The sequence below is a fragment of the Amycolatopsis sp. NPDC021455 genome (assembly GCF_040640995.1).
Classification (GTDB): Bacteria; Actinomycetota; Actinomycetes; order Mycobacteriales; family Pseudonocardiaceae; genus Amycolatopsis.
On record NZ_JBFACT010000031.1, the window covers coordinates 56,871 to 97,706 of the forward strand.

The window sequence follows — 40,836 nt, forward strand, 5'->3', positions numbered from 1 at the left end:
TCATCGGCCGTGGCTGTGGCCGGATTCGTAACGGTCGGCACAGCACAACGATCAGCCGGTCGGGTCACACGTCGACGTGCGAGCCCATGATGACCGTGCGGTCGCGCGGCAGGCCGAAGTACTCGGCGGCGTCCGCGGTGATGTAGGAGGTAGCGATGAACAGCCGCTTGCGCCAGCCCGCCATGGTCGGTTCCGGTCCGCGCCGCAGCTCGATCTTGGACAGGAAGTACGAAGCCTCGTCCAGCCGCAGCGGTCCCTCGGTCCGCGCCGGGTCGAGCCGCGCGAGCGCGCCCGGGACGTCCGGCGTCTCCATGTAGCCGTAGCGGGCGGTGACGAAGACGATGCCGTCGTCGGCGTGGCCCAGGTCTTCGACGGTCACCCGCCGCTCGGGCGGCACCCGCGGCACCGGCTCGGTCTCCAGCGACATGATGACGACCTGCTCGTGCCGCACGTGGTTGTGCTCGGCGTTCGCCCGCAGCGCCAGCGGGGCGGTCCGGCCACCGCGGTTGAGGAAGACCGCCGTGCCTGGGACCCGCTGGACCGGTGTTTCGCGGAGCCCCTCGATGAACTCCGGCAGGGAACCTTCGCGGCGTTCGCGCTCGGCGGTGACGATCCGGCGGCCCCGCTGCCACGTCGTCATGATCGTGAACGCCGTCAGGCCGATCAGCAGCGGCAGCCACGCGCCGTGGACCAGCTTGGTGAGGTTGGCCGCGACGAACAGCAGGTCCACGACCAGCAGCACGGACGCGCCGGCGCCGATCAGCCACGCCGGTGTCCCCCACCGCGACCGGGCGATGTAGAAGAACAGCAGCGTCGTGATCGTGATGGTGCCGGTCACCGCCATGCCGAACGCGAACGCCAGCGCGGCGGAACTGCGGAAGGCGAACACCAGCGTGAGCACCGAAACCATGAGCACCCAGTTGATCCACGGGACGTAGATCTGGCCCCGCTCGGTCTCCGAGGTGTGCGCGATCCGCAGCCGGGGCAGGTAGCCGAGCTGGGCGGCCTGGGCGGCGACCGAGTAGGCACCGGTGATCACCGCCTGGGACGCGATCACCGTCGCCGCCGTGGCCAGCACCACCAGCGGCAGCCGGCCCCACGAGGGCACCAGCAGGAAGAACGGGCTGCCGACGTTGGCCGGGTTCTCGAGGATCAGCGCGCCCTGCCCGAGGTAGCTGAGCACGCACGCGGGCAGGACCAGCAGCAGCCAGCCGCGAGTGATCGCGCGGCGGCCGAAATGGCCCATGTCGGCGTAGAGGGCTTCGGCGCCGGTGACCGACAGCACGACCGCCGCCAGCGCGAAGAAGGCGATGTCGAAGTGCCCGGCCATGAACCCGATCGCGTAGGTCGGCGAGAGCGCCTTGAGGATTTCCGGGTGCCCGGCGATCCCGGCGACGCCGAACCCGCCCACCGTCACGAACCAGGCGATCATGACCGGCCCGAACACTCGCCCGACCGCGGCTGTTCCCCGCCGCTGCACCAAGAACAGCCCGATGATGATCACGGCGGTGATCGGCACGATCCAGTCCTCGAAGCCGGCCGAGACGACCTTCAGGCCCTCCACCGCGGACAGCACCGAGATCGCCGGGGTGATCATGCTGTCGCCGAAGAACAGCGCCGCGCCGAAGATGCCCAGCCCGGCCAGGACGACGGCTACGCGCTTGCCGCGTTGGGCACCCCAGCGGCGCAGCAGGGTGATCAGCGCCATGATGCCGCCCTCGCCGTCGTTGTCGGCGCGCATCGCCAGCAGCACATAGGTGACGGTCACGATGATCATCACCGACCAGAAGATCAGCGACACCACGCCGAAGACGTTGTCCGCGCTCACCGGCACCGGGTGCGGGTCGGCGGGGTTGAACACCGTCTGCAGCGTGTAGATGGGGCTGGTGCCGATGTCGCCGAACACCACGCCGAGCGCGCCGACCACGAGGCCCAGGCGCACCACGTCGCGCGTGCTCTCCGCCTGACTCACGCGCTCCCCCTTGCCTCGGCAGTCACGAGGCGGACCCTACCGGTCCACTGTGGCCGGATCCCGGCGATCACGGCGGGTCGGGAGAAGCTTTACGCGTATTTACGGGATCTTAGCGCCGGGTCCTCAGTCCTCCAGCCCCGCGTGCTCCAGGTCCAGCAGCCGCTGGATGCGGCGCCGCGTGCCGTCGGTGATCTCGCCCGCCTCGAACAGCCGCGCCAGCTCGGCCGCCTCGATGGCGATCAGCTCACGCCGCAGGGCGCGGTAGTCGATCCCGCGCGCCAGGTCGTCGTCCTCGCCGTCGCCGCGGATGCGGTCCAGCCGCGCCTGCCAGCTCGCCCGCAGCTGGTCGACGACGAACGGCGCGGCGGACTCCGTCTCGGCCAGGTGGTCCAGGTGGCTCAGCCCGGCTTCGGCGAGCTTCCGGCGCGCGGTGCCGTACTCGGTCCGCAGGTCGGCCGGGTCGAGCGCGATGCCGGCCCGCCGCACCAGCGGCGCCAGGGTGAAGCCCTGGACGACGAGCGTCAGCACGATCACCGCCGTCGTCAGCAGCAGGACGAGGTCGCGCGCGGGCAGCTCGGAACCGTCCAAAGTGGCCACCGGCAGCGACAGCGCCGCGGCCAGCGGCACCACGCCCCGCGCCCCCGCCCACGAAACGACCGCGGGCACCTGCCACGACACGCGGCCGTCCACGCGTCGTTGCCGCACCGCCGAAAGCACGAACACCAGCAGCAGCCGGGCGAGCACCAGCGTCGCCGCGATGGCCAGCGCCTGCAGGAGCCACCACGCCCCGCCGCCGGCGACCCGCCGCACCAGGGCGGGCAGTTGCAGCCCGATCAGGCCGAACACCACGCTCTCCAGCAGGAACACCACGGTCTGGTAGACCGCGCCGACCTGCAGCCGGATCCGCGCGGTCGTCAGCCGCTCGGCCTGGGTCCCGAGGATCACGCTCGCCACGACGACCGCCGTCACCCCCGACCCGCCGACCGACTCCGCGACGACGTACCCGGCGTACGGCGTGACCAGGGAGATCACCGTCTCCAGCACCGGATCCTCGGTGCGCCGCCGGATCACGAACGCGCCGAGCGCCGTCAGCACGCCCACGGCCACCCCGCCGCCCGCGAGGACCCCGAACTCCCCCAGCGTCCGGCCCCAGGACGCGGCTCCCCCGGCGACGGCCAGGAACAACGCCACCCGGAACAGCAGCAGGCTGGTCGCGTCGTTGAACAGGCTCTCCGCCTGGATCAGCGCCTGCACCCGCGGCGGCAGGGCGAGCCGCCGCGCCAGCGCCGTCACCGCGACCGGGTCCGTGCTCGCCAGCACCGCGCCGAGCACGAAGGCCATCCCGACCGGCAGCGGCGTCACCGCGACCGCGATCCCGATCACCGCCGCGGCCGACAGCAGCACCAGCCCGACCGACAGCACCGCGACCGGCCGCGCGACCGCCCGCAGATCCCGCCACGGCAGCTCCTCCCCCGCCGCGAACAGCAGCGGCGGGAGCACGACCAGGCTGATCACCTCCGGCGTCACCTGCACGGCCGGGACGCCGGGCACCAGCCCCACCACGACCCCGACGACGACCAGCAGCGACGGCGCCGGAACCCGCAGGCGCCGCGCGAACGTGGCCACCACGGTCGCCACGACCACGAGGAACAGTACGGTTTCGACTCCGCGCATCAGCCGGTCCTCCACATCCCGATCCGGATGCCGACCAGACTTCCCGGCGCGCCGCGCCCAGCCTACGCGACGCGCCCGCACGACCGTGCCCGCCTTCGCAGGCGCGGTCGCTGGTCCCGGTCCCGAGCGCCCCAATGAGGTTTTCTCACTGGCGGGCTGCGTGGGTCGGGCATGGCAGGCCACTCGGCCGGCCGCGGCCCCCTCATGTCTTGAACGAGTCGTTCAGGACCTGGGATGTCTCGAACGACTCGTTCAAGACACCCCAATGTGGCGTTCGGTGCGTCCAACGCACCCAACGCCACATTGGGGCGCTTGAGCCGGGACGCCGCGAGAACCTCGCGACACTAACCTGGGGCGGTGACGATCGAGCTGGTCCTGCTGCCGCGGGTGGCCTACCGCGGCCGGGAACTCACCAGCCCGCGCCTCGGCGGGCTGCTCGCCCTGCTCGCCGACGACCTCCGCACCGGCGCGAGCACCGCTCGCCTGATCGAAGGGCTCTGGCCGGACGAACGACCCGAACACCCGGCCAAGGCGCTGCAGGTGCTCGTGTCCCGCGCGCGAGCCCAGCTCGGCCACGACGTCATCGAGGCCACGCCGTCCGGTTACCGGCTCACCCTGGCCGAGGACCAGGTGGACGCGGCCGCGCTGGTGCTCGGCGCCGCCGCGTGCGCCCGCCTGTCCCGCGCCGGCGACCACGAAGCCGCGCTCGCCCAAGCCGAGGCAGGGCTGGCGCTTTGGACGGCGCACGAAGGCGGCGCCGGTCCGCTCGGCGCGCTGCGGGCGGCCCGCGCGTCGACCAGCCGGTGGCTGGTCCGGGCCCGCGCGCTGTGCCGCTCGCGCCTGGGACGGGCCGACGAGGCGATCGACGAGCTGACCGAGCTGGCGTCCGAACGGCCGCGCGACGAGGAACTGCTCCTGGAACTGCTGCGCAGCGAAGCCGCGACGGCCGGGCCCGCCGCCGCGCTGGCCCGCTACGAGGACTACCGGCGCCGGGTGCGCGACGAGCTCGGCAGCGACCCCGGACCCGCGCTGCGCGAGCTGCACCAGCGGCTCCTGCAGGGCGAGGCACCCGCGGTCCGCCACGGCGTCGCCCACGAACCGAACCCGCTGCTCGGCCGGGACGCCGACCTGGCCGCCGTCGCCGGGCTGCTGCGGACGTCGCGGGTCACGTCCATCGTCGGCGCGGGCGGGCTGGGCAAGACCCGCTTGGCCCATGCCGTCAGCCGCCGGGCCGACCAGCGGATCGTGCACTTCGTGCCGCTCGCCGGCATCACCCGCGACGACGAGGTCGCCGCCGAAGCCGCCTCGGCGGTCGGTGGTGCCGACGCGGGAGGGCCGCCGGGCAGCCGGCCGCCCGCCGCACGCGACGCCGTGACCGGCATCCTCGAAGCGCTCGGGTCCGGCCCGGCGCTGCTGGTGCTCGACAACTGCGAACACGTCGTGCGCGGCGCGGCCGACCTGGTCCGCACGCTCGTCGCGCTCAGCGCCGACCTGTGGGTGCTCACGACCAGCCGGACGCCCCTCGGCCTCTCCTCGGAAGCGGTCCACGCACTGCCGGAACTGAGCCCGGCGACCGCCGCCGAACTGTTCCGGCAGCGGGCCCGCGCCGTCCGTCCGGACATCGAACTGCCGGACGCGGCCGTCCGGGAGCTGTGTGCGCACCTGGACGGCCTGCCGCTCGCGATCGAGCTGGCCGCGGCGCGCAGCCGGGTCATGTCGGTCCCCGAGATCGCCCGTCATCTCGACGACCGGTTCGCCTTGCTGCGCGGCGGCGCGCGCGACGCGCCGGCCCGCCACCGCACGCTGCACGCCGTCATCGACTGGAGCTGGGCCCTCCTCGACCAGCGGGGGCAGGCCGCCATGCGCGCTCTGTCGGTCTTCCCCGACGGCTTCACCGCCGACGCCGCCCGGCACCTGCTCGGCGCCGACGCGGTCGACCTGCTCGACCAGCTCGCCGGTCATTCGCTGCTCAAGGTCCGGGACACCCCGGCGGGCACGCGGTTCCGGATGCTGGAGACCGTCCGCGAGTTCAGCGCCACCCGCCGCGAGGAAGCCGGCGAGACCGCGAAGTCCACCACCGGCTTCTTGAGCTGGGCCGTGGACTTCGCCCTGGCCCACCACGAAGCCCTCTTCGGCGCCGACCTCGTCCCGGCCATGCGCCGGGTCGCCGCCGAGCAGGACAACCTGGTGCAGGCGCTGCGGTACGGCATCGACCACGAGGACGGCGCCATCGTGGCGGCCACCGCCGCCGTCCTGGCCGGCCTGTGGACGTTCGAGTCGAACTTCGGCCGCATGGCGGCGCTCGTCGCGGACACCGCCTGGCTGCTCTCGCACTTCCGGCCCGGGCCCGGCCTCGTGGCCGCGACCCGCGCGGCGCTGGTGCTGAGCGCGGTGAACGGCTTCCTGTTGCAGGGCCCGCGGCCCGTCCGCGCGCTGGTCGCCCTCCGCCGTCTCCCGCCCGCCGCACCCGGCACCCCGGTGCACGCCGCCGAGGCGGTGCTCCGCACCGTGGCCGCGCCGGACTTCGCCCCGTTGTTCGCCTTGTGCGACAACGACGACCCGCTCGTCGCCGCACTGGCCGAAGGCGTCGCCAGCTACGCGTGGCCGGCCCTCGACGATCCCGAGCGCGCGGTGGCCGCGGCCGAGCGCATGGTCGCCGTGTTCGACGAGCGGGACTCGCCGTGGCTGCGCGCCGTCGCCCACGCCCGGGTCGGCGAGCTGTGCCTGGAGCTGGAACGCGGGGCGGAAGCACGGCGGTCGCTCGGCACCGTGCTCGCGGTGCTCGACGAGACCGGCACCTGGCCCGGCGCCGCCCGCATCCGGGGCGCGCTGGTCCTGGCCTGCCTGCAGACCGGCGCGATCGACGAGGCGGAGCACTGGCTCGAACAGGCCATGCTGACCGGCGGCAGCGAGGTCGCCGGAGCGTCCATGGTGGACGTCGGCGCCCGCGCGGAGATCCTCCTCGCCCGCGGCGACGCCGACACGGGCCTGCGCCTGTGGCGGCAGGCCGCCGAACGGCTCCGGTCCACCAAGGACACCGGCCCGGGCGCCGACGGCTGGATGTGGGAGACGCAGGCCGTCGCCGTGGTCGCCCACGCCGGCCACGGGCGCCTCGAGCTCGTCACCGAGATCACCGGCGAACTCCCCCGCGCGCTGCCCGGCCTCCTCGAGGACCCCGGGACGTCGGTCCCGGTCTGCGGCGCGCTCCTGCTGGCCCTGGCCCTTGCCGACCTCGACCGCGCGGAGACGGCCGGCGAGCGGGCCGCGGCGGTGCGCCTGATCGCCCTCGCCGAGCGGTTCCGGTACGCGCGGGGCTTCCACCCCACGATGTCCTCGGCCCGCATCCGGGCCGTGGCCGCACAGGCCGACGAGCCGGCGTACACCGACGCACGGTCGGAATACGCCGGCCTCGCCCCCGAGGACCTGCGCGCCGCGGCACTCGCGGCGCTGAGGCTCAGGCCGCGGGATCGCGCCTGAACAAGGCCCGCGCCCAGACGTAACCCGCGACGGCGAACCCGGCGCACCAGGCGACGGCGATCCACGCGCTGCCGCCGACCGGCGTGCCGAGCATCAGGCCGCGCAGGGTGTCGATGACCGGGGTGAACGGCTCGTTGCGGGCGAACCAGCGCACGCCTCCCGACATCGTGTCCGTGGGCACGAACGCGCTGCTGAGGAACGGCAGCACCTGCACGAGCAGGATGAACAGGTTCGCGCCTTCGGCGTTCTTCGCCAGCAACCCGACCGCGACCGCCGGCCAGGTCAGCGCCAGGGCCAGCAGGAGCACCAGGCCCAGCGCCGCGAGCCAGCCGCCGGGCCCCGCGGCGGGACGGAACCCGAACAGCAGCGCCACCCCGACGACCAGCGCCGCGCTGACCACGGTCCGGAGCACCGCGCCCAGGACGTGGCCGGTCAGCACCGACACCCGCGCGATCGCCATCGTCCGGAACCGCGAGATGATCCCCTCGGTCATGTCCCGGTTCACCGCCAGCGCCGTCATGGACGCGCCGTAGCCGACGGTCATCAGCAGGATTCCCGACACGACGTAGTCGACGTACGCCCCGCCGCGGACGCCCGCCTGCATCGCGCCGCCGAACACGCCGACGAACAGCAGCAGGAGCAGCACCGGCATGCCCAGCGCCATGATCATCATCCCCGGGTACCGGCGCAGGTGCTTCAGGTTGCGCCGCAGCATGGTCGCCGAATCACGCATCGCGTAGCTCATCGGACGGTCTCCTTCTCGGTCGTGAGGGCGAAGAAGACGTCGTCGAGATCCGGCGTGTGCACCGACAGGCTGCCGACGTCGACCCCCGCGCCGTCCAGCCGGTCGAGCAGCCCGCGCAGCGAGCGGACCCCGCCGTCGCCGGGCACCGACAGCGTGAACGCGGACTCGTCCCGCGTCCCTTCTCCGAGCGCCCGGGCGGCGACGTCGAGGCTCGCGACGTCGGCGAACTGCAGCCGGACGTGCCCGCCGGGGACGCGCCGCTTCAGCTCGTCCGGGGTGCCTTCGGCGACCACGCGCCCGTGGTCGAGCACCGCGACCCGGCCGGCCAGTTCGTCGGCCTCGTCGAGGTACTGCGTGGTCAGGAAGACGGTGACGCCACCGGCGACGAGGTCCCGGATGATCCGCCACATCGTGTGCCGGCTGCGCGGGTCGAGCCCGGTGGTCGGTTCGTCGAGGAAGAGGACGCGCGGCTCGCCGGCGAGCGTCATCGCCAGGTCGAGCCGCCGCCGCATCCCGCCGGAGTAGGCCGACACGAGCTTGCCCGCGGAGCCGGCGAGGTCGAACCGCTCGAGCAGCTCAGCCGCCTTCCGCCGCCGGCCGGCGCGGCCGAGGTGGTGCAGGTCCGCCATCAGCAGCAGGTTCTCCTCGCCGGTCAGCAGGTTGTCGACGGCGGAGAACTGCCCGGTGACGCCGATCGCGGCGCGCACCCCGTCCGGCTCGGCGGCGACGTCGTGCCCCGCGACGGAGGCCTGCCCGCCGTCGGCGCGGATCAGGGTGGACAGGATCCGCACGGCGGTCGTCTTGCCGGCGCCGTTGGGCCCGAGCAGGGCGAAGATGGTGCCCTCGGTGACGTGCAGGTCGATGCCGTCGAGCACGGCCTGGTCGCCGAAGGACTTGCGCAGCCCGCTGGCCGCTATCGCCGGGGTGGTCACGGTTCTCCTCTCGTCCGCCCGTGACCTCGGCGGCCACGGCTGTGACGAGGGTGCGCAACCGGAGTTTCAGCCTGGTTTCAAGCCGCTTTCCACCCGGCCGTGACCTCGCGGACCGCCGCGGCGACGGCGGGAGCGTCCTTCTTCAGGATCGCACCGTGGTTGCTGGCGACCTTCGCGCTCACCTTGATGTTCGGGTTGCGGCCGGTGACGCCGTCGAGGCTGGTGCGGAGCACTTCCTGTTCGTCGCCCTTGCTCCCGAAGGACACCCCGGAAGCGACCACGTACCGCACCGGCACGGTGATGCCGTCCAGCACCGGGCCCAGCTCGCGCTCGCGCGACAAGACGCCGAGCTCGATGTTGCTCTCGGCCTGCTGCGCGGCGCTCATCCGCGGGGTCAGGCCGGTCGGGCGCAGCAACGGCATGACCAGGTTCAACCGCTTGAACAGCTTCCGGATGCGCTGCTCCATCGCGTCGTCGAGCCAGTCGTAGGGGTACGCGCCGTCCACCAGCACCGCCCCGATCGCCCGCGCCGGGTTCCGCTCGGCCCAGTGCGCCGCGACGACCGCGCCGTAGGACCAGCCCACCACCAGCGCCCGGTCCACCCCGCGGGCCGCGAGCACGGCGTCGACGTCCCGGACGGCGGCTTCGAAGGAGTAGTCCGCCGACCGCTTCGACTTGCCGCGGGCCCGCTCGTCGAAGGTGATGTGCCGGAACTCGCCGCCGAGCTCGGCCAGCACCCGCCGCCAGTACCCCTGGGTGGCGAACTGGCCGTTGCAGTAGACCACCGGGATGCCGGGGCCACCGGTGTCGGTGACGGCGAGGGCGGTGTCGTCGACCGGCAGCATGCCGGTCCAGGCCGAGTCGGTCGATTCGGTCGATTCGGTCGAGAAAGCGTTGTTTGTCATGCGGCTACCATCGGCGGCTCGCCTGACACCACCCTGACCCCGTCCTGACACGACCCCGGACAGCGCGAACGGCTACTCGCCTGCTCGAGGGGTTCCTCGGGATCGGTCATCACGCCTCCGGGGCGAAACGGTAGCCGACCCCCGGCTCGGTGAGCAGGTACCGCGGCCGGGACGGCTCGGGCTCGAGCTTGCGCCGCAGCTGTGCCAGGTAGACGCGCAGGTAGTGGCCGCGGTCCGCGTACTCCGGCCCCCAGATGGTGGTCAGCAGGTGCTTGCCGCTGATCAGGGAGTCGGGATTGCGGACCAGCTGTTCGAGGATGGCCCATTCGGTGCGGGTCAGGTGCACCGCCACCCCGCCCCGGCGGACGACCTTCGACGAGACGTCCACGGTGAACGCGGCGGTCTCGACGACGAGGTCCGGTTCGGCCGGTGTGGCGAGGGCCAGCCGGCGTTCCGCGACCCGCAGGCACGCCAGCAGCTCGTCCATGCCGAACGGCTTCGTGACGTAGGTGTCGGCGCCGGTGTCGAGGGCCTGGATCCGGTCGGCGGGGCGCTGGCGCGCGGACAGCACGATGATCGGCATCGCACTCCACGTCCGCAGCTCGCGGATCACCTCGATGCCGTCGATGTCCGGCAGGCCCAGGTCGAGCAGGACCAGGTCGGGGTGCTCGGTCGCGGCGGCGAGCAAGGCCGACGCACCGTCTTTCGCCGTCGTCACGGCGTATCCGCGGGCGCTGAGGTTGATCCGCAGGGCCCGCCGGAGCGCGGTTTCGTCGTCGACCACGAGCACGGACGTCATGGCACCTCCCCGGTGAGAGCTACGGGCAGAGAAAGGACGATCGTGAGCCCGCCGCCCGGGGTGTCCTCCGCGCGGATCGTCCCGCCCATCGCCTCGACGAAGCCCTTCGCGACGGACAGGCCGAGCCCGACGCCGGTGGTGGGGTTGCGGTCGCCGAGCCGCTGGAACGGCGCGAACGCCGACTCGGCGGCGCCTTTCGGCAACCCGCGGCCGTGGTCGACGACGCGCAGCTCGACCCGGCCGGCGTAGGCGCTGGCGCGGATCGCGATCGCTGATGGCGTCCGCCCGGTGGCGCCGTGGCGGAACGCGTTGTCGATCACGTTGGCGACCGCGCGCTCCAGCAGGCCGGCGTCCGCCAGCACGGCGGGCAGCTGCTCGTCGACGTCGATGTCGACCGGCTCGCGTCCATCCCCTGTGGACAGTGCGGTGGCGACGACCTCGTCGTAGCCGACCGGGCGCAGCACCGGCCGCACCGCGCCGGTGGCCAGCCGGGACGAGTCGAGGAGGTGGTCGATCAGGCCCGAGAGCCGGTCGGTGGACTCCTCGCCCGCGGCGAGCAGCTCCTCGGCGTCCTCTTCGGACAGACTGACGTCGTGGGCTCGCAAGCCGCCGAAGACGGCCTTGATGGAGGTCAGCGGCGTGCGCAGGTCGTGGCCGACGGCCGAGAGCAGGGCCGTCCGCAGCTCGGTGGTCTCCGCCCGCCGCCGCGCCTCCTGCGCCTGGGCGGCCATCCGCTGCTGCCGCAGGGCGAGCAGGGCCTGGCCCGCCGCGGCCTCGAGGACCCGCTGGTCGTGCGCCGGCAACGGCCGGCCGCGCAGCGCCAGGTGGACGTCGTCGGTCACCGGGACGTCGACGTCGGCCTCGTCCGGGTCGTCGCACGGCCGGTCCCCCGTGCAGGCCGCCCGGACCCACTCGCCGTCCTGCTTCTCCAGCAGCGAAACGGATTCGAGCCCGAAGTTCTCCCGCACCTTGTCCAGCAGCCGCTGCAACGGGTCGCCGTCCCCGAGCACGGTCCGCGCGTAGGAGGCCAGCAGCGCGGCCTCGGTCCGCGCCCGCGCCGCGGCATCGGCCCGGCGCGAAGCCCGGTCGACGACGAGCGCGAACGCCACCGCGACGACGACCATCGCGATCAGCGTGATGACGTTCTGCTGGGCGTCCACGGTCAGCGTGTACAGCGGCGGGGTGAAGAAGAAGTTCAGCAGCAACGCGCTCGCGATCGACGCGAACAGCGCGGGCCCGAGGCCGCCGACGAGGGCCACGATGATCGTGGCGAGGAAGTAGTCGATCACGTTGGTGGACAGGATGAGCGTCTGCCGCAGCACCACGCCGATCAGCGTCGCCACGGCCGGCAGGAGCAGTGCGAGCGCCCAGCCGAGGAGCTGCCGCCGCCGGGCCAGGGAGCTGCGCGGGAACAGCTTCGCGCGCAGCCGCCCGCCGGACTCGTCGTGGGTGACCATGTGCACGTCGATCGGCCCGGACTCCTGGACCACCGTCGCGCCGATGCCCTCGTCGAACAGCCGCGCCACCCGGGACCGCCGGGACGTGCCGACCACGACCTGCGTCGCGTTCACCCCGCGGGCGAAGTCCAGCAATGCTGTCGGCACGTCGTCCCCGACGACGGTGTGGAAGGTGGCGCCGACGTCCTCGGCGAGCTTGCGGCACTCGGCCAGCGCCTGCGGGGAGACGCCGGCCAGGCCGTCGCCACGCAGGATCTGCAGCACCATCAGCTCAGCCCCGGCCCGCTTCGCGATCCGCCGGGCCCGCCGGATCAGCGTCTCGCTCTCCCGGCCGCCGCTGATCGCGACGACCACCCGCTCCCGCGCCTCCCAGGTGTCGGTGATGTCGCGTTCGGTGCGGTAGCGCTGCAGGGCGACGTCGACCTGGTCGGCCACCCACAGCAGCGCCAGCTCCCGCAGCGCGGTGAGGTTGCCGGTCCGGAAGTAGTTGCCGAGCGCCGCGTCGATCCGGTCGGCCGGGTAGACGTTGCCGTGGGCGAGCCGCCGCCGCAGCGCTTCCGGCGTGATGTCGACCAGCTCCAGCTGTTCGGCGCGGCGGACGACCTCGTCCGGGACGGTCTCCTGCTGGGCGATGCCGGTGATCCGCTCGACGACGTCGTTGAGGCTCTCCAGGTGCTGCACGTTCACCGTGGAGAGCACGTCGATCCCGGCTTCGAGGAGTTCCTCGATGTCCTGCCAGCGCTTGGTGTTGCGCGAGCCGGTCACGTTCGTGTGCGCCAGCTCGTCCACCACCGCGACCGCCGGAGCCCTGGCGAGGATCGCGTCGACGTCCATCTCCTCGAACGCGTGCCCCCGGTAGTCCAGGTGACGGCGTGGGACGGCTTCGAGGCCTTCGAGGAGTTCGGCGGTCTTGCGCCGGCCGTGCGTCTCCACCAGGCCGACGACGACGTCGGTGCCGCGGTCGGCCCGGCGGCGGGCCTCCCCGAGCATGGCGAAGGTCTTCCCCACGCCCGGGGCGGCCCCGAGGTAGATCCGCAGCTCGCCGCGACGGCGCTTGGGCGTGCGGCCGGCCGCGTCCGCTGTCGTCACGGGTCAGTGCCTGGCCGCCGCGACGGCGAGGTTGAGCTGCAGCACGTCGACCGCCGGGTCGCCGAGCACGCCGAGGCCGCGCCCGGTGGTGTTTTCGGCGACGAGCTTGCGGACTTCGTCCTCGCTCAGGCCGTTCTCCCGGGCGACCCGCGGCACCTGCAGTGCGGCGTAGGCGGGGCTGATCTGCGGGTCGAGCCCGGACGCCGACGCGGTCACGGCGTCGGCCGGGACCTGCGCGACGTCGACGCCTTCGCGCTGGGCGATCAGCTCCTGCCGCTGCTTGACCAGGGCGAGCAGGTCGTCGTTCCCGGTGCCCTTGTTGGAGGCGCCCGAGGTCGACGGGTCGCCCGGGCCGAGCGGGTCCTTCGACCCGGCCGAGGGCCGGTTGTGGAAGTACGGGTCGTGCGCCGGGTCCTTCGCGACCGGGTCGACCCCGATCAGGGTCGAGCCGACCGGCTGCCCGTTCCGCGTGACGAGCGAGCCCTCGGCCCGGTCCGACAGGCCGGGAATCCGCGCCACCGCCCACACGCCCAGGGGGTACGCGACGCCCAGCAGCACGGTCAGCACCAGCAGCATCTTCAGGCCGGCGACGGTCTGCTTGTACAGCACCTTCATGGTCACATTCCCGGGATCAGTCGGACGAGCAGGTCGATCAGCCAGATCCCGGCGAACGGCGTGACGATGCCGCCGAGGCCGTAGATCAGCAGGTTGCGCCGCAGCAGCGCCTTCGCGCTGGAGGGCTTGTATCGCACGCCGCGCAGGGCCAGGGGGATCAGGCCCACGATGATCAGCGCGTTGAAGATCACCGCGGACAGGATCGCCGAGTCCGGCGAGTGCAGGCCCATCACGTTCAGGCCGCCCAGCTGCGGGTAGATCGACGCGAACATGGCGGGCAGGATCGCGAAGTACTTCGCCAGGTCGTTGGCGATGGAGAACGTGGTGAGCGCGCCGCGGGTGATGAGCAGCTGCTTGCCGATCTCGACGATCTCGATCAGCTTCGTGGGGTTCGAGTCGAGGTCGACCATGTTGCCGGCCTCCTTGGCCGCCATGGTCCCGGTGTTCATCGCCACCCCGACGTCCGCCTGCGCCAGCGCCGGAGCGTCGTTCGTGCCGTCGCCGGTCATCGCGACCAGCCGCCCGCCCTCCTGCTCCTTCTTGATCAGCGCCATCTTGTCTTCGGGCTTGGCTTCGGCGAGGAAGTCGTCCACCCCTGCCTCGCCGGCGATCGCGCGGGCGGTGAGCGGGTTGTCGCCGGTGATCATCACGGTCTTGATGCCCATCGTGCGCAGCTCGGCGAACCGCTCCCGCATGCCGGGCTTCACGACGTCGGACAGCCGCACCACGCCTCGGACGACCGCGGTGCCCTCGACCTGCTCGGCGACGACGAGCGGCGTGCCGCCCTCGGCGCTGATCCGGTCGACGGTCTCGTGCACCTCGTCCGGCACGAGGCCACCGTGCTCGGCGACCCACGCGCGCACGGCGCTGGCGGCGCCCTTGCGGACGATCCGGCCGTTCAGGTCGATGCCGGACATCCGGGTCTGCGCGGTGAAGGGGACGAACTCGCCGGACTTCTCGGCTTCGGACGCTTGGGCGGCGAGGCCGTTCTCGCGCACGCAGAGGTCGATGATGCTGCGGCCTTCCGGCGTGCCGTCGGCGAGGCTGGACAGCCGGGCCGCGATCGCCAGGTCGTCGATCGTGGACGAGCCGACCGGGATCAGCTCGGTCGCCTGCCGGTTGCCGAAGGTGATCGTGCCGGTCTTGTCGAGCAGCAGCGTGGAGACGTCGCCGGCGGCCTCCACCGCGCGGCCGCTCGTGGCCAGGACGTTGCGCTGGACCAGGCGGTCCATCCCGGCGATGCCGATGGCGGACAGCAGCGCGCCGATCGTCGTCGGGATCAGGCAGACCAGCAACGCCGTCAGGACGATCACCGACTGCTGTCCGCCGGAGTAGTCCGCCATCGGCTGCAGTGCCACGACCGCGAGGACGAAGATGATCGTCAGCACGGCCAGCAGGATGGTCAGCGCGATCTCGTTCGGCGTCTTCTGCCGCGAAGCGCCTTCCACCAGCGCGATCATCCGGTCCACGAAGGACTCGCCCGGCTTGGTCGTGATCTTCACGACGATCCGGTCCGACAGCACGGTCGTGCCGCCGGTGACCGCCGACCGGTCGCCGCCGGACTCGCGGATGACCGGCGCGGACTCGCCGGTGATGGCCGACTCGTCGACGGTCGCGATGCCCTCGACGACGTCGCCGTCGCCCGGGATGACCTCACCGGCCTCGACGACCACGAGGTCACCGATCCGCAGCTCGGCACCCGGGACGCGCTCCTCGGAGCCGTCCTCGGTCAGGCGGCGGGCGACGGTGTCCTTCTTGGTCTTGCGCAGGGACTCGGCCTGGGCCTTGCCGCGGCCTTCGGCGACGGCTTCGGCGAGGTTGGCGAACAGCACGGTGAACCACAGCCACAGCGCGACGCCGATGTTGAACACGGTCGGGTTCGTCACCGCGAACACGGTGACCAGCGCCGAGCCGACCCACACCACGAACATGACCGGGTTGGCCAGCTGGTGCCGGGGGTTGAGCTTCCGGAAGGCGTCCGGCAGGGACGTCCAGAGCTGGCGGGGGCTGAACACGCCCGCGCCGACCCGGCCCGCGTTCTCGACGTGGTGCTGGGTGGTTTCCTCGGGGGTGCGTTCGGTGGTCATGGTCATGCGAGAGCCTCGGCAATCGGCCCGAGGGCCAGGGCGGGGATGAAGGTCAGGGCCGCGACCAGCACGACCGTGCCGGTGAGCATGGTCGCGAACAGCGGGCTGGTGGTCGGCAGCGTGCCGGCGGTCTCGGGGACCTTCTTCTGCGCCGCCAGCGAACCGGCGAGGCAGAGCACGGCCAGGATCGGGACGAACCGGCCCAGCGCCATGCAGACCCCGAGGGTCGACTGGTACCAGTCGTTGGTCACGGTGATACCGGCGAACGCGCTGCCGTTGTTGTTGCTCGCCGAGGTGTAGGCGTAGAGCAGCTCGGAGAAGCCGTGCGCGCCCGGGTTGTTGAACGCGGCGGTGTTGCCCGGGATCAGCAGAGCCGCTCCGGCACCGATCAGCAGCACCGTCGGCATCGCCAGGATCGCGATGGCCGAGCAGGTGACTTCGCGCTTGCCGAGCTTCTTGCCCAGGTACTCCGGCGTCCGCCCGACCATCAGCCCGGCCAGGAACATGGCGATGATCGCCATCACCAGGATGCTGTAGAGGCCGGTGCCGACGCCGCCGGGCGACAGCTCGCCGAACATCATGTTCAGCAGCGTCCCGAACCCGCCGAGACCGGTGAAGCTGTCGTGCATCGCGTTCACCGCGCCGGTCGAGGTGCCGGTGGTCGAGTCGGCGAACAACGCCGACCCCGCGATCCCGAACCGGGTCTCCTTGCCCTCCATCGCCGCACCCGCCAGCCGGGCGGCGGCGCCGTTCGCGTGTGTCTCACCCCACCAGATCACCGCGAGCATGCCGGCCCACAGCGCGCCCATGACGGACAGCAGGACGTACCCCTGCTTGGTGTTGCCGACCAGCTTGCCGAACGTGCGGGTCAGGGCGACCGGGATCACCAGCAGCAGGAAGATCTCGATCAGGTTCGACCACGAGTTCGGGTTCTCGAACGGGTGCGCGGAGTTGGCGTTGAAGATGCCGCCGCCGTTGGTGCCCAGTTCCTTGATGGCTTCCTGGCTCGCCGCCGGGGCCAGCGCGATCGTGCTCGCCGAGCCGTCCGGGCCGAGCACCGCGACGCCGGACTTGAGGCTCTGCACGACACCGAGCGCGACCAGCACGATCGCGAAGACGAACGACAGCGGCAGCAGGAGCCGGACGGTGCCGCGGGTCAGGTCGACCCAGAAGTTGCCGAGCCGGTCGCTCTTCGACCGGACGAACGCGCGGGTGAGCGCGATCGCCACGGCCAGGCCGACGCCGGCGGAGACGAAGTTCTGCACGGTCAGCCCGGCCATCTGGACCACGTGCCCCATGACGCCTTCGGGGACGTAGGACTGCCAGTTCGTGTTGGTCACGAAACTGATCGCCGTGTTGAAGGCGACCCCGGGATCGACCGTCCGGCCGAAGTTCAGCGGCAGCAACGGCTGGATGCGCTGCAGCAGGTAGAGGAACAGCACCGAGACGAACGAGAAGCCCAGCACGCCGGACGCGTAGGTCTTCCAGTGCTGCTCGGAGTCCGGGTCCGCCCGCACGACCTTGTAGACGGCCTTCTCCAGCCGCCAGTGTTTCGTGCTCGTGAACACGCGGTGCATGTAGTCGCCCAGCGGCCGGTACACCAGCGCCAGGGCGAGCAAGAGGAGGCCGGCCTGTCCCAGGCCGGCCCACGTCGAGGACATCAGAACTTCTCCGGTTTGATCAACGCGATGAACAGGTAGACGATCAGAGCCAACGCCAGCACGCCGCCGACGACGTTGGCGACCACGCCGGTGCCGCTCACAACCGCTCCAATCCACGCAGGGTCAAGGCCAGCACGGCGAACACCACGATCGCCAGCAGCACATAGGCCAGATCGGCCATACGACTGCTCCCTTCTCACGCACGACAAGCCGAGGTCGACCGAATGGTGACCGGACTGACCGGATCGTGCCCGCCGGAACTCCTGTTCGGGCGTCACCTGACAGAGTCTTGACGCGTCCTCACGGCGCATTGACGCGCCCTTGACGACCGGCCGGGTGTCCATTCCGGACTTGGTCACAACTCGGCCTCGGCGGGGTGAACGGCTCGCCTCGGGGGGAATTCGGGGCCACCCTTGGACGATCACGTCTTCGCCCACCCCGATCCGGATCTCATCCCGGGAGTTCTCCTTGGCAGCCGACCCCGACCGCCGCACGTCCGTTCCCCGGCGCAACACCGTCCAGGTGAGCCACAGCAGTCACGACGGCGCGATCTCGGTCGTCGTGACCCTCGACGGCCAGGTACGCGACCTGCAGCTGGCCGACACCGTGACCACGCGTCCCGCGGCCCAGCTGGCCCGGAACATCCTCGAGTGCATCCACTCCGCCCAGGCCCTGTTCGACCCGCCCGTGCTCTCCTGACCGCGTGCTCAGTCGCCGAAGTACCGCTCGTACACGGCGATCCAAGCGTCCAAATCGGACAATCCGCGCGCGAGATCGCGGCCGGTGGGTGTGATCTCGAAGACCGTCGTGGCGAGCGGACGCACGTCCCAGCTCCCCGCGACGGACTGCCGGATCGCGCCTTCCGCGGCCAGCAGGCGCAAAGCCGGTTCGAGCACGCTCCGCGGGACCGTTCCGCGCAATTCACTCAGCACGCGCGGACCGTCGACGAGCGTGTCGAGGAGCTCGGCCGCGCCGGCACACGAGATCACCCGCGCGAGACGGTCGTCGGCCATGGCAGCTCCCGGGGCAGTGGTGCCGGGACGTTAAGCACCCGCGCCCGCCACCGGGCCCGTCGTTGACGCAACCCTGACGACCACCCGGGAGTTCATTGACGGATTCCCTACGCGGCGCCCCGGATTTTGACGAAATCCCTACGCCGGTTCGCCGCCCGGCGAGGCACGCTGCGGTACGTGCCAGCACCTACGTCATGGCTCAAACGGCTGGTACTCGGACGGCCGTTCCGGAGCGACACCCTCGGCGAGACCTTGCTGCCCAAGTGGCTCGCGCTGCCGATCTTCGCCAGCGACCCGCTGTCGTCGGTCGCCTACGCGACGCAGGAGATCCTGCTGATCCTGTCCATCGGCGGGCTCGCCTACCTCACGCTCGCGCCGTGGATCGGCCTGGCCGTCGCCGTGCTCCTGACCGTCGTCGTGCTGTCCTACCGGCAGGTCGTGAAGGCCTACCCGAGCGGCGGCGGGTCCTACGAGGTCGCTTCCCGCAACCTCGGCAGCTCCGCGGGACTGGTCGTGGCCGGGGCACTGATGGTGGACTACATCATGACCGTCGCGGTGTCGGTCGCATCCGGAGTGGACAACATCATCTCCGCGGTCCCGCAGCTCAACGACTACCGGATCGTCCTGAACCTCGGGTTCGTCCTGGTGCTGATGGCGATGAACCTGCGCGGGATCCGCGAGTCCGGGCGCGCCTTCGCCATCCCGACCTACCTGTTCATCGGCGGGGTCATGCTGATGATCACGCTCGGCCTCGGCCAGGCCGTCGCCGGCCACGCCCCGGTCGCCGAAAGCGCCGGCTACGAAGTCCGCCCGGAACAGGTGGGGCTGACCGGTCTCGCCCTGGTCTTCCTGCTGCTGCGGTCGTTCTCCTCCGGCTGCACCGCGCTCACCGGCGTCGAAGCGATCTCCAACGGCGTCCCCGCGTTCCGCAAACCCAAGAGCGCCAACGCCGCCCGCACCATGACCGCGATGGGCGTGATCGCCGTGGTGATGTTCGGCGGCATCACCGCGCTCGCCATGATCGCCCGGGTCCGGATCGCCGAGAACACCTGCGACCTGGCCGGCTTCCGCGGCGACTGCACCACCGACCCGCAGCGCACGGTGATCAGCCAGATCGCCGCCGCCGTCTTCGGGGGCGACCATTCGGTGCTGTTCTACTTCATGCAGGCCGCGACGGCGCTGATCCTGATCCTCGCCGCGAACACCGCGTTCAACGGTTTCCCGCTGCTGGCCTCGATCCTGGCCCAGGACCGCTACCTGCCGCGGCAGCTGCACACCCGCGGCGACCGGCTCGCGTTCTCCAACGGGATCGTCGCGCTCGCGGTCATCGCCGGCGTGCTCATCTTCGCCTTCGACGGCTCGACCACCCGGCTCATCCAGCTCTACATCCTCGGCGTCTTCACCTCGTTCACGCTGTGCCAGGCCGGCATGGTCCGGCACTGGAACCGCGAGCTCGCGGCCGCGACCGACACCCGGGCCCGCCTGTCGATCCAGCGCTCGCGGCTCATCAACGCCGTCGGCGCGGTGCTCACCGCCGTGGTCCTGGTGGTCGTGATGATCACCAAGTTCACCCACGGCGCCTACCTCGTCGTCATCGCCATCCCGGTGCTCTACGTGCTCATGCGCGGGATCCACCGCCACTACACCCACGTCCGCGACGAGCTGCAGCCCGACGAAGAGAGCGAGCTGCTGCCCAGCCGGGTCCACGCGATCGTCCTGGTGTCCACATTGCACAAACCCAGCCAGCGCGCGATCGCGTTCGCCCGGGCGACCCGGCCGGACACCCTCACCGCGATCACCGTCAACGTCGACGACCAGGACACGCGTGACCTCCAGCGGCAATGGGAACAGCGCGGCATGAAGATCCCGCTCAAGGTGATCGAATCGCCCTACCGCGAAATCACCCGGCCGGTCGTGGCCTACGTCAAGAACCTCCGCCGCACCAGCCCCCGCGACGTCGTGTGCGTCTACATCCCCGAATACGTCGTCGGCCGGTGGTGGGAAAACGTGCTGCACAACCAGAGCTCGCTGCGCCTCAAGGGCCGGCTCCTGTTCGAGCCGGGCGTCATGGTGACCAGCGTCCCGTGGCAGCTGCACTCCACGACCCGCCGCGACCTCCAGCGCGTCCGCCCGCTGCCCGGCGACATCCGGCGCGGCGTCACGACGCAGCGCCGCTCCTGACGGCCGCGTCAGAGGGTGCGCAGCCCGCCGGACGCGGTGTAGCCGACCGGGTACGGATCGGACAGTTCGCCGGCGAACTGTCCGTCGCGTTCGGACGCGAACCCGATCAGGTTCCAGCGGTCGCCGCCGTCGCGGACCAGGCGGGGCGCGTACAGCCCGGGGCAGGACACCGGCCGGGCCAGGGCCAGGTCCCACGGGCCGGTCACCGCGGGACCGGGCACCACCCACACCGGCTCAGCCGGCGCGCGGACGCCCAGGTTGCTGCAGAACAGCAGCAACGGCTGCCCGTCGACCACCGCGACCTGGGGCACTTCGAGGTGACCGAAGCCGCCGGGCTCCGTGAGCGGCGGGGCGACCGCCCAGTCGAGCAGGTCGGGTGAAGTGGCGTGGCCGATCACCCCGCGGCGCAGCGGGTCGCCGTCCTTCGCGTGGGCCGTGACGAGCATGTGCCAGCCGGACCCGTCCGGCGCGCGGAAGACCCACGGGTCGCGCCACGCCTCGCCGGCCCAGTCCGTGCGGTCGTCGTGCCCGTACCACGTGGGGTCCGGCTCGACCAGGGGCTTCGCCCCGAAGCGGTGCCACGTGTACAGGTCGTCGGAGACGGCCAGGCCGATCCGCTGCACCGCGTAGCCGCCGTCGTCGCGGACACCCGTGTAGAACAGGTACCAGCGTCCGTCGTCGCCGCGGACGACGGACCCGGTCCAGGTGGCCAGGTCGTCCCACGCCGGTCCGTCGGCGGGCACGAGGGCGTCCGCGACGAGCTCCCAGTCGCGCAGGTCGCGGGAGACGGCGTGCCCGATCGACGCGCGCCGGTGACGGCGCTCGGGGTCGAGCAGCGCCCGCGAGGCCCGCAGGAAGAAGGCGTGGTGCAGGCCGTCGTCGTCCGTCGCGTACCAGCTGTCCCACACCCAGTGGTCGGGCAGGCGCAACATCAGGAGACCTCCGGGTGTCGCGGACGGGCGACCGAGAAACGGGTGCGCAGCGGCATCGGGATGCGGTGGACCGGCTTCTCACCGGAGGTTTCGCCGTTGATCTCGGCGAAGAGCGCGTCGACCGCTTTGCGGCCGAGCTCGTAGTGCGGCAGGGCGATCGTCGTCAGCTTCGGCCGGATCCACGAGGCGAGCGGGTGGTCGTCGAAGGAGACCACCGAGACGTCGCCGGGGACGGTCAGCGAGGCGTCGGCCAGCGCCTGGTAGACCCCGAAGGCGAGCCGGTCGTTGAGGCAGACGATGGCCCGCGGGTCGGCCCGGTCCAGCAGATCGCGGGTCGCGGCGAACCCGTCCTCCGGTTCCCAGGCGGTACACCGGGTCCCGCTCGCGAACCCGGCACCGGCCTCGTGGAGGACCTCGCGGAGACCGACGAGCCGTTCCACCGCGGCGACGCTGTCCCGCGGCACGTTCCGGACCCCCGGTCCGGCGCCGATCACGTGGATGCCCTCGCGGTGCCCGGCTTCGAGCAGCACCCGGGCGGCCGCGCGGCCGGCCTCGATCTCGTCCGGCACCACGACGGGCAGCGGCGACGGCGTCTTCGGCACGGCGTTGAGCAGCACCGCGGACGTCGCCATCAGGGCTTCGGGCACCGCGATGCGCCGCGTGTACATCGAAGCGAAGACGATCCCGTCGACCTGGCGGTCGTGCATGCCCTGCAGCAGCGCGTGTTCGAGCTTGCTGTCCCCTTCGGACTCACCGATGAACAGCAGGACGCCGCGATCGCGGGCGGCTTCGATCGCGCCCTTGATCATGTCGCCGGCCAGCCGCGAGGTGGCGACCGTGTCGGAGACGAAGCCGATGGTCAGCGTGCGCCCGGTCCGGAGCCCGGCCGAGACGATGTTCGGGCGGTAGCCCAGCTCCCGCGCGGCCGCCTTGATGCGTTCCTGGACGCCCTCGGAGATCCGCAGCTCCGCGCCTCGTCCCGACAGCACCAGGGACGCGGTGCTCCGCGACACCCCCGCCGCCTCGGCGACGTCGGCCAGCGTGACCCGTCGTGGGCTCACCGTCGCACCCTCCCCCTCCCGCCGGTCCTTGACACCGGCTCGTCCGGTCGCCGAGACTACCGTTGCTAACTCGGTTTAGCAAAACCCTGCGACGGAGGAGACGACGTTGTCCCGTCGAACACACACCGGCCGGCCCCTCGGCGCCCTGCTGACGCTCACCCTGGCCGGCACGCTGGTCGCGGCCTGCTCGGGGCCCGGCGGCAGTGCCGGCCCGGGCGACACCACGGCCGCGGCGGTCACTTCGGAACCGACGTGCGGGAGCGCGCCGGTCACCCTGCGCGGCTACTTCGAAACCGGCTTCCCGATGGCCAAGGCGCTCACCGGCGAGTTCACGAAGCAGTTCCCGAACGTCCAGTGGGACGTCCGGGAGGACCAGTTCGCGGTGATCACCCAGAACGCGCCACGCGTCCTCGCCGACGACCCGCCGGACCTGATGCGGCTCCCGCAGGTGTCCGGGCTGGTCAAGGACGGGCTGCTGAAGAACCTCGACGGGTACGCCCGGTGGTTCGGCTGGGACAAGTGGCCGCCCGGGCAGCTCGCGCAGCTGCGCATGGGCCCCGGCGGACGGCCGCGGGGCGCGGGGTCGCTCTACGCGATGGGCCTGAACTTCAGCACGACCGGCGTCTTCTACAACAAGCAGCTCGCGTCCCGGATCGGCATGACGACGCCGCCGTCGACGCTCGCCCAGCTCGACGAAGCCATGGCGAAGGCGAAGAACGCGGGGATCCAGCCGATCCAGCAGTTCAACGGCGGCGCGACCGGCGGCCTGGCCTTCCCGTTGCAGGACCTCATGGCGTCACTGGGACAGCCGGCGCCGATCAACGACTGGATCTTCCAGAAGCCCGGCGCCACCATCGACACCCCGGCCAGCCTCCAGGCCGCCCAGCACCTCGAGCGGTGGATCAAGGCCGGGTACTTCACGCCGGACGTCAACGCCGTCGACTACGCGCAGATGGTCAGCCGGTTCACCGCGGGCCAGGGCCTGTTCAGCTTCAACGGCGACTGGGAATCGGCCAACCTGGACAAGCAGATGGCCGGCAACGCCGGGTTCTTCCCGATGCCGCCGGCACAGGCGGGTGCCAAGCCCGCGGCCATGTCGGCGCCTCTCGCCGTCGGGATCAGCGCCAAGGCCGCACACGCGGACTGCGCGGCGTTCTTCCTCAACTGGGTCGCGACGAACACGAAGGCGCGAGAGGTCGCCGGCGCGACCGGCGGCTCGCACCCCATGGGGCCCGCGGACGCGCCGCTGCCCCCGGTGGCCGCGGGCACGGTGACCGCCGGGACGCTCCAAGCCGCCGCGCAGGTGGACAAGGACGGGACCGCCATGGACTTCATCGCCAACGCGACCGGGGCGATCTACGCCAAGAGCTGGACCCCGCAGCTGCAGAAACTGGTCGCCGGCGAGCAGACGCCGGACGGGCTGCTCAAGTCGGTGCAGCGCGACTACACCGACCAGGTCGGGAGCTAGTCCCGGTGACCGGGTCGAGCGACCTCCTGGAGGCGCGACCGTCCACTGTGGCAAGACCGCCGGCACGACGGCGACGGCGGTTCGGCCGCAGTGGCTGGGCCGGCTGGCTGTTCGTGGCCCCGGCCCTGGTCTTCTACGCCGTGTTCGTGCTGCGGCCGATCGTCCTCACCGTCCAGTACTCGTTCTACGACTGGAACGGCATCGGCGCGTCGAAATGGGCGGGATTCGGCAACTACGCGAAGGTCTTCACCGATCCGGAGCTCTACCGGTCGATCCTGCACGCGTTCGAGCTGATCGTGTTCTTCAGCGGGATACCCGTGCTGCTCGGCCTGGCGATCGCCGCGACGATCCGCCGGATCGCGACGAGCCGCTTGGCCCTCGTCGCCCGGACGGTGCTGTTCCTGCCGCAGGTCATCCCGCTCGTCGCGGCCGGCATCGCGTGGACGTGGCTGCTGTCGGCGACCGGCGTCGTCAACCAGCTGTTCTCGGCGATCGGCCTCGGCACCGTGTCGAAGGCCTGGCTCGGCGACTCCTCGACCGCGCTCCCGGCGGTCGGCGTGATCGGCGCCTGGGTCCTGGTCGGCCTGTGCCTGCTGCTGTTCCTGTCCGGCATGAGCAAGATCGACCCGGCGCTCTACGAGGCGGCCCGCATCGACGGAGCCGGGGTGGTCCGCGAGTTCTTCGCGATCACGGTGCCCAGCCTGCGCCAGGAGATCGGCGTCTGCGTGACCGTGACGACGATCGCCGCGCTGGCGAGCTTCGACATCGTGTACGTCTCGACCCAGGGCGGCCCGGGCAACGCCACCATGGTCCCGGGCCTGGAGATCTACTACCTCGCGTTCTCCCAGCGCGAGGTGGGCCTGGCTTCCGCGCTCGCCGTCGTGCTCATGGTCCTGGTGCTCGCGTTCGTGCTCCCGATCCAGCGCGTCTCGAGGGAGGACAAGCCGTGAAGCACACCGGCTTGACCGGGCGGATCCTGCTCGTCCTGCTGATGGCGGCCACCCTGCTGCCGTTCCTCAGCCTCTTCGTCACCGCACTGCACCCTTCCGGCACCTATCCGTCCGGTTTGGACTGGCCCGCCGACCCGCAGTGGGGCAACTTCGCCCGCGCGTTCGAAGTGGCCCGGCTGGGCGAGTTCCTGAAGTCGAGCGTGCTCATCGTGCTCGGCGTCGTGCCCGTCTCCCTGGTGATCGCCACGATGGCCGGCTTCGCGACCGGGCACCTGCGGATGCCCGGCGGGCGGGCGGTGTTCCTGCTGTTCGTCCTCGGCCTGACGCTGCCGTTCGAAGGGATCATCACCCCGCTGTACTTCCAGGTGCGGGACCTGGGCCTGCTCAACACGCGGTGGGCGATCATCCTGCCGCTGATCGGGCTGTACATGCCGTTTTCGGTCTACTGGATGCGGGCCCACTTCGTGACCATGCCGCCCGAGCTGTCCGAGAGCGCCCGGGTGGACGGGGTCGGTACCTGGCAGCTGTTCTGGCGCATCCACGTGCCCTTGGCGAGGCCGGCTCTTTCTTCGCTGGCGATCCTGCTGTTCCTGTGGACCTGGAACCAGTTCCTGCTCGCGATCGTGCTGGTGGACGACCCCGCGAAACGCACGATGGCCGGCGCGCTGGGCGCGTTCCAGGGCCAGTGGGGCACGGACATCCCGCTGTTGTGCGCGGGCTCCTTGCTGATCCTGACGCCCACACTGATCGTCTTCCTGATCTTCCAGCGGCGGTTCGTGTCCGCGTTGCTGCAGGGTTCATTGAAGGGTTGATTCTTGGGGACGTCCGGTGGCACCGGCGGGCGCGCCGCCGATGCCGGACTCGATCGCCGCCGTCACGATGCGGTTCCGGTCGCCCGAGGACAGCACCCCGTTGCCCACCAGCTCGAGGGTCACCGCCCTCACGTGCTTCACGAACCGGTCGTGCGACGCGTACTCCGCGTTCTCGTCGATGACGTCGTTGATCGTGCAGCCGTTGCCGGTGTCGATGTTCTCCACCTGGCTGTCGATCCCGCCGATCACCACCGTCTCCCGGGTGTCCGAGTCCGGGCACGCGTCCGGCGGCGGCGGGGCCGCGACCACCGCGAACGCCCCCACCACCTCCGCCGAGACGTTGCCGGCCCGGTCCGTGGCCCGGGCTCGCACCGTGTGCGCCCCGAGCGCGGACACGACCACCGGCGCCGCGTACCGTGCCCAGGCTCCGCTGTCCACTTTGTACTCGGCGAAGTCCACACCGGACTCCGCGTCGGCCGCCGTCAGCGTCACGGTCGCCTGCCCGACGTAGTTCCAGCCGCCGTCCTGCTTGCCGGTCACCTGCACGGACACCACCGGCGCGGTCGTGTCCCCGCCGGCGACCACCGTGAACGACACCGACCCGGCCGCGGACGTGTTCCCGGCGACGTCGGTAGCGCGGAACTCCACCGTGTGCGCGCCTGCGGCGGTGACCGGAACCGGGGCGGCGTAGGCGGTCCACGCGCCACCGTCCACCCGGTACTCCACCGACGCGACGCCGGAACCCGCGTCCGAAGCCGTGACCGTGACGACCGCCTTGCCGACGTAGTTCCCGGAGCCGTCCTGGGTACCGGCGACGGAAGCCGAGACGACCGGCGGGGTCGTGTCGCTCTTCACCACCGTGAAGTGGGCCATGCCCTCCGGTGACACGTTCCCCGCGACGTCGGTGGCCCGGTAGTGCAGCATGTGCGTCCCCGCCGCGGTCACCGCGACCGGCGCGGAATAGCGCGTCCAGGCGCCGCCGTCCAGCTGGTACTCCACCGAGGCCACGCCGGAACCCGCGTCCGTCGCGGTGATCCGGGCCGTCGCGACGTCGAGGTAGTTGCCCGACGCATCCCGGGTGCCGGTGATCGCCGCGCTCACCGCCGGCGGGGTCGTGTCCCCCGGCCGCTCGACGATCGTGAAGTGCGCCATGCCCTCCGGCGAGACGTTCCCGGCGACGTCGGTGGCCCGGTAGTGCAGCATGTGCGCGCCCACCGTGGACACCACCACCGGGGCGCTGTAACGCGTCCAGGCACCGCCGTCGAGCTGGTACTCGACGGAAGCCACGCCGGACCCCGCGTCGGTGGCGGTGACCGACACCGTGGCGGACCCGAGGTAGTTGCCGGAAGAATCGCGATCCCCGGCCACGGCCGCGGAAACGGCGGGCGGAGCCGTGTCGCCACCGCCGCCGGACACGACGAACTCCCCCACCATCGTCGTGTGCCCGGGGATGGCGCAGAAGTACCGGTACTTGCCGGGCGTCAACGTCACGACCGCCTCGTGCCGGCCGTTCGCCGTGTCGAACGGGTTGGCCAGGATGTTCAGGGAGACGTCGTGGTTGTACCCCGGCGTCGAGGTGTCGAACGTCAGCGTGTGCGACATCCCGGTCGTGTTGCCGGTGGCTTCGCTGTTCTCGAAGACGATCGTGGTCTCACCCGGCAGGGCGCCGGTGGGCGCGGAAGCGTATTCGGTGGTGCTGTTGTTCGCGGTCCAGGTCAGCGTCTGGACCGGCGCCGCCACCGCGGGCGTCGCCGCCCCGAACACGGCCAGCAGAGCGGCCAGCAGCACCGCGATCATTCGTGGGGACATCGCCGGAAGACCTTCCTGGGAAGGACGGGGGCCGGGCGGGAACCCGGCCCCCGTCGCGCTACAGCTGCCGCACCCGGATGTTGCGGAACTCGATCAGGTCGTTGTCGCTGTGGTTCTGCAGCCCGATGAACCCGCTGACGAACTGCCGCAGGTCGGTCGGCGGGTCACCCGCCCGCGACGACTGCCGGCCGGGCGTGTTGTCGAACTCGTTGATCACCACGCCGTTGCGGATCATCGTGTAGTGCTGCCCGACGACCTTGATCTCGTACTCGTTCCACGTCCCCTTCGGCCGCGCACCCGCCTGGTCGAGCGGGCGCGGGTCGAAGTTGTAGACCGACCCGGTCTTCTGCGGCTCGCCGGTGTCGCCGTCGTAGATCTGGATCTCGTGGCCGCAGTAGATCGCGACCCAGGCCTGCGACGTCCGCGCCGACCCGACCGTGCCGCAGCTGCCCGGTGGCCGCTGGTCCACGGGCGTCCGCGGATCCGGGAACCGGACGAACACGCCGCTGTTGGCCCGGTTCGGATCCGGCGCGATGTCCTTGAACTGCACCTTCACCGAGAAGTCGCCGTACTGCCGCTGGGCGTACCAGAGCATGCCCAGCCCGCCGGACGAGCGGATCGAGCCGTCGGGTTGCAGCGTGAACTGCCCGGAAGGCGCCTGCGCCCACCCGCGCAACGACTCCGCCGTGCCGTCGAAGATCGCGTCGTAGCCCGTCGTGCCCGGTTTCCCGATCGGCGACGCCTCCGCGGCCGCGTTCAGCTCCGCCACCTCGGCGTCGTTGAGCACCCCGAGGTCGGAGAGCGTTTCGGTGGCCTGCTCGACGTGGTTGACGAACGCCGCGTGCGTGCTCCACGTGCCTTCGTCGTCGAGGAAGTCGTCCACCGTGCAGCCGCCGCCGGCGTTGCGGTTGACCACCTTGGTGATCGAGTCGCCCAGCGTCACCACCGGGCTCGGATCGGCAACGGCGCAGCCGACGTTCACCGAGGTCCGGGTCGTCACCGCCTCGCCGTTCGCGTAGGTCACGGTCAGCTTGGCGGTGAAGAAGCCGGTGCGCGGGTAGGTGTGCCGCGGGTCGGCTTGCGTGGACACCGAGCCGTCGCCGAACTCCCAGCGGTAGGACACGCCACCGGACTTCGACCCGGTGAACGCCGCCGTCAACGCCTTGTTCTGCACCATCGTCGACGACGCCGCCGGCGCGGGCGTCGGCGCGCCACCCGTGTAGCTGATCTTGAGCAGCTTCTGGTTGGCGTCCAGGGAGAAGAACCCGTTGCCGTAGTCGAGCACGTACAGCGCGCCGTCCGGCCCGAACTTGGCGTCCATCCAGCTCTGCACCCGGGTGTCGCCCGCGCCGCCGGGGATGATCTGCCGGAACGTCTCGGCGAACACCGGCGGCTGGTGCGTCGGCACGCCCGCCGGGTCGACGGTCACCGCGACCCGGTTCTGCGAGTTGCCTTCGTCGCCGATGAACCACTTGTTGTCCCAGTACTCCGGCCACGCGACCCCGCTGCCGGTGTTCACCAGCGAGCGGTGGTACGTCGGCCCGGACATGATCGCCTGGCTGCCGCCCCGCAGGTACGGCTGGGTGTAGGTGGCGTCCGCCGCGTTGTACGTCGGGATGGACGTCCCCGGCCGCTTCGGGAAGACCGGCCCGCCGCCGTCCGGCGAGTACCAGATCATGTTGTCCTTGATCGGCGGCAGCGTCACCAGGCCGGTGTTGCGCGGCGAGGTGTTCACCGGGTGGTCGCAGTCGTACCAGCCGGTGAGCTCCGCGGCGTTCGTGCTGCTGCGGTCGCGGTAGGGCTGCCGGTTGCCCATGCAGTACGGCCAGCCGTGGTTGCCCGCCTCGGTGATGATCGTCGCCGTCTCGTACTTCGCCGGCCCGAGCTCGGGACTCGGCGACGGCGCGTCGGGGCCGACCCAGCCCGCGGTCATCCAGTCGTGCACCGGGTCGATCTGCAGCCGCGAGATGTTCCGGACGCCCATCACGTAGATCTCCGGGCGCGTCTTGTCCGCCGGCCCGTTCGGGAACAGGTTGCCCGCCGGGATCGTGTAGGTCCCGTCGGCCTCCGGGTGGATCCGCAGGATCTTGCCGTCGAGGTCGTTGGTGCTGCCCGCGGTGCGGCGCGCGTCCTGGAACGACAGGCCCTTGTAGTCGAGCGTCCAGTTGTTGCCCGAGTAGCCGTTCGAGCCGCCCGAGGAGTTGTTGTCCCCCGAGCCGATGTAGAGGTTGCCGTCCTTGTCGAACGCCATGCCGCCGCCGGCGTGGCAGCAGCTGTGGATCTGCACGTCCCAGGACAGCAGGTCCTTGCGCGTCGCCTGGTCGATGCTTTGCGCCGTGGCGTCGTAGGTGAACCGCGAGACCGTGCGCTTGCCGATCCGCTTGTCGCGATCGATCGACTCGTGCGGCATCCAGTAGGCGTACATCCAGCCGTTCTCGGCGAACTTCGGATCGAGCGTCAGCCCGAGCAGGCCCTCTTCGTTCTTGACGAGCTCGTCGCCGCTGCCGCGGTTGCCCATCACCCGCAACGTGGTGAGCAGCTTGGGTTTCCTGGTCGCCGGGTCCCACTGGTGGATCGTGCCGCAGCCGAGGCCGACGTTCGGGTCGTCCCAGCTGACCACCGGCCCGGTCGGGCAGGCCGCCTTGCCGATGTAGAACACCTTGCCGTCCGGCGCGATCGTCAGCCCGTGCGGCTCGCCGATCTGGTCCAGCTGCCCGGCCGCGTTCTTGCCGGTCAGCCGCTCGACCTTGTAGTTGGCGGCGATCCCGGCCTGGCAGTCGCCGCGGACCATGCCGGTCGTCCAGCGCAGCGCGCCGAGCAGGTGGTCGCGGAACTGCCCTTCGCCGTAGGACGCCTCGGTGCGGCCCATGCCGGTGTAGAAGGAGCGGCCGCCGTCGTAGTCGCGGCACCACGAGATCGGGTGGAACGCGCCGTTCGCGCCGACGCCGGGGTTGTAGCCCTTCTCCTCGACCTGGGCGACCGTGTGAACGGTGCCGACCGGGTTGTTCTCCCAGTTGAGCCAGCGGTCCGTGCGCGTCCAGTTCTGCGGCAGCCCCTTGGTGGCGGGGTGCTGGGCGTCGAGGACGTCGACGACCGCCTGCTGCGGGGCCGGCTCGGGTGGCGGCGGGGTCGTCGAGGTGTCCTTGAACAGCTTGAGGTCGGCGAGCTGGATGATCGGCTCACCGGCGTTCGCGGTGATGTTCAGCCGGTAGTTCGGGTAGGCCGTGGTGTTGGCGAACGTGAACGTCCGGGTCTGGAACGGCTCGGTGAACGTCTCGTTCGCCCGCGTGTCCAGGTCGGTCCAGGTGCTGCCGTCCGCGGAGCCCTGCAGGGTCCAGTTCTTCGGGTTCCGGCCCGGGAAGTCGTTCGCCGACGTCAGCGAGTAGCTGCTGATCGCGACGGGCGTGGCCATCTTGTAGGCGGCCCAGCCGGTCGTCGCGAACGTCAGCCACTTCGTGTTTTCGTTGTTGTCGGCCAGTTTTTCCTTGGTCTCGTTCGGCGGGTTCTCCCCGCTCGCGGTCACCGCCGCCACGGCCTCGGGCGTGGGGCGTGCCCCGACCGGGCGGGCCCCGATCAGGCCGGTGAACCACTGCGACGAGTCCTGCGCGCGGGCCGCGTCGGAGATGCCGAGGAACCCGCCGCCCGCCTTCATGTACGCCTGCAGCGCGCCCTCCTGGTCGCGGTTGAGCGTGACGCCCTGCGCGGACAGGAACACCACCCCGCGGTAGCGCGCGAGGTTCAGCGGGTTGAACACCGCCGGATCCTGCGAGGCGGTGACCGTGATGCCGTTGTCACCACCCAGCCGGGCGATCGCGTCCGCCGCGCGCAGCACCGGGTCCTTCTGATCGGCGGCCGCGCCGTGGAAGACGAGCACGTTCACCGGCACGTTCGCCGAGGGAGCCGCCGCGGCCACGGGCATCGCCATCAGCGGAGCCCCGGCCGCCAGGACCGAACCGATGGCGAGCACGACCGCAGCGCGTTTTCCGAACCAACGTCGTTTCATAGCTCCCCTCCTGCGTGCGTCCGGGAATCGGGGTTCATGTCGTGCCCGGTGTGGCCGTGCTGCTTGAACCGGTCGATCGCGTCCTGGGCGCCGTCCGGCATGCCGCCGTCGGCGTTGCGGACCAGGAAGAGGCCCACCATCCCGCCGTCGGAATGGGTCTGGACGTGGCAGTGGTACATCCACGCCCCCGGCCCCGCGCCTTCCCCGGCGATCACCTGGAAGCCGAACGAGCTGCCGGGGTCCAGGTTCTTGTTGTCGACGATGGCAGCGTTGTCATCGGCGCCGCGGAGCATCCCGGTGCGGGTGTCGGCCCAGCGGTGCCCGTGCAGGTGGAACGTGTGCGGCAGGCTGCCGTACCCGATGCAGACCCACTCGACGCGCTCGCCGAGGCGCGCCTCGAGGATCGGTGTGCCGGGCGCCATCTCGTGGTTGATCATCATTTCGTTGAACACGACGGTGTACTGCCGGCTCGGCAGCAGGTCGCCGCGCTTGCGCACGATCAGCCCGCCGTAGAGGCCGCGCGCAAGGCCGGCGGTGCCGTGGTCGGTACCCATGGCGTGGTCGTGGTAATGCCAGTACCCGGCGCTGCCCGGCATCCAGAACCCGCCGCCGGCGTCGTACCGGGTCCGGGTGCGCCAGGTGTAGGTGCGTGTCTCGCCCGGTTTGTTGAAGGAGGCGTTGAGCGGGGCGCCGTCCGACGCGGTGTCGTAGGTGACGCCGTGCGGGTGGATCGACAGCCGCTGGTCGGTCCGGTTGACCAGTTCGATCTCGAGGGTGTCGCCCTCGTAGATCTCCAGCAGCGGCCCGGGGATCGTGGCCTTGCCCGGCTCGAGGCCGTAGCCGTACCGGCCGCCGGGCAGGGCTTCGGCATAAAGGGTGAGCTGGCGGGTCAGGCCCGCGGCCGACGCCGCCGGAGCCACCCCGACCGCGGGCGCGAGCACGCCCGCGGCGGTTCCGGCCAGCATCGACCGACGTGACAATCGCATTCCGGTTCCCCCGGGGCTCTCAGAACCGCACGGTGCGGAGGTATTCGAACCCGACCTTCGCCGTGTTCAGCGGGTCGGCGGGCTGGTCGTGCTCGACGATGTACTCGGCGATGGTGTGGCAGGACGCGGCGAAGATGCGTGGGAAGCCGATCACGCCGGTGCCCGGGTCGGTCATCTGCCCGTCCGCGGTCATGTCCTTGACGTGGTACTGCCGCACGCGCGGGAAGTGCTGCCGGAACAGCCGGACGGGGTCGGCGCCGCCGGTCACCGCCCAGAACAGGTCGATCTCCAGGTGCACGAGCCGCTTGTCCGTCTTCGCGGTCAGGACGTCGTAGGGCAGCACGCCGCCGATCGGGGCGAATTCGTGGGCGTGGTTGTGGTAACCGAGCGGGATCCCGGCCTTCTTGAAGGCGGCCGCGGCGGCGTTGAGCCGCCCGGCGAAGGCCTCCCACTCCGCGATGGTGGCGAAATTCACGTACGGCACGTTGGCGCGGGTGTTGCCGAGGATCTTCGCGTCGGCGATGGCCTGGTTCAGGTCGCCGTCGATGCCGACGTGCGTCGAGGACGCCTTGAGGTGGCAGCGGTCGAGGATGGCGCGGAACTCGGTCGCGCTGCGGCCGTACGTCCCGGCCAGCTCGACCTTGCGGTAGCCGATGTCGGCCAGCGCGGAGAGCGTGCCTTCCGGGTCGTTCTGCAGCAGCGACCGCAGGGAGTAGAGCTGGATGCTGATCTTCTCGAGCGGGATCCGGCGCCGGGCCGTGGCGGCGTCCGCGACGCTGGGGAGGGCGACCGTCGCGAGCGCCGCGGTGGCGACGCCGAGCATGGTCCGCCTGGAGAGAGACTGAGCATGTTCACCGCACATGAAACCCTCATCTCTGGTTGCTGAAAGCCGCGTCGAAAGCCGCCGACGGCTGGTCGAACAGGTGCTCGCGGACGTACTTCACCGCCTCCGCCGCGCCACGGAGCCGGTCCATCCCGGCGTCTTCCCACTCCACCGAGATCGGGCCGGAGTAGCCGATCGAGTTCAGCGCCCGGAAGCAGTCCTCCCACGGGACGTCGCCGTGCCCGACGGACACGAAGTCCCAGCCCCGCCGCGGGTCCGCCCAGGCCAGGTGCGAGCCGAGCCGCCCGTTGCGGCCGTCGAAGCGCTTGCGGGTGTCCTTGCAGTCGACGTGGTAGATCCGGTCGGCGAAGTCGAGGATGAACCCGACCGGGTCGAGGTCCTGCCAGACGAAGTGCGACGGATCCCAGTTCAGTCCGAACGCCGGCCGGTGGCCTACGGCTTCGAGCGCGCGCTGGGTCGTCCAGTAGTCGTAGGCGATCTCCGACGGGTGGACCTCGTGCGCGAACCGGACGCCGGCCTCGTCGAAGACGTCCAGGATCGGGTGCCAGCGGCGGGCGAAGTCCGCGTAGCCGTCATCGATGTCATCGCGCGTGACCGGCGGAAACATCGCCACGTACTTCCAGGTCTTCGACCCCGTGAAGCCGATGACGGTGTCGACGCCGAGCTTCGCCGCCGCCCGCGCGGTGTCGGCCATCTCGGCCGCCGCGCGCTGCCGGACGCCCTCGGGTTCGCCGTCGCCCCAGATGCGGGACGGCAGGATGGCCTGGTGCCGGTGGTCGATCGGATCGTCGCAGACGGCTTGCCCGACGAGGTGGTTCGAGATCGCCCACACCTTGAGGCCGTGGTCGGCGAGCAGCCGCAGCCGTCCCGGCACGTAGTCCTCTTCGGACAGTGCCCGGTCGACTTCGAAGTGGTCGCCCGAGCAGGCGATTTCCAGCCCGTCGTAGCCCCATTCCGAAGCGAGCTTGCAGACCTCGGTGAACGGCAGGTCGGCCCACTGGCCGGTGAACAACGTGACGGGACGGCTCATGCGCGCACCTCGCTGACCTTCGGTGCGGCCTGAGCCAAAAGCGCAGTGTTGAATGATTCGCTCGCAAGCTCTCTCATGTCTCCTCCACCGACGTCCAGTTCGCTTCTTCGGCCGCACTCTGCTCGACGGCGGCCAGCACCCGCTGGACGCGCAGGCCGTCGTCGAAGCCCGGCTCGGGGTCGGTGCCCGCGCCGATGGCGTCGAGCAGGTCGGCGACCTCGTGGGTGAACGTGTGCTCGTAGCCGAGCAGGTGCCCCGGCGGCCACCACACGCCGACATACGGGTGCTGCGGCTCGGTGACGAGGATCCGGCGGAACCCGGCCTCGGTGCCGGCGCCCTCGTACCACTGGAGTTCGTTCATCGACTCGAAGTCGAACGCCAGGCTCGCCTTCGACCCGTTGACCTCCAGCCGCATCGCGTTCTTGCGGCCCAGCGCGAACCGGGTCGCTTCGAAGGTCGCGACCGCTCCCCCGGAGAGCCGGGCCAGGAACAACGCGGTGTCGTCGACCGTCACGTCGTCCGTACCGCCGCTCTCGGCCGGCCGCTGCTTGACGAAGGTGTTCGTCAGCGCCGAGACGCCGGTGATCACCTCGCCGGTGACGAACTGGGCTGCGTCCACGATGTGCGCGCCCAGGTCGCCCAGCGCGCCCGACCCGGCGGACTCCTTGCGCAGCCGCCACGTCATCGGCGCCTGCGGGTCGGACAGCCAGTCCTGCAGGTACACCGACCGCACGTGCCGGATCTCGCCGAGCGCCCCACTCGCCACGAGGTTCCGGGCGTGCGCGAGCGCGGGCACCCGGCGGTAGTTGAACGCGACCATGGCCCGCACCCCGCGTTCCCGGGCCCGCCGCGCCGCTTCGGCCATCGCTTCGGCTTCGGCGACCGAGTTGGCCAGGGGTTTCTCGCACAGGACGTGCTTCCCGGCGTCCAGTGCGGCGATCGCGATCTCCGCGTGGCTGTCGCCGGGCGTGCAGACGTCCACCAGGCCGACGTCGTCCCGGCCGACGAGCTTCCGCCAGTCGGTCTCGACGTCCTCCCAGCCGAACTTCTCCGCGGCGGCCTTGGCCCGGGCCTCGTCCCGGCCGCCGAGGACGGCGAGCCTCGGCACCAGCGGCGGGTCGAAGAACCGGTGCACGCTGCGCCAGGCGTGCGAATGCACCGCACCCATGAACGCGTGACCCACCATGCCGATCCCGATCGTTTCCCGTCCCGGGCTCATACCCCTCCTTCGGTTTCGGTGCCGGTGGTCAGGAATCGAAGCCGACGTCGAGGTACTGGTCGACGTTCTCCTTCGTGACCACTGCCGAGTACGTGGTGATCTCGGCCGGGATGTCGTGCTCGGCCAGGTCGCCGATCCCCTTGCCCTGCCCGAGCAGCCGGGCCAGCGCGACCGCCGTCGAGGCCATCGACGGGCTGTAGAGCACGGTCGCCTTGATCGGCGACGAGTCGGCCTTGATCAGGTTCATCATGTTCTTCGAGCCGGCGCCGCCGACCATGATGAACTCCTTGCGGTTCGCGGTGTCGATCGCCGCGTTGACGCCGATGCCCTGGTCGTCGTCGTGGTTCCAGAGGGCGTCCAGCTTGGGTGCGCCCTGGAGCAGGTTCGCCGTCTGCTGCTCACCCGACTCCGACGTGAACTGCGCCGACACGCGCGGGCCGACCTGGAACCCGGCCCGGCCCAGCGCGTCCTTGAAGCCCTTGCTGCGTTCCTGGGTCAGCGGCAGCGAGTCGATCCCGGCGACCTCGCCGATGACCGGGTTGGCGACGTTCTTCTTCTTGAGCTCCGCGGCGATGTAGTTGCCCGCGTTGACGCCCATCCGGTAGTTGTCGCCGCCGATCCAGGTTCTGTACGCCAGCGGGGTGTCGAAGACGCGGTCGAGGTTGATCACCGGGATGCCGGCGTCCATCGCCTGCTGGCCGACCGCGGTGAGCGCCTTGCCGTCGAAGGGCAGGATCACCAGGACGTCGACCTTGGCGTTGATCAGCGTCTCCACCTGGGAGATCTGCTGGTTGACGTCGTTGGTGCCCTCGGTGGCGTTGAACTTCACCTCGCTGAACTTCTGCGCCTGGGCCTTGGCGTTCTTGGTGATCGCCGCGATCCAGCCGTGGTCGGCGGCCGGCGCGGAGAAGCCGATGGTGATCGGCTTGCCCGGCTGGGCGTTGTTGCCCGCGTTGGCGACCGGCGCGTTCGACTCCGAGTTCGCGGGCGTGTTCGAGGTGCAGCCGGCCAGCAGCGCCCCGGCGCCGACCGCGGCCCCGCCCAGCAGGAACCCCCGGCGGCCGAGGAAGGGTTGTTCGGTCATGACGGCCTCCTGGTGGCTAGGTCTTGGACTTGCGGGACCGGAACTGCAAGAGCACGGCGAGCACGATGATCACGCCCTTGGCGATGTTCTGGATGTCGGTGTCCAGGTTGTTCAGCGTGAAGATGTTCGACAGCACCGTGAAGATCAGCACGCCGACGAGGGTGCCGATGAGCGAGCCGCGGCCGCCGGTCAGCAGCGTGCCGCCGATGACCACAGCGGCGATCGCGTCGAGCTCGTAGAACATGCCGTTGGTCGACGCACCCGCCGTCGTCCGCGCGACGACCATGAGCGCGGCGATCCCGCAGCAGAGCCCGGCCACGCCGTAGACGAGCGCGAGGTGGCGCTTGACGTTGATGCCGGCCAGCCGCGACGCTTCGGCGTTGCCGCCCACCGCGTATGTCCGGCGGCCGAAGGTGGTGCGGTTGAGCACGACCCAGCCGACCGCGAAGACCAGCGCGAACAGCCAGATCAGCGTCGGGATCCCGAGGAAGCCGCCCCGGAAGAAGGCGAGGAAGTCCTGGTCGGCGACGACCTGGGTGCGCCGGCCGCTGATCCGCTCGGCGAGCCCGCGTGCCGAGACGTACATCGCGAGCGTGGCGATGAACGGCACGACCTTGCCGTAGGCGACGAGCACGCCGTTGATCAGCCCGCAGCCGAGGCCGACGGCCAGTCCACAGAGGACCATCACGAACGGCCCGTACGACTGCGTCGCCAGCGTCGTCAGCCAGACGCCGGCCAGGCCGACCATCGAGCCGACCGACAGGTCGATGCCGCCGCTGATGATCACGAACGTCATCCCGACGCTGACCACGCCGATCGCCGCGGCCAGCCGCAGGATCGTCGAGATGTTGCTTTCGGTGAAGAACAGCTCGGGCCGGGTGAACTGGCCGACCAGGCACAGGATCACGAGCACGCCGGCCAGGCCGAGCAACCGTGGGTCGGCGGAGAAGGCGAACCGCTTCCGTTCGGCGGGCAGCGCTTCCTGGGGCGGTGCCTGGGTTTCGGTCATGCCGCGCTCCCCTCGAGAATCACGTCGAGCACCTCGGCCTCGGTCAGCCCGGCGGAGCGCCGGTCGGCGAGGACGCGGCCCTCGCGCAGCACCAGCACCCGGTCGGCCAGCCCGAGCACCTCGGGGATTTCACTGGACACCAGCACGATCGCCACGCCGGTCGCGGCCAGCTCGTCGATCAGCCGGTACAGCTCGGCGCGGGCACCGACGTCGACGCCGCGCGTCGGCTCGTCGAGCAGCAGCACCCGGCACCCGCGGACCAGCCACCGCGCGAGCACGGCCTTCTGCTGGTTGCCGCCGGACAGCGTGCGGACGATCCGCCGCGGGTCGGCGGGCCGCAGGTCGAGGCGGCGCAGGCTCGCGCCGGCGTCGTCCAGTTCCTTGGCGCGCTCGGTGAACCCGAGCTTCGCGTACCGGCCGAGGCTGGCCAGGGTCACGTTGTGCACCACCGGGAGATCCAGCAGCAGGCCCTGGCTCTTGCGTTCCTCCGGCGCAAGGCCGATGCCCGCCTTGACGGCCGCCCGGACGCCGGGGGCGAGCGGTTTCCCCTGCACCGTCACGGTTCCGCGGTCGGCCTTGCGGGCGCCGAAGATCGTCTCCAGCAGTTCGCTGCGGCCGGAGCCGACCAGGCCGGCGATGCCGACGACCTCGCCGGCGTGGACGGTGAAGCTCACGTCCTCGAACTCGCCCTGCCGGGTGAGGTTCTCCACGGCGAGCGCGGTCTCCGGCCGGGCGTGGCCGTCGTGGCGCGGGCCGAAGACGGTCTCGACCTTGCGCCCGGCCATCAGCGCGACCAGGTCGGCGGTCGGCGTCGCGGCGGCGTCGAGGCCGGTGCCGACGGTCCGGCCGTCCTTCAGCACGGTCACCCGGTGCCCGATCCGGCGGAGTTCCTCCAGGCGGTGGGAGATGTAGACGACCGCGACGCCGTCGGCGGTCAGCTCGCCGACGATCCGGAAGAGGTTGTCGACCTCCTCGCCGGCCAGCGCGGCGGTGGGTTCGTCCATCACGAGCAGCCGGGCGTCGTGGGCCAGGGCGCGGGCCATCGAGACGAGCTGCTGCCCGGCGGCCGAGAGCTTGCCGACCTCGGTCGACGGCCGGATGTCCGGGTGGCCGAGCCGCGCCATCAGGCGGGCGGCCTCGGCGCGGGCCTGGGAGATCCGCGTGAACCCGAAGCGGGCGCGCTCGTGGCCGAGGAAGATGTTGTCCGCCACCGAAAGCCCGGGCACGAGGTCGAGCTCCTGGTACAGGGTGGCGATGCCCAGGCGCAGGGCGTCGACCGGCGACCCGAGCGTCACCGGTTCGCCTTGCCAGGTGATCTCGCCGGTGTCGGGCTGGTGCGCGCCGGACAGCACCTTGATCAGCGTCGACTTCCCGGCACCGTTCTGGCCGAGCAGGCAGTGCACCTCGCCGGGTTCGACGTCGAGGTCGACGCCGTCGAGGGCCCGCACCCCCGGGAACGTCTTCACGATGCCGCGGACGGACAGCAGGGTCATACCGTGGCCTCCTCGACGAGCGCCGGGTTCGCGAACAACCGCTCGGCCGCCAGGTGCGCGGCGCCCCGCAGCGGCGCGTGCAGGCCGAGACCGGACGGCACGACCCGGGCCTGGCCGAGCGGCCGGGCGGCGAGCTCGACGCGGACCGGTTCGACCAGCCACTCCCCCAGTTCGGCGAAGTAGCCGCCGAGCACGACGACGTCGGGGTCGAGCACATCGACCACCGTCGACAGTGCGACGCCCAGTGCGACGCCGAGTTCGTGGACCGCGGTGGCGGCACGCTGGTCGCCGAGCCGGATGCGGTCCTTCAGCAGGGTGACGCGGGCTCCGACGCCGGGGGCGGGATCGTGCAGCGGGTCACCCGGCGGGGCGGCCGCACGCAGGACCGCGGCCAGGTTCGCCTTCGTCTCCAGGCAGCCCGTCCGGCCGCAGGAACACCGCTCACCGGACGGGTCGACGGCGATGTGTCCGACCTCGCCCGCGAAACCGCGCGCGCCCCGCAGGATCGTGCCGCCGGAGACGAACCCGCCACCGACGGCCGTCCCGCCGCCGAGGTAGAACAGCTCGGTCCCGGTGCCCGCGACCGACTCGGCGAGCGCGCCGAGGTTGGCGTCGTTGTCCACGGCCACGACGTCGACCGGGACGGCCAGCCGGGCCGCCAGGAGCCCGGCGATCTCCGCGTCGCGCCAGCGCAGGGCCGGCGCGAACCGCAGCACGGCGGCGGCCGAGTCGACCAGCCCGGGCACGGAGATCGCGACCCCGGCCGGTGGACCGGGCAGCACCCGGGCGGCGAGGCGGGCGAGTTCGTCCATCGCCCCGGCGAGCCCGAGCGCGGCGACGTCGGCGGCTTCGGCCCACTCGGCCAGGGTCCGGCCGGACAGGTCGGTGGCCAGCGCCGAGAGCCGGTCGGTCTCGATGCGCAGAGCCAGCGCGTAGGTGTCTTCGCCGTGCAGTTCGACCAGCCGGCTCGGCCGCCCGTTGCCCGGGAGGACCCCGGCGGGCCGGACCAGGCCGCGGCCGGCGAGTTCGGTGAGCAGCCCGGGCACCGCGGACTTCGCGATCCCGCAGCGGGCCGCCAGCTGGGTGCGCGAGAGGGGGCCGGTGCGCAGCGCCCGCAGGACCGCGGCCAGGTTCGCCGTACGCGGGCTCGCCGAGCCGGCTTGGCTCGTTCCGGTGACGGCCACGGTGCCCCCATCTTGCGCTGGCTACTGAACGCACTTTGTCGCTCAGGCAGCGAAAGTAGGGTGACTGGCATCACTCGTCAAGGTGACAACGGCGCGTTAAGTCGGGTTTTCACCCGGATAGACGTGCGAAACCGGACAGACTTTCGCTCGCCGCGTGCAAAAGTCTGTCCAATCTTGGCATTACACTGTGGACGCGTTCAGCAACGCTCCGTCAACCCACGCCCTGCCGCAGCGAGCGTCGCGAATGACTCATTCGGGACAAGTGGGGTAGACAAATTTTAAAATAAGAACAGCGGGGGGGGGGGCGAGGGCCCCCCACAGAGGGGAAGGGAAAACCCGAGCGGG

30 protein-coding genes are annotated in these 40,836 nt (G+C 71.3%); 6 read left to right on the forward strand and 24 right to left on the reverse strand.

The window, feature by feature from the left end:
* Positions 1-64 precede the first annotated feature (64 nt).
* Together AB0G28_RS29015 and AB0G28_RS29020 are read right to left on the reverse strand one after the other, a co-directional pair.
* The gene (locus AB0G28_RS29015; protein WP_361095760.1) at positions 65-1,972 is read right to left on the reverse strand and encodes a potassium transporter Kup; all 1,908 of its coding nucleotides are present in this window, start codon (positions 1,970-1,972) and stop codon (positions 65-67) included.
* 123 nt (positions 1,973-2,095) lie between these two features.
* The gene (locus AB0G28_RS29020) at positions 2,096-3,646 is read right to left on the reverse strand and encodes a Na+/H+ antiporter (protein WP_361095763.1); all 1,551 of its coding nucleotides are present in this window, start codon (positions 3,644-3,646) and stop codon (positions 2,096-2,098) included.
* Positions 3,647-4,003: 357 nt separating this feature from the next.
* Here AB0G28_RS29020 and AB0G28_RS29025 point away from each other — a divergent pair, with 357 nt between their 5' ends.
* On the forward strand, positions 4,004-7,123 hold the full coding sequence (locus AB0G28_RS29025) for a BTAD domain-containing putative transcriptional regulator (protein WP_361095766.1): 3,120 nt from the start codon (positions 4,004-4,006) through the stop codon (positions 7,121-7,123).
* On the opposite strand, the gene AB0G28_RS29030 is transcribed toward AB0G28_RS29025, so the two are convergent.
* The 9 genes from AB0G28_RS29030 to kdpF form a co-directional block, all read right to left on the reverse strand.
* Positions 7,101-7,868 (reverse strand): ABC transporter permease, encoded by a 768-nt coding sequence (locus AB0G28_RS29030; protein ID WP_361095769.1) that lies wholly within the window; start codon positions 7,866-7,868, stop codon positions 7,101-7,103. The two genes, AB0G28_RS29025 and AB0G28_RS29030, sit on opposite strands and share 23 nt — an antisense overlap.
* Entirely contained in the window at positions 7,865-8,800 is a 936-nt protein-coding gene (locus AB0G28_RS29035) for an ATP-binding cassette domain-containing protein (protein ID WP_361095772.1), read from the reverse strand. Before AB0G28_RS29035 ends, AB0G28_RS29030 begins: the two co-directional genes overlap by 4 nt.
* Before the next feature lie 77 nt (positions 8,801-8,877).
* On the reverse strand, positions 8,878-9,705 hold the full coding sequence (locus AB0G28_RS29040; protein ID WP_361095775.1) for an alpha/beta hydrolase: 828 nt from the start codon (positions 9,703-9,705) through the stop codon (positions 8,878-8,880).
* Between the two features lie 109 nt (positions 9,706-9,814).
* Complete coding sequence (locus AB0G28_RS29045) at positions 9,815-10,504, reverse strand: response regulator (RefSeq protein ID WP_361095778.1); 690 nt, start codon at positions 10,502-10,504, stop codon at positions 9,815-9,817.
* Entirely contained in the window at positions 10,501-13,050 is a 2,550-nt protein-coding gene (locus AB0G28_RS29050; RefSeq protein ID WP_361095781.1) for a DUF4118 domain-containing protein, read from the reverse strand. The genes AB0G28_RS29045 and AB0G28_RS29050 overlap by 4 nt, the downstream gene beginning before the upstream one ends.
* A 3-nt stretch (positions 13,051-13,053) precedes the next feature.
* A complete protein-coding gene (kdpC, locus tag AB0G28_RS29055; RefSeq protein ID WP_361095784.1) occupies positions 13,054-13,665 on the reverse strand; it encodes a K(+)-transporting ATPase subunit C in 612 nt (203 codons plus the stop codon).
* Positions 13,666-13,667: 2 nt separating this feature from the next.
* Positions 13,668-15,758, reverse strand: a complete 2,091-nt coding sequence (gene kdpB / locus AB0G28_RS29060; RefSeq protein WP_361095787.1) for a potassium-transporting ATPase subunit KdpB — start codon at positions 15,756-15,758, stop codon at positions 13,668-13,670.
* Positions 15,755-17,413 (reverse strand): potassium-transporting ATPase subunit KdpA, encoded by a 1,659-nt coding sequence (kdpA, locus tag AB0G28_RS29065; RefSeq protein WP_361095790.1) that lies wholly within the window; start codon positions 17,411-17,413, stop codon positions 15,755-15,757. Before kdpA ends, kdpB begins: the two co-directional genes overlap by 4 nt.
* Positions 17,413-17,514 carry a K(+)-transporting ATPase subunit F gene (gene kdpF / locus AB0G28_RS29070; protein ID WP_020639212.1) on the reverse strand — a complete coding sequence of 34 codons (102 nt, stop codon included), beginning with the start codon at positions 17,512-17,514 and terminating at the stop codon, positions 17,413-17,415. The genes kdpA and kdpF overlap by 1 nt, the downstream gene beginning before the upstream one ends.
* Before the next feature lie 367 nt (positions 17,515-17,881).
* On the opposite strand from kdpF, the gene AB0G28_RS29075 reads away from it, so the two are divergent.
* The gene (locus AB0G28_RS29075) at positions 17,882-18,112 is read left to right on the forward strand and encodes a YbaB/EbfC family nucleoid-associated protein (protein ID WP_361095793.1); all 231 of its coding nucleotides are present in this window, start codon (positions 17,882-17,884) and stop codon (positions 18,110-18,112) included.
* Positions 18,113-18,120: 8 nt separating this feature from the next.
* Here the strand turns inward: AB0G28_RS29075 and AB0G28_RS29080 are convergent, their stop codons facing one another.
* Positions 18,121-18,426, reverse strand: a complete 306-nt coding sequence (locus AB0G28_RS29080; RefSeq protein ID WP_361095796.1) for a hypothetical protein — start codon at positions 18,424-18,426, stop codon at positions 18,121-18,123.
* A gap of 177 nt (positions 18,427-18,603) precedes the next feature.
* Between AB0G28_RS29080 and AB0G28_RS29085 the strand changes: the two genes are divergently transcribed.
* Positions 18,604-20,607, forward strand: coding sequence for an APC family permease (locus tag AB0G28_RS29085; protein WP_361095799.1), 2,004 nt, complete (start codon positions 18,604-18,606; stop codon positions 20,605-20,607).
* 8 nt (positions 20,608-20,615) lie between these two features.
* On the opposite strand, the gene AB0G28_RS29090 is transcribed toward AB0G28_RS29085, so the two are convergent.
* Positions 20,616-21,539, reverse strand: a complete 924-nt coding sequence (locus AB0G28_RS29090; protein ID WP_361095802.1) for a glycosyl hydrolase family 32 — start codon at positions 21,537-21,539, stop codon at positions 20,616-20,618.
* Positions 21,539-22,600 (reverse strand): LacI family DNA-binding transcriptional regulator, encoded by a 1,062-nt coding sequence (locus AB0G28_RS29095; RefSeq protein WP_361095805.1) that lies wholly within the window; start codon positions 22,598-22,600, stop codon positions 21,539-21,541. Before AB0G28_RS29095 ends, AB0G28_RS29090 begins: the two co-directional genes overlap by 1 nt.
* A 106-nt stretch (positions 22,601-22,706) precedes the next feature.
* On the opposite strand from AB0G28_RS29095, the gene AB0G28_RS29100 reads away from it, so the two are divergent.
* Genes AB0G28_RS29100 through AB0G28_RS29110 form a run of 3 tightly spaced genes read left to right on the forward strand, consistent with a single transcriptional unit; the run spans position 22,707 to position 25,830 of the window.
* The gene (locus AB0G28_RS29100) at positions 22,707-24,068 is read left to right on the forward strand and encodes a hypothetical protein (RefSeq protein ID WP_361095808.1); all 1,362 of its coding nucleotides are present in this window, start codon (positions 22,707-22,709) and stop codon (positions 24,066-24,068) included.
* Positions 24,069-24,073: 5 nt separating this feature from the next.
* Complete coding sequence (locus tag AB0G28_RS29105; protein ID WP_361095811.1) at positions 24,074-25,018, forward strand: sugar ABC transporter permease; 945 nt, start codon at positions 24,074-24,076, stop codon at positions 25,016-25,018.
* Positions 25,015-25,830, forward strand: coding sequence for a carbohydrate ABC transporter permease (locus tag AB0G28_RS29110; protein WP_361095814.1), 816 nt, complete (start codon positions 25,015-25,017; stop codon positions 25,828-25,830). The genes AB0G28_RS29105 and AB0G28_RS29110 overlap by 4 nt, the downstream gene beginning before the upstream one ends.
* Here AB0G28_RS29110 and AB0G28_RS29115 read toward each other — a convergent pair.
* The 10 genes from AB0G28_RS29115 to AB0G28_RS29160 form a co-directional block, all read right to left on the reverse strand.
* On the reverse strand, positions 25,816-27,639 hold the full coding sequence (locus tag AB0G28_RS29115) for a copper-binding protein (RefSeq protein ID WP_361095817.1): 1,824 nt from the start codon (positions 27,637-27,639) through the stop codon (positions 25,816-25,818). The genes AB0G28_RS29110 and AB0G28_RS29115 overlap by 15 nt on opposite strands.
* Positions 27,640-27,697: 58 nt before the next feature.
* Positions 27,698-31,642, reverse strand: a complete 3,945-nt coding sequence (locus AB0G28_RS29120; RefSeq protein ID WP_361095820.1) for a ThuA domain-containing protein — start codon at positions 31,640-31,642, stop codon at positions 27,698-27,700.
* On the reverse strand, positions 31,639-32,628 hold the full coding sequence (locus AB0G28_RS29125; protein WP_361095823.1) for a multicopper oxidase domain-containing protein: 990 nt from the start codon (positions 32,626-32,628) through the stop codon (positions 31,639-31,641). Before AB0G28_RS29125 ends, AB0G28_RS29120 begins: the two co-directional genes overlap by 4 nt.
* Before the next feature lie 19 nt (positions 32,629-32,647).
* Positions 32,648-33,490: a sugar phosphate isomerase/epimerase gene (locus AB0G28_RS29130; protein ID WP_361095826.1), complete on the reverse strand. Its 843-nt coding sequence runs from the start codon at positions 33,488-33,490 to the stop codon at positions 32,648-32,650.
* A gap of 7 nt (positions 33,491-33,497) precedes the next feature.
* Entirely contained in the window at positions 33,498-34,502 is a 1,005-nt protein-coding gene (locus AB0G28_RS29135; RefSeq protein ID WP_361095829.1) for a sugar phosphate isomerase/epimerase family protein, read from the reverse strand.
* A 73-nt stretch (positions 34,503-34,575) separates the two neighbouring features.
* Entirely contained in the window at positions 34,576-35,721 is a 1,146-nt protein-coding gene (locus tag AB0G28_RS29140) for a Gfo/Idh/MocA family oxidoreductase (RefSeq protein ID WP_361095832.1), read from the reverse strand.
* 28 nt (positions 35,722-35,749) lie between these two features.
* Positions 35,750-36,805: a substrate-binding domain-containing protein gene (locus tag AB0G28_RS29145; protein WP_361095835.1), complete on the reverse strand. Its 1,056-nt coding sequence runs from the start codon at positions 36,803-36,805 to the stop codon at positions 35,750-35,752.
* Positions 36,806-36,821: 16 nt separating this feature from the next.
* Positions 36,822-37,814: an ABC transporter permease gene (locus AB0G28_RS29150; protein ID WP_361095838.1), complete on the reverse strand. Its 993-nt coding sequence runs from the start codon at positions 37,812-37,814 to the stop codon at positions 36,822-36,824.
* The gene (locus tag AB0G28_RS29155; protein ID WP_361095842.1) at positions 37,811-39,307 is read right to left on the reverse strand and encodes a sugar ABC transporter ATP-binding protein; all 1,497 of its coding nucleotides are present in this window, start codon (positions 39,305-39,307) and stop codon (positions 37,811-37,813) included. Before AB0G28_RS29155 ends, AB0G28_RS29150 begins: the two co-directional genes overlap by 4 nt.
* Positions 39,304-40,491 carry an ROK family transcriptional regulator gene (locus tag AB0G28_RS29160; protein WP_361095844.1) on the reverse strand — a complete coding sequence of 396 codons (1,188 nt, stop codon included), beginning with the start codon at positions 40,489-40,491 and terminating at the stop codon, positions 39,304-39,306. The genes AB0G28_RS29155 and AB0G28_RS29160 overlap by 4 nt, the downstream gene beginning before the upstream one ends.
* Positions 40,492-40,836 lie beyond the last annotated feature (345 nt).

Excerpts from the sequence above, each read along its gene's own strand:
- AB0G28_RS29080 (WP_361095796.1), bottom strand. The coding sequence starts at position 18,426 with ATGGCCGACGACCGTCTCGCGCGGGTGATCTCGTGTGCCGGCGCGGCC.
- AB0G28_RS29030 (WP_361095769.1), bottom strand. The coding sequence starts at position 7,868 with ATGAGCTACGCGATGCGTGATTCGGCGACCATGCTGCGGCGCAACCTG.
- AB0G28_RS29130 (WP_361095826.1), bottom strand. The coding sequence starts at position 33,490 with ATGTGCGGTGAACATGCTCAGTCTCTCTCCAGGCGGACCATGCTCGGC.
- AB0G28_RS29045 (WP_361095778.1), bottom strand. The coding sequence starts at position 10,504 with ATGACGTCCGTGCTCGTGGTCGACGACGAAACCGCGCTCCGGCGGGCC.
- AB0G28_RS29115 (WP_361095817.1), bottom strand. The coding sequence starts at position 27,639 with ATGTCCCCACGAATGATCGCGGTGCTGCTGGCCGCTCTGCTGGCCGTG.
- kdpA (WP_361095790.1), bottom strand. The coding sequence starts at position 17,413 with ATGTCCTCGACGTGGGCCGGCCTGGGACAGGCCGGCCTCCTCTTGCTC.
- AB0G28_RS29155 (WP_361095842.1), bottom strand. The coding sequence starts at position 39,307 with ATGACCCTGCTGTCCGTCCGCGGCATCGTGAAGACGTTCCCGGGGGTG.
- AB0G28_RS29090 (WP_361095802.1), bottom strand. The coding sequence starts at position 21,539 with ATGTTGCGCCTGCCCGACCACTGGGTGTGGGACAGCTGGTACGCGACG.
- AB0G28_RS29020 (WP_361095763.1), bottom strand. The coding sequence starts at position 3,646 with ATGCGCGGAGTCGAAACCGTACTGTTCCTCGTGGTCGTGGCGACCGTG.
- AB0G28_RS29150 (WP_361095838.1), bottom strand. The coding sequence starts at position 37,814 with ATGACCGAAACCCAGGCACCGCCCCAGGAAGCGCTGCCCGCCGAACGG.
- AB0G28_RS29125 (WP_361095823.1), bottom strand. The coding sequence starts at position 32,628 with ATGCGATTGTCACGTCGGTCGATGCTGGCCGGAACCGCCGCGGGCGTG.
- AB0G28_RS29140 (WP_361095832.1), bottom strand. The coding sequence starts at position 35,721 with ATGAGCCCGGGACGGGAAACGATCGGGATCGGCATGGTGGGTCACGCG.
- kdpC (WP_361095784.1), bottom strand. The coding sequence starts at position 13,665 with ATGAAGGTGCTGTACAAGCAGACCGTCGCCGGCCTGAAGATGCTGCTG.
- kdpB (WP_361095787.1), bottom strand. The coding sequence starts at position 15,758 with ATGACCATGACCACCGAACGCACCCCCGAGGAAACCACCCAGCACCAC.
- AB0G28_RS29145 (WP_361095835.1), bottom strand. The coding sequence starts at position 36,805 with ATGACCGAACAACCCTTCCTCGGCCGCCGGGGGTTCCTGCTGGGCGGG.
- AB0G28_RS29120 (WP_361095820.1), bottom strand. The coding sequence starts at position 31,642 with ATGAAACGACGTTGGTTCGGAAAACGCGCTGCGGTCGTGCTCGCCATC.
- AB0G28_RS29135 (WP_361095829.1), bottom strand. The coding sequence starts at position 34,502 with ATGAGCCGTCCCGTCACGTTGTTCACCGGCCAGTGGGCCGACCTGCCG.
- AB0G28_RS29040 (WP_361095775.1), bottom strand. The coding sequence starts at position 9,705 with ATGACAAACAACGCTTTCTCGACCGAATCGACCGAATCGACCGACTCG.